Source organism: [Clostridium] aminophilum (assembly GCF_900101295.1).
Lineage (GTDB): Bacteria > Bacillota > Clostridia > Lachnospirales > Lachnospiraceae > Clostridium_R > Clostridium_R aminophilum_A.
In genome coordinates, this window is the sequence record NZ_FOIL01000005.1 from 57,672 (window position 1) to 106,857 (window position 49,186).

Here is a 49,186-nt window from a genome sequence, read left to right on the forward strand (position 1 = left end):
TATCGAGAAACTCGGGGAAGAGGGAAGATGGCATGCCTATGAGGCCTGCCTGGAGAAAAAGAGCTTTTTCGGCCTTTTCCGAAGCAAAAAGAGAGTGGTTCGCGTGATGGATGAGGAGGGCGTCATCCGCCTTCAGAAAGACCGCGCGGCTGCGATGATCTTTGACAAGAACGGTCTGAAGCAGGGATTCTCGGAATTTCTGGACAGCATGACGCAGTACAGTGATGCCGGCGCGGTTCTTCCGAAGACCTATCTTTTCTTTGGGCAGAAGATGAGCGACCTCAGCGGCGTTCAGACCAAAGAGCAGCTGATGAACCTTGCGGATATGGATCTGGAATTTGTATCCGATACTCAGAAAATTATAGCAGTCTGTGCGAAGGATTGACGATGAGTTTGAATGATGCGATTGCATTGGCGAAAAGTCTTTGTCATGAAGAGTGCATGGATCTTCTCCTGATGCAGGATCCGGCGGCCGCGAAAATCCCGGACGATTCCTTCCGGTATTATACGGAGAGCAGCATACGCATGGGAAAAGAGGCCGCGAACGCGCTTCTGACCTCCTGCGGAGCTCGGCCGGGTCATATCGGAATGGAGATCTGGGCCCGGTTGTGCGCGGAGGCGTGCGGGGTCCGCGTGCAGTGCGTGAAAGAGAATTCCGATCGGGGCTTCGGGCTGGAAATTGCCGCCAACACGGTGTTTGAACAGGGAACCTGTACGGTGGTGCTGAACGAGGATCTCATATCGGAAAAATATGAGTGCACAAAAGAAATTCCGGAAATCGGCGAGAGCGGCGTGGACCAGATGCTGAGTCTTCATCTGGCCCATGAGTATTTTCACTGTCTGGAATACCTGAAAAACGGGAGAGTGTACCGTCTTCTCAAACCGGCGAGGAAAGCCGGTTTCCTCGGAATCCGGGAATGCCGGATCCGGGCGGCATCGGAGATCGCGGCACATACCTTTGCCAATGAAGTGATGAAGTCGGCGGTGCCGCCGCCGGTCATTGATTATCTGACCATGCTCCGGCGGGGAGAACTTTCTCCGGAGGTTTTGGAAGAGCTTGTAACGAACATGCGCCGGAAGCGAGAGAAGGTAACCAGACCGGCCGCAGTGGAATTCGCCATGTGAAGAGAGGTTGGACCAGAAGATGAAGATGTTCAGGTATGGCAGCCGGGATATCCCGGTGATCGGAACGTTTGATACAGTGATCGTGGGCGGCGGGACTGCCGGAGCGTCCTGCGGAATCAGTGCGGCGAGAGAGGGAAACCGCGTGCTCATCGTGGAAAAAAGCATTTCGCTGGGCGGAGCGGCAGTCAATGCGCTGGTGACACCGGTGATGGAGTCTTTTGTTCCGCATGAGCGGAATTTCGGAGAGATCGAGGAAGAACTGAAAAAAATCGGTGTTCGGACGAGAGACGGCATCATGGAGTATGTCTATTCCACACCGGAGACGCGTTGTGAGGCGCTGGAACACCTCTTTTACGGCTACGGCGGAGAAGTACTCTACGATACCGTTCTGGTTGACGTGATCAAAGAGGGAAAGAAGATCGTCATGGCGGTTCTCTCCAACACCGACGGTCTGTGTGCGGTATCCGCGGATCAGTTCGTCGATGCGACCGGTGACGCGCTTTTGTCGAGACTGGCCGGGGTTCCCACCGTGTCCGGAGACGGGGACGGAAACAACCAGATGGCCAGTCTTCGCTTTGAGATGGGCGGAATTGATGTGGAAAAATATCGGGAATACTGTCTGTCTCTGAAGGATAGTTTTTCGCCGCTCACCTCTGGATTCTTCTTTGAATCGGCGATGGTTCGGAATAAAGGCTTCAAACTGGAACCGATTTTCCGGAAGGGTATCGAAAACGGGTACCTAAAGGAAGAAGATCTTGTCTACTATCAGTGCTTTTCTCTTCCGGGCGAGCCTGGCTGTATGTCCTTTAACTGTCCGCATCTTTCTTTCATGAAGAAGAATACGGATGCCCTTGCGCGCTCACAGGCGATCGCGGAAGGACATAAAATGATCCGCAGACTGGTCATTTTTCTTCAGAATATGATGCCGGGATTCGAGAACAGTTTTCTGATCCGTGTCGCCAGCGAGATCGGAATCCGGGAGTCCTACCGCATTGTCGGAAAGTATGTGCTGAATGAGGATGACTATATCCGGCGTGCCCGGTTTGAGGATCCGGTGGCAAAGGGTGACTGGTATATTGACGTTCACTCGGCGACAAAGGGGCTGGTTCACATGGAAAAATACATGCGCGGCGAGTATTACGAGATTCCGTACCGCAGCCTGATCAACGATACCGTGGACAATATGCTCACCATCGGACGCTGCATCTCGACGACATTTCTTGTTCAGGCCAGCATCCGCGTTCAGGCCTGTGTCACCGATCAGGGAGACTGTGCCGGAAAGGCCTGCGCGAGAGCCAGGAAGGCGGGCAAAGAGCTGGCGGAATTTGACGGAAAAGGACTCTGTGAGAACTGACGGGAAACAAGGAGAGGAACACATGAATAAGGAGAGTTCTTCCCGGTATCTGGGAATCGATATCGGCGGGACGGCGGTAAAACTCGGCATCATGGATGCGGAGGGAAATATTCTGGATCGGGCGTCATTTCCGGTGGATTTTGACGGATACCGGACGCCGATTCTGACTACCGTTCTCGCACGGGCGGAGGAATTTGCCGGAAGCCGGGTGAGGAACGGCGGGATCCGGGCCATCGGGGTCTCCGCGACGGGGCAGATTGACAGCCGCCGGGGAATCGTGATCGGAGCGGCGGGCCATCTGCCGAATTACATCGGCAGTGAGATTGGACCGGAACTGGAAAAACGCTTCGGCCTTCCGGTTTACACGGCCAATGACGCAAACTGCGCACTTCTCGGCGAACTGTGGCTGGGGGCGGCGCGGGGGCTTACCGATGTGGTGATGGTGACCCTCGGAACCGGCGTCGGCGGCGGAATCTTTGCGAATGGACGGCTTCTTGCCGGAAACCGCGGACTTGGCGGAGAGATCGGCCATATTATCATACGGAAAGACGGAGAACCGTGCAGCTGCGGAAACCGGGGCTGTCTGGAACATTATGCTTCAAGCACGGCGCTTATCCGCCGGGTAAAGGAAGAGATTGTCCGCGGAAACATTGACCGGAAGATTTTTGGACCGGAGACTGCGGCAGAGGGAAAAAACTCCGGAGCGGAGACGGCATTTCCGGACGGAAAGGCCATCTTTGATGTGATCCGGAAGGGCGCGGAGGATGTATATTCCGGGGATCTCGCAGCATTGCGGAATGTGGTTTCCGGGTGGGAAGATGACATCGCGGCAGGACTTGTGAGCCTGATCCATATTTTTGAGCCACAGAAGATACTGATCGGCGGGGGAGTGAGTGCCGCCGGCGACTGTCTGATGAATCCGCTCCGGGAAAAAGTGCTTTCCCGGGTGATGCCGCGGTTTGCCGACCAGCTTGAAATCGAGCCGGCTGCGCTCCGCAATGATGCCGGCCTTGCCGGCGCGGTTTACTATGCGATATCGGAGGAACAGAAGGTTTGAAGATAAGCTTTCTGATTTTGATTTACGTGAACAATGAGCCAAAGCCCACGCCTTAGTGAGGTCTTGGCGACTGCCGTTAAACGCCTGAAACTCGCGAAGCGTGTTTCAACTCGTTGGCGGTCCGGATACGCGCAGCTTCGTGTGGCGCATACCCGGGTCTGGAGGAAAAATATGATTAGAATTTATCGAGCTGCAAATTATCAGGAGTTGTCGAGAAAGGCGGCCAATATCATTTCCGCCCAGGTAATTATGAAGCCGAACTGCGTGCTCGGTCTGGCAACCGGATCGTCTCCGATCGGGACGTATCGTCAGCTGATCGAATGGTATGAGAAAGGCGATCTGGACTTCCGTGAGGTGAAAACCGTCAATCTGGATGAGTATGTCGGCCTGGACGGATCAAACTCCGAGTCCTACCGGTATTTTATGAATCACAATCTGTTTGATCATGTAAACATCGATCGGATGAACACGAATGTCCCGAACGGAAAAGCGGCGGACATGGAGGCGGAGTGCCGCCGGTACAATGAGCTGATCCGTTCTCTGGGCGGCATCGATCTGCAGCTGCTCGGCATCGGACGAAATGGACACATCGGCTTCAATGAGCCGGAAGAGGCATTTGAGAAAGAAACCCACCTCGTCCATCTCACGGAGAGCACCATCGAGGCAAATTCCCGTCTGTTTGACAGTGTGGATGAGGTGCCGCGGATGGCTGTGACGATGGGAATCAAGTCGATCATGCAGGCAAAAAAGATTCTTCTGATTGCCAGCGGCGAGGACAAGGCGGATGCCGTTCAGAAGGCACTCTTTGGCCCGGTCACCCCGCGGGTTCCGGCTTCGATTCTTCAGATTCATCACGATCTGACGGTTGTCGCGGATGATGCGGCGCTGTCCGGCTGTGATCTCGGCTCAAAGGGGATGATCGTATGCTGATTCAGAATGCCTGTGTATATACGGAGGAGTTCCGGTTTGCCAAAAGGGACGTCCGCGTGATCAATGACCGGATTGACACGGTATCGGCCGCGCCTCTCAGGCCATATCCGGTCGAAGAGGTGATCGATGCCGCGGGCAAATGGCTCATTCCGGGACTCACGGACATTCATTTTCACGGCTGCGTTTCTCATGACACGAACGATGCGACGGAGGAGGCGCTGCGCGCCATGGCGAAATATCTCCGGAGCTGCGGTGTCACCACGATTCTGCCGACTACGATGACGCTTCCGAAGGAGGAGGTTGAGAGAATCGTTCGGACGGCGGAGGCGTATTCTCATACGCAGAAGCGCGATGAGGCAGTGATCGTCGGCGTGAATCTCGAAGGACCTTTTATCTCAAAGGACAGGGTCGGGGCTCAGAATCCGCTCTACGTTCAGGAACCGGATGCGGATTTTGTGAAGAAACTGCAGGAAGAGACCGGACATTTTGCAAAAATCATCACGGTCGCGCCGGAGGTGGACAAGGCGATGGATTTTATCGAAAAACTCCACGACGAGATCCGGATTTCGATCGGGCATACGATGACTGATTATGAGACGGCGAAAGAGGCATACAAAAAAGGCGCAAAGCATCTGACACATATGTTCAACGCGATGCCGGGGCTTCATCACCGGAATCCGGGACCGATGGCCGCGGCGCAGGAGGCGGAGGACGTTACCTGTGAAATCATCTGCGACGGCGTGCACATTCACCCGGCGATGATCCGTGCGGCATTTTCCTTAATGGGGCCGGAGAAAATGATCCTGATCTCGGACAGCTGCCGGGCGGCGGGAATGCCGGATGGTGAGTATGAACTCGGCGGACAGAAAATATTCAAGCATGATCATGCGGCATTCCTGGAGGACGGCACGCTGGCGGCGAGCGCGACCAATGTATACGACTGCATGGTCAATGCGATTGATTTCGGTATCCCGGCGGAGGACGCGATCCGTGCGGCGACCTATAATCCGGCGAGGGCGGCCGGGATCCTGGAACGCTACGGAAGTATCGAAGAGGGAAAGAAAGCAAGAATGGTGCTGATCGATCCGAAGAATCATTACCGGCTGGTACGGGTTTTCTGAGAAGAGAAGCATAATCGGGCGAAGCATTCTCCTATGACACAAAAAGAGGCAGAATCCGTGATCGGAAAAACTCCGGCGGCTGGTTCTGCCTCTTTTGTCGTCATATATAACACTGCGTTCTCGTAATATACGGGCCCGCTTACTGTACCGTCAGACGCTTCAGATCCCGGTAGAATTCCGGATAGGAGATGTCAACGCACTCTGCGTCCAGGATTTCCGTTTCTCCGGAAACCGCAAGGGCGGCGACGGCGCAGGACATGGCGATACGGTGGTCCTTCCGGGTTTCGACGGCTGCGCCGTGCAGCATTTTCCCGCCGCGGATGATCATGCCGTCATCCGTCGGCGTGACGTCCGCGCCCATAGCGGTGAGGGCCGCCGTCATGACCGCAATCCGGTCGGATTCTTTTACCTTGAGCTCGGCGGCATCCCGGATGACCGTGGTTCCCTCGGCAAAAGCCGCCGCAACCGCGATGACCGGCAGTTCGTCGATCATAGTCGGAATCTCGGCGCCGCCCATCTCTGTTCCGGAGAGGTGAGAGGAACGGACCAGCAGGTCGGCAACCGGCTCGCCGGAAGATTCCCGTGGGTTCAGGACGGTGATATGGGCGCCCATACGCTTGTAGACGCGAAGGATGCCGTCCCGGGTCGGATTGATCCCGACGTTCCGGATGAGAACCTCGGCATTCGGCGTGATGAGGGAAGCCGTGATGAAATAAGCGGCAGAGGAGATGTCACCCGGGACAAGGATCTTCTGCGCGTGGAGTTCGTCGGCAGGCCGGATGGATACCGTGGTCCCCGCGGTTTGAAGGTCCGCTCCGAATGCGGAGAGCATGCGCTCGGTGTGATCGCGGGAGACGGTCGGTTCCGTGACGGAGGTTTCGCCGTCGGCATAGAGGCCGGCGAGGAGAATGGAGGATTTGACCTGAGCGCTTGCCACCGGGCTGTCATAATGCGTTCCGCGGAGACGGCATCCCTCAATGGTGAGCGGAAGGCAGTCGTTTCCCCGGTCGCTTGCGATGCGGGCGCCCATGGCGGAGAGCGGTGTCATAATACGCTTCATCGGCCGCTTTTGTATCAGCTCGTCGCCGGTCAGACGGGACGTAAAATTCTGTGCGGACAGGATTCCGGAGATCAGACGCGCGGTGGTTCCGCTGTCACCGACATCCAGTATGCCGTCCGGCGCGTGAAGACCGCGGAGACCGAGACCGTGGACCAGAACATGCCCCGGGCGGAGGACATTCTCCTCCACACGGACACCCATCCTGCGAAAGCAGGCGATGGTGGAGAGACAGTCTGCGGCGTTCAGAAAGCCGTCGATTTCGGTGGTTCCCTTTGCAAGCGAACCGAACATGATGCTGCGGTGAGAGATGGATTTATCTCCCGGAACGGTGATTTCACCGCGGAGAGAAGATGCCGGATTGAGACGCATGATGATTCCTTTCTGCATACCCTGATGTGGGCTTTCTTTTGAAAAAGGCCGGCAAGCGGCCTCCGTGTCTGTACGGGGCCGCCTGCCGGCCGCATTAATACAGCGGACTTGGGTTTTAAAGCGACAGCTTGTAGTTGAAACTCAGAAGAAGTTCGATCGCCGCATCCATGCTGTCCTTGTCGTAAAAACTGATCTGCATGGTGCCGTCTTCATAATCCCGGCTGTTGTTGATGCCGATGTTCCGGATATTGATCCCGGCGGTGGCGAGAATCGAAGAAATGACGGCGATCGCACCGAGTTCGTCGCGGACATCCACCGAGAAAGAATAATCCGGGTCGAGAGACCCCTTCTTGCTGTTGGTAAAAGAAGAGCGGTACTCGCGGGATTTCGTGAACATTCTCTCGATATAGCCTTCGGTGTGCGATTTGAGTTTGTCGACGGTGGTGTTCAGGGAGGCGATGTAGGCTTCCAGAACCTTGACAATATTGTCTGTGTTCGTCATCGCGATCTGTTCCCACACGATGGGGGAGGAAGAGGCGATTCGGGTAATATCCTTGAATCCGCCGGCGGCAAGATTTTTCATGTTCTGCTCTTTATCGTCGCGCTCACGCACGAGATTGACGAGAGAAGCCGCGATGATGTGCGGAAGATGACTGATGGTCGCAACGATCTCATCATGGTGCTGATAGTCGAGAATGATCGGGATCGCTCCGATCATATTGGCGACGGATTCGATGCGGTCCACCAGCGCCTTCGGCGAATTTGACGTTGGCGTAATGACGTAGTACGCATTTTCCAGAAGGTGATCGTTGGAGTGTTCGTAGCCGGTCTTCTCGGAGCCGGCCATCGGATGTCCGCCGACAAAGCAGGCTTCCATGCCGAGACGGCTGACTGTGCGATGAACCTCGGTCTTGGTGGAGCCGACGTCACTGATCACCGCTCCCTCCTTCAGAAGCGGGCGGATGGTTTCAAGATAGGAGGCGATGTATTCCACCGGAGTGCAGAGATAGATGATATCGCATTCGGAAAGTGCGGGATCGTCGGCACGGTCGAGAATCCGGTCAATGGTTCCGTCGCGCAGGGCCGCTTCCAGTGAAGTGCGGGTGCGCATATATGCCATAATACGGACATTTTTGTCCGCACGTTTGATGCTGCGGGCGATAGACCCGCCGATGAGTCCGAGTCCGATAAAACCGATCGTTAACTGCTCCATAGGATAACCTCCTTGTTCTGAGATACTGCATGTTGCAGACAGACGAATCCAATGCCTGCATAAACAATATTGTAATTCATAACTTTAAAGCTGTAAATCCAAAATGATAAAAATCTTATATATTTTTTTAAGGGAGAAAATGTGTTGCGTGTTTTCAGACAAAATCACACGATACTATCTGCAAGGAGTGACAAAATAAGAGTAAAAGCATAACGGAAATTCGAAAAACCATATACAAATTAGTATAAATTGTACAAAATACTTGAATTGTCAATCAGTTTTCGGTACAATATTGACAGTGATTTAAATACTTATATTTCAGGAGGATTTGCACATGAACGTTTATAGCACTAAGCAGCTCCGTAACGTAGTTCTTCTGGGACATGGAGGCGCCGGTAAGACCACAGTGGCCGAGGCATTGGCACTGGTTACCGGCGTCACCAAGAGATTAGGCAGTGTGCCGGATGGAACCACCATCAGCGATTACGATAAGGAAGAGATCAAGCGTCAGTTTTCTATCTCAGCTTCCGTGGTACCGGTAGAGTACGAAGGTGAGAGCGGACCGATTAAGATCAACGTTCTGGATACTCCTGGATATTTTGATTTTGTAGGCGAAGTGGAAGAAGCGGTAAGCGTAGCGGACGCAGCCATCATTGTTGTCAACTGCAAGGCGGGAATTGAGCCTGGAACCATCAAGGCATGGAAACTCTGTGAGGAGATGAAGCTTCCGCGTCTGATCTTTGTCACCAACATGGATGATGATCAGGCAAGCTTCCGTGAACTGCTCCTGAAACTGGAAACCCAGTTCGGAAGAAAGATCGCACCGTTCCAGGTGCCGATCCGTGAAAATGAAAAATTCGTCGGCTTTGTCAATGTCGTTAAGATGGAAGGCCGCCGCTTTACCAATATGTCGGAGTACGTGCAGTGCGATATCCCGGATTATGCGGAGAAGAATCTGGCCATCGCAAGAGATGCCCTGATCGAGGCAGTTGCCGAGACCAACGAGGATTACATGGAGCGGTATTTCTCCGGTGATGAGTTTACCACCGAAGAGATTCAGGGTGCACTTCGCGAGTTTGTATCCAAGGGCGAGATGGTTCCGGTTATCATGGGCTCCGGAATTCATGCACAGGGATTCAGTTATCTCCTTCAGGTTATCGACAAATATTTCCCGTCACCGGAAAATCTTCAGTGCACGGGTGTTGACGCCGGAACCGGCGAACATTTCTACACCGGTTATAATGAAGAATCGGCGAGAAGCGCAAAGATCTGGAAGACCGTGGTTGATCCGTTCATCGGCCGCTACAGCCTTCTGAAGGTGGTTACCGGAACTCTGACGCCGGATACCCAGATTTACAATGTTTCCCGCGACGCGGTGGAGAAGATCGCAAAACTGTATGTTCTCCGCGGAAAAGATGCCATCGAGGTGAAGGAACTTCACGCAGGCGATATCGGTGCGCTGGCAAAACTGACCGTAACCGAGACCGGTGATACCATGGCATCAACCAATGCGCGCGTTCTCTATGACGGACCGAAGCTGTCCAAGCCGTATACCTACAAGGCATACTCGGCAAAGACTAAGGGCGATGAGGACAAGATCTCCCAGGCACTGTCGAGACTGACGGAGGAGGATCCGACCTTAAAGGTTGTGACGGATACGGAGAACCGGCAGACACTTCTCTACGGCATCGGTGATCAGCAGCTCGACATTGTTGTCAGCAAGCTGGCGGAGAGATATAAAGTGGCCGTTGAACTCCGGAAACCGAAATTCGCATTCCGCGAGACGATCCGCCGCAAGGTGACCGAGGCGGGACGGTATAAGAAACAGTCCGGCGGACACGGACAGTTCGGCGATGTCAAGATGGAATTCGGTCCCTCCGGCGATCTCGAGACACCGTATGTATTCGAGGAGCAGGTATTCGGAGGTGCCGTTCCGAAGAACTATTTCCCGGCAGTGGAAAAGGGCGTCGCAGACTGCTGCCTCAAGGGACCGCTTGCCGGATACCCGGTTGTCGGACTGAAGGCGGTTCTTCTGGACGGATCCTATCATCCGGTTGACTCATCAGAGCTTGCGTTCAAGATGGCGGCCAATATCGCCTTCAAGAAAGCCTTTATGGAGGCGCAGCCGGTTCTTCTGGAGCCGATTGTATCTCTGAAGGTCAATGCGCCGGATCAGTTCACCGGAGACATCATGGGTGATCTCAACCGCAGAAGAGGCCGTGTGCTCGGTATGGATTCCGATCACAACGGAAGCACTGTCGTATCGGCGGATATCCCGGCCTCCGAGTTGTACGGATACGGAACCGAGCTCCGTTCCATGACCGGAGGACTTGGAACCTTCGAGTATGAATTCTCCAGATATGAGCAGTGCCCGGGGGATGTTCAGGCGAAAGAAGTCGAGTCGAGAGCTGCTGAACTGGCGGAAGACTGAGAACGGAGAAATGAAAGGAATGAGTGGAATATCGGACCGAAAGCAGAGCAAATCCGTGTGAAACGGAAGAGGGGCAATGCTTCGGAAGCGATAGAGTCCGGGATCGTTTGAGAGGAAACGAACCGGCAGAGGGGGAGAGTTGTGTCGGGAAGGCGTGATTCCGGAGACGGGATCACGCCTTTCTTCCTTCTTCGATATTCCAAAACCACAAAGAATCGCTTCCGCTGCGGACGTTGCGCTGTCTGCGGCCTTTTCTCCGAAAATCCGGTGACACAACATCACGGTGCGAAGGTTGCTCCATATAATGATGAAATATAAGATATAATTGCAGAAATATAGACAAAACAGACAGCTATTCACAAGCAGAAGGGCGTTGAAAGGATTAATTTTGTGAAAGTTTTCTTTTGAAACCGGATCTCCGACTGTGTTACAATCGTATCAAAGGAGGCAAAAGATGCAGACAGGAGATTATCTGGTACACAATAGCGGCAAAGTATGTCAAATCACCGGAACGGAGATTATGAAGCTGACGGGAAAGGACGTCCGTTATCTGATACTGACGCCGATCCGTGGATCGGCAGAGACCATCTATGTTCCGGAAGAAGTGGCATCCGCCACATTGAAACCGATTATGTCCAGGGCAGAAGCGATGAACCTGATTCACCGCATGGATGAGATTGAGCCTCTGAAGATCCGGAACGAACGCCATCGTGATCAGGAATATGCGGCAGCATATAACACACAGGATATGGATACCATGGTTTCGGTCGTAAAGGAACTTCATAATCGTCAGGAACACCGTCGCAGCATCGGAAAGGCGCTTCCGTCGAAAGATGCGCAGATGATGGCCCGCGTGCAGAGCACGATTGACGAATGCATGGCAGTTGCCCTGGGAATCCGGCCGGAGGAAGTCAGCGATTTCATCCGGGACAACCGGTAGCAGCAGACGGCTGCGCGGGCGTAAGTATTGACACGGGATAAAGAATGCGATATTCTATCGTAGAAATGTGAAGAAGAGGAATAGTAGCAGACGGAACCATTCCAGAGAACTGCCGGGAGGTGCAAGGCAGCATGGGGAAATCCGTGAACTCGCCTCGGAGCAGCGCGCGGAAGACCGCATTTTCCAAGGGGGTATGAGACTCTGCAGAGGATGCCGGGGGTAAGCGTCGCCGGGATGTCCCGTTACAGACCTGATGAGTGTACGTGAAAGCGTAAAGCGGAGTGGTACCGCGCAGACATGAACAAATGGCCCTGCGTCTCCTGATCGGGAGATGCGGGGCTTTATCTTATTTAAAAGAAACAGAAAAGGAGCAGAAGTCATGAAATACGATTTTAAGAAGATCGAACCGAAGTGGCAGGCAGCCTGGGAAAAGAACAGAGCGTTCGAGGCTGTGGATTTTTCCGAGAAACCGAAGTGGTACGGACTGGTGGAGTTCCCGTATCCGTCCGGCGTCGGCATGCATGTCGGCCACATTAAGGCATATTCCAGTATCGAGGTAATCTCCCGCAAGAGAAGAATGCAGGGGTATAATGTTCTCTTTCCGATGGGCTTCGACTCCTTCGGTCTTCCGGCCGAGAACTATGCGGTCAAGACCAATACGCATCCGCATATCATCACCGAGAAGAACATTGAGCATTTTACCGATCAGCTGAAGAAGGTCGGTTTCTCCTTTGACTGGGACAGAGAGTTTGCCACATCCCGCAAGGATTACTATAAATGGACCCAGTGGATCTTCATCCAGCTCTTCAAGAAGGGACTGGTATTCCGCGCAAAGACCCTGGTCAACTACTGCCCGCACTGCAAGGTTGTTCTCTCCAACGAGGATTCCCAGGGCGGAAAATGTGACATCTGCCACAGCGATGTTGTTCAGCTTCCGAAAGACGTATGGTATCTGCGCATCACGCAGTATGCGGATAAGCTCCTGGACGGCCTGAACGATGTCGAGTATCCGGAGTCCATCAAGCAGCAGCAGGTCAGCTGGATCGGAAAGAGCACGGGAGCATTTGTGAACTTCGGTCTCGACGGTACGGACGAGAAACTGGAGGTTTACACCACCCGCTGCGATACGCTGTTCGGCGTAACCTTCATGGTTGTTGCTCCGGAGCACCCGGTGCTGGATAAGTATAAGGACCGGATTGCTAACTGGGACGAGGTAGAGGCATACCGCGCAGAGTGCGCGAAAAAGACGGAGTTCGAGAGAACTCAGCTGGTAAAGGATAAGACCGGCGTGAAGCTGGACGGCCTTTGCGGCATCAACCCGATCACCGGCAAGAAGGTTCCGCTGTTTATCGCAGACTATGTCATGATGGGATACGGAACCGGTGCGATCATGGCGGTGCCGGCACACGATCAGAGAGACTGGGATTTCGCTAAGAAGTTCGGCGCGGAGATTATTCCGGTCATCGAGGGCGGAGACGTGGAGAAAGAAGCTTACGCGGGCGACGGAACCATGATTAACTCCGATTTTCTGAACGGATATACAAACAAGAAGGATTCCATTGCCCGTATGCTCGAGGAGATCGAGAAGAGAGGCATCGGTCATAAGGGAATCCAGTACAAGATGAAGGACTGGGCGTTCAACCGTCAGAGATACTGGGGCGAGCCGATCCCGCTGGTTCATTGCCCGAAATGCGGTACGGTTGCAATTCCGGAGAGTGAGCTTCCGCTGGAACTTCCGGATGTGAAGAACTTTGAGCCGGGTACCGACGGACAGTCCCCGCTGGCAAAGATCGATTCCTTTGTGAACTGCAAGTGCCCGCAGTGCGGCGGCGATGCAAAGAGAGAGACGGATACCATGCCGCAGTGGGCGGGATCTTCCTGGTACTTCCTGCGTTTCTGTGATCCGCACAATGACAAGGCATTTGCGGACCGCAGGAAGCTCGATTACTGGATGCCGGTGGATCAGTACAACGGCGGTATGGAGCATGTCACAAGACATCTTCTGTATTCCAGATTCTGGCATCATTTCCTCTACGACATCGGCGAGGTGGGATGCGCAGAGCCGTATGCAAAGAGAACCTATCAGGGAATGATCCTCGGCAAGGACGGCGAGAAGATGTCCAAGTCCAAGGGAAATGTTGTCGATCCGCTGGATGTTGTGGAAGAGTACGGTGCCGACACTCTTCGTACCTATGTCATGTTCATGGGCGATTACACTTCCTCTGCTCCGTGGAGCGATGATACCGTAAAGGGCTGCAAGCGATTCCTTGACCGTGTCGGCGCTCTGACGGATATTGCGACCGCAGAGAAGGAAGACGCAAAGATTGAGTCTGCGCTCCACAAGACCATCAAGAAGGTAACGGAAGACATCGAGGCGATGAAGTTCAACACCGCCATCGCTTCCATGATGGCGCTGATCAATGAGTTCGGCAGAGCAGGTGCGATCACAAAGAATGATCTGATCACCTTCATCAAGCTTCTCAGCCCGTTTGCTCCGCACATTACCGAGGAGATCTGGGAAGAACTGGGCATGAACCCGGACGGAAAGACCTTCTGTACTCTGTCCTCCTGGCCGGAGTACGATGAGGCGAAGACCAAGGATTCCACCATCGAGATCGGAGTTCAGGTCAACGGTAAGGTCAGAGGAACCGTAACGCTTGCGGTTGACTGTACCAGAGAAGAGGCGTTTGCGGCAGGAAAGGCCGATGAAAATGTTCAGAAGTTCATGGAAGGTAAGACCGTAGTCAAGGAAATCTACGTTCCGGGCAAGATTCTGAACTTTGTTGTTAAATAATCAATGCTGATCTACAATCACGCTGCCATTGAGAAAAAATGGCAGTGTGAGACGGGCAGATATCAGCTGACCGTGCCGGAAGGGGCTGTTTTCGATTCTCGGAAGATCCGGGAAGAACTGGAAACGCTTCTCCCGGCTTTTTTGGATGACTATCGCTTTGACTACGGAAGCGATGGGCTGACACTGGGGCTGATGTTTGCGGGCTATCTTGTGTCCGGATATGTCCGGGGCGGCAATCCTTTTCTCTGTTCGCTGAAGGAACTGCCCACCGGTGATGAATATTTTCCGGAAGCACTGGACGGCGTCTACGGTTTTCTGGCGAGAACGTACCGCGATTTCGGAGAGATGTTCGACCTGACGCCGGAGGGAATAAAGGAAAATGACGGATATAGGGAGGAAGACCGGAGGCCGGAGGCCGGAAAACGGGAGAAATCAGACCGCGCCGATGAGCGTTTTCTTCCGGTGGACAAGGCAGAGATCAAGGACGGGATGAAGGCAGAAGCGAAAGCAGAGTCAGAGGGGGAAAAGGCATGGCGTCAGTGCAGGGACCGCTACTCGGCCATGATTTGGGAGAGATATGAAAAACGGCGTTTCCGGACGATTCCGCCCGCTTTTATGGAATATGAGCGGGCGATCCGGAGATTATACCGGGTCTGTGGATATGCGGATCCCGTAACCTGCGCGGATTTTTTGAAGATGCTGTCGCCCTTTGCACCGAATCTTGCGGCAGAACTTCTCTCGTTTTTGGGATGAATCAAAAGAAAACAAGTCCTGTGATCCAGCTTATTGATAGACATTTATATGACGAAATATGATAAAGTAAAAAGAAAAAAGTAATAACGGACTGTATTTGTGTAATTTGCTAAACGGTCATAGTCTATAGGTTGGGATAGAATTATGTTTTATACAGTGAGAGGATTGTTAAAAGACCGGGGCGTCCGGCTGGAAGACACGGCCTACCGAAACTGCAATGAGCAAATGTTGGATTTCAGGATTGCTTCGGGGGATTTCTACGAGATTCCGGATGTAAGTGACGGTATACTGCGTTTTAAGAATGCGGCGGATCTGCTTTGTTACAACATGCTTTGCGAACAGCTTCCGCCTTTGAAACGTATTGTTTTCCGGCATAAAGAAATGTTTCCGTATTACGGGGAGAATCTTGTTAAGATCTGTGAAGGCCTGAAAAACGAACCGGAATCCGTCTGCGTGGAAGGCGGTCCGTGTCTTTTTGGAGAACATGAAGTTACCGCTGTTATTGAGCTGAATGATGGATCGTCCTATTTTTTTGATTATTCTACAGGGAAGAAATATCATGATCAGGAGAATGGGGCGTATGCGCAAACCGATCTGGATCTGGCGGGATTCATGGAGCAGAACGGGGAAAATATCAAAGATATTGTCTTCCACAATCATAAGACCGGCCTGACCTATCAGGAATATCTTCATGTCTTTTTCCCGTTTGCGGTTGCCAATGCATTACAGGCAGCACTGGTGATGACTTTACCGGATATGTCTTACCGCAAATATCTGGAATACTGTCTGCGTTATCTCAGGAAAGACCTCAGGGAAAAGACGGTAAAGGGATTTGAAGAGATCCTCTATCATATAAGTGATATGTATCTTGAACTGATCGATGAGCTCAGGAAGGTTCTTGCGGTAAAAGGATTCGTCCTGGTTCATGGCCGCGATCAGAAAATGCTGGATCTTTTCTATGAAAAAAGAGCACCTTTTATTGAAAAAAACAAGGTTTTGCGTTCTTTGACTTCCAATACGGCAAAACTGGAGTCCATCAAGGATTATATTTCCATGCCGGCTCTCCCATACTATATATTCGGATCAAAATACATTATCGAAGTCAACAGTATGGATGAGACGGATTCCTACCGCAAATGCCGTAAATTTCACAAGAAAGATACCGTGATGGGGTGTATCCTGTTTCCGGAGCTGCTGAGTGAGGACGGAATCAATACGCTTTACTGTACGACTCCGGAATACAAGGATTACGGCAAGTTTAAATCTGAACTGGAGGAATTATGAAGGATTATCTTTTTTCCCACAAAACCAGAAAGGCCGATATCCTTCTTATGTTTGTGGTCGGCCTTCTTTTGATGATCTGTCTGCATTTCAGGGTTCCGATAGCGGAGGTTTTTTCCAAAACCAGGGAGATATCGCTGGGATATATCACCAGAGAATATAAGGGTCTTTATTATGTTATCGATAACGGTCATTCAAGAATCATGTGTTTTGATTCGGACGGGAAAGAGCGTTACTCGATCGTAGATCCAAGCGATAACGGATCGAGCGTTTTGTATATCGATGACTGTTTGATAACGGATGAGAATCTTTATCTGTCTGTCTCGGAATGGGATGGCATGCTGCTGGCCAGAGAACTGGTCATGAAGTATGATCTGGATGGCAATTATATCGAAAATGTCACCCAGAACATCTACGACGGCTATCAAAACAACAAACACTCCTTCTATGGTCTGACGGAAGATCAGGGAGCGCTTATGTTTGGCGAATGCATGGCCGATTCGGTCCTGATTCACCGCATTAAGGACGGAACGGATGAGGAAAAACGGATCCCTTATCCGGATGCCTTTGATTCGGTAAGCGATCTTGTCATTGAGCGTGATGCGATCTTCATCATGGACAAGAACGGTCAGATCAATCGTTTCGAAAAAAACACGTCTGATCTGATCTATACGACGGAGTGGGAAAATGAGGAAGACCGCATTCCGTACTGCATGGATGTCAAAAACGGTGAGGTATATTTTACAGATATCCGAAATCTGGAAGCGGTCAGGATCAATGGCGAAGATCAGAAGACCAGAGTGATGATCGAAGGTACCGATTCGCAGACGGTCACGGTATGTTCAGAGAATGATGATCTTTTGGTGACCAATTCCGATGGTATCCAGCGAATCGGAGAAAACGAAGCCCAATTCACGGAGATCCGAAAATCGGACGCCGATCTGGTAAGACAGTATGTATTTTTAGGCTGTTCGGTGTTGCTGTTTCTTGCCGGCATCCTGTTTGTTCTTCGACTGTTCATGGATGTTTCCGGCCTCAGATTTAATACCGCTAAGAGCGCTCCTTTTACGATTGTGATCGTCGGAGCGGTGATTTTAGCGGTACTCAGTACGACCCTGCTCAATGCGTTTCGTGATTCTTATATGGATAAGATCAGAGAGCAGCTGAGAGCCACAGCGCTGATTGTTTCGGAGAGTATTGATGAAGCCGATGTGAGCAATATCAAAAAGGCATCTGATTTCAATTCCGAATCGTATCTCAACCTGATTGACCGGATGGAAAGCGCTTTCCCGATGAACGTTGATTTCTACAGGACGGCTTACTGCAATATTCTGAAGCTGTCTGAGGACAGACAAACCGGTTACGGCATTGCCTATCTGGATCAGTCCATCGGTGTTTATTTTCCGCTCGATGAAGTCGAGTATGATGAGGTGAGAGAGGTCTATGACACCGGCAATGCGGTCTGGAACGATGCCGTCGCCGATGTCACCGGTACGTACCTGTCTGTAAAGGTGCCGGTCTACTCATCCGATCGGAATGTCATCGGGGCGGTAGCGGTTGGCGCCGATACCTATGTGGTATCGGATATGATCCAGCAGATGCAAAAAGATGTACTGTTTTCGATTGTCATCATCCTTCTGCTGCTGTGGGTAATGACCAGTGAGGGGCTTTCGTTCTTTTATCTGATCAGCCGCTATCGTGAAAAGAAGATGAAAAAGAGCGGGAATGCTGTGGTTCCGGTCCATCTGATCAGACTGCTGATCGTTCTGGTGTTTACGGCTTTCAATATGGTGTCGTCCTTCCTGCCGGTTTACATTTTAAAAAGATGTGAATTGTTTGCGGGGAGTTATGCCGGTCTGATCGCGTCGCTGCCTTTGACGGTCAATATCTTTGTTATGGGGATCATGTCACTGGTATCCGCAAAACTTGTCAGACGTTTTGGCATAAAGAAAATCTTTATGTTTTCCTGCCTGTTCGCTATGGCCGGAAATCTGACCATGCTGATACCGAACTATTTTACAATGGTATTGGGGCTGTTGCTGGATGGTATCGGTGTAGGTCTGATCTCCAACTCGATCTACATCATGCTGACTTACCTGAATGATAAGCAGGTTCGGAATGAATGTCTGAACAATTACAATTCCGCCAGCCTTTCCGGTATCAACATGGGTATGCTTTTCGGTGGTATTATAGCTACGACGCTCGCACAGAAATATGTCTTTGTCTTTGTGGCAATGACCTGGCTGTCGCTGTTCTTCTTCGCCGGATTCCTGGCAGGTAAACTGCAGGATATCATAGCGAGCGATGAGAATGCTGAGTTTACTGCGGACGCCAGACAGAACGTTTCAGGGTTTATCTTTCATAAGACGATCCTGTCGTTCTTTGTGCTGATCCAGAATCCGTATATCATCTTCAACAGCTTTGTGTTCTACTTTGTTCCGGTTTTTGCGGAAAGCATAGGATATAATGAAACGGTCATCTCTGTACTGCTGGTATTGTACTCGGAAGTAGCCGTACTGTTAGGTTCCCGCGTATGGGACAAGACGGAAAAGGCGTTTGGAGATTACGCGATCTATCTGGCGATCGGACTCAATGTTGTTGCGTTTGCGATCTTTGCGGCGCAGCCTGAACTTATCGGTATCATCATTGCACTGATCGTAATGGGCATCAGCGCTTCCTTCGGAAAGCCGACGCATCAGTCATTCTTCCTGCGGCAGAAACCAACGGTTGAATTCGGTCAGGACAATGCGATCGGTGTCTATAACTTTACCGAGAATATCGGTGAATCACTCGGCCCCGTCATCTTCTCAAGACTTCTGGGTGCCGGAGGTGTCACAAACATGTCTTTCCTGGCATGCATAAGCGGTCTGGGATTATTGCACTACATCATAAACAGAAAGGAGCTGGGCCATGGAAAATAAGAAGAAATCCATAAACAGAGCGTTGTATACCGGTACGACGGTACTGGTACTGGTTATCAGCCTTTTGATGGGGGCGTTCGGTTTCCGGTCTTATGTGGATACGGTCTTTCAAAAAGACCAGGCTTATCTGCGCGATATACTGAAGCTCACCCAAAAATATATCGACGGCGATGATCTGGAAAAATGCATCGAAACGAAACAGAAGAGCGAAAAATACGAATATGCTCAGAGTTTCCTTGACCAGGTTAAGGAGAACTATGATGATATCGAATACATCTATATCATTAAACCGCTGAATGCCAATGATTCCGACAACATTATGGATGTCATGGCCGGGATTACCGCGGAAGAAAAGGAAACAGATTATGATTTCTATTCCGTCGAACTGGGTAAACTGAACAAAGATGGTTATTCGGCAACCGTTGCCGGACAATATCTTAATGGTATGGACGCGAAAGACATTACGTATTTCGCCAACCACACCGAGTTCGGCTATGATTATACCGGCATGTTGCCGATCCGAAATTCGCAGGGAAAAGCGGTTGCCCTGTTGGCAATCGATATATCCATGAATGAAATCACAAAAGTCCTGATGACTTATGCGGTGGCAACGCTGGTTATGATGATTCTGATTGCTCTGCTGGCCGTTTATTTTGTCAACCGGTGGCTGAAGAATCGCGTCATTGATCCGGTGCTCAGACTCGAAAAAGTATCGGAAGCATTTGTGGAAAGCAGCCGCAGAGCGGAAATGCCGGAAGAGCTGGTCATCAACGACCCGGACATTCATACAGGGGATGAGATTGAATCGCTTTCCGTCGCGATATCGGACATGTTTGTCGGAATGAAGAACTATATGAGTTCCCTGTTAACGGTTACCAGGGAAAAGGAGAGGATCGGCGCCGAACTGGACGTTGCAAACAACATCCAGGCGTCCATGCTGCCAAGGATATTCCCGGCATTCCCGGATCACAACGAATTCGATATCTATGCGACAATGGATCCGGCCAAGGAAGTGGGCGGTGATTTCTATGACTACTTTATGCTGGATGATCATACCATCGGCCTGGTCATGGCCGACGTTTCCGGCAAGGGTGTACCGGCTGCATTGTTCATGGTTATTTCCAAGACCCTGATCAAGAATCGGTGTCAGGATTCCCGTTCTCCGGCTGAAGTTCTGAGCTATGTCAATGATCAGCTCAGCGAAGGGAATGACAGTGATATGTTTGTTACGGTATGGCTGGCTATCCTGGATATCAATACCGGAAAAGGTCTGGCTGCCAATGCCGGACATGAGCATCCGGCGATCCGGAGAAAAGGCGGCAAGTATGAACTGGATATCTATCGTCATTCTCCTGCCGTGGCAACGATGGAAGGTATGCGTTTCCGTGAGCATCCGTTTGAACTTAATCCGGGTGATTCTCTCTTCGTCTACACAGACGGTGTGCCGGAGGCAAATGATGAGGCCGGAAAATTCTACGGCACTGACCGCATGATCGAATGTCTCAATGCGGATCCGGATGCTGACGTTCAGAAACTACTGATCGATGTAAGAGAAGATATCAGAAAGTTCGCCGGAGAAGCGGAACAGTTCGATGATATCACCATGCTGGCCTTTGATTTCTGGGGACCGGATGGAAAACAGAAGTGATAAGACCGCAAGCCCTCACTGCCTTTTGACGGTGGGGGCTTGCGGTCTTTCCGCCATGCCGGGATGGGGCTTTACCATTCTGTCCGCAAAACAGATGTGAATCATGGGAGCAAAGAACCTTGACGGCGATTCATGCGTCAGTGTAAAATGAAATTTACTATGTATAAGTGTGCAAAAACCACAGAAAACTCTTCTCGGGTCCCACGACGCAGGGGCATCCGGGGGAAGCATACGGGCATAAAATGTGAATGAGAAAGGCGAATGGAACGTGAAGATTCTGGGAAAAAATCTCAAACAGATCCTTCCCGGCCTTGCTGCGGCCGGTGCCGCGGCAGGGGCGGCTTTTTATGCGCGTTCGGAATATGAGAAGAACCATTTTGTGACCGGAACCTATGTGATTCGATCGGAGAAGATCCGGGAGAAGGACCGGAAATTTATTTTTCTGACAGACCTTCACGAAAAGAGATTCGGCATTGACAATGCTCCTCTCGTCCGGGCGATCCGCCGGGAGGCACCGGACGGGATTCTGGTCGGCGGGGATATGGTTGTCTGCAGAAGAAGTGACGGCGGAAAACCGGTCTGTGAGGCGACGATCTCGCTTCTCCGGAGACTGGCGGAGGATTTCCCGGTGTGGTATTCCTACGGAAATCATGAGGACCGGATCGGGGAAACGGAGCCGTTTTTTGCCCGGCTCCGGGAGAGCGGCGTCCGGATACTGGACGATGAGAGTGAGAAAATCGGGAGCGATCTCCGGATTACCGGATGCCGCGTCGATGAGAAATATTACCGTCATGTTCTGACGATGCCGGAGATTGCGGCCGGTACCATTGAACGGCATGTCGGATCCTGCGGATCCTGGGACGGAGAAGAACGGTTTGAACTTCTGATGCTGCATTCGCCGCTCTTTTTAAAAGCGGCGGCAGCATGGGGCGCAGATCTTGTTCTGTCCGGACATTTTCACGGAGGAACCGTACGGATCCCGGCCATCGGCGGGCTGATGACACCGCAGTACCAGTTTTTCTGCCCTTACTGTGCGGGCGGATTTGAGGAAGGCAAAACCAGGATGATTGTGGGCCGGGGATTGGGCACGCATTCGGTCAACATCCGAATCAATGACATGCCGGAACTTTTGGTTCTGAAACTTGTGCGGGGATGACTATGGAGATATCGTATAAGCTCGACAATTTCGAGGGGCCGCTGGACCTTCTGCTGAAACTGATCGAGAAGAACAAGGTGAGTATTTTCGATATTCCGATCGAGATGATCACCGATCAATATCTGGAATACGTGCGGCAGATGCCGCAGGAGGATCTGGATCTTCTCAGCGATTTCCTTGTCATGGCGGCGACACTCCTTGCCATCAAGTCGAAGATGCTGCTTCCGGCGGAAAAGAAAGAGGAGGAAGAGGGCGATCCGAGAGAAGAGCTTGTCAAACGGCTTCTGGAATACAAGATGTACAAGTACATTTCGCAGGAACTGCGGCTGTATGAGTTGAATTCCGAAGACCGATTCTACCGCGCGCCGACGGTTCCGAAAAAGGTTCAGCAGTATGAAGCACCCATCGATCTGGATAAACTTCTGGCCGGGATCACGACGGAGCGTCTGAAACATGTGTTTCAGACGGTGATGAGAAGACAGCAGCAGTCCATTGACCCGATCCGAAGCAAATTCGGAACGATCCGGAAAGAGCCGGTCAGCCTGGAGGATACGGTGAAGCGGGTGCTGAGATATGCTCGAAAGCGGAGAAATTTCAAGTTCAGTCAGGTGATTGCCGAGGATCACGACCGCATTCATGTGGTGGTGTCCTTCCTCGCATTGTTGGAACTGATGAAAATCGGAAAGATCCGGCTGGTGCAGGAGAATCTTTTCGATGAGATGGATATCGAGACCATCGAGCCGGAAGGCGAGACGGATGATCTGGATCTGGAGGAATTGAGTGACTTTGACGGAGAATGAGAAGAACAAGCGCATCGTGGAAGCGGTGCTGTTTACGATGGGAAAATCGGTGGATCTCGCTCATCTGGCCGCCGCGATTGAATCCACCCCGAAGGCGGCGGAAAACGCGGTGACGGAACTCGCAAGGGAATACGATGAGCAGAACCGGGGAATGCAGATTATCCGGCTCAATGATTCCTACCAGATGTGCACCAGAGAAGAGTTCTACAACAATCTCATCACGGTGGTGAAGATCCCGAAGAAGCAGAATCTGACGGATGCCATGCTGGAGACATTGTCTATTGTCGCCTACCGTCAGCCGGTTACCCGACTGGAGATCGAGAAGATCCGCGGAGTCAAATCGGATCACGCGATGAGTAAACTCCTGGAATACGATCTGATCTACGAGGTCGGACGGATGGAGGCGCCGGGACGGCCGATGCTGTTTGCCACAACGGAGGAATTTCTCCGCCGTTTCGGCGTGTCCGGAAAAGACGAGCTGCCAAAGGTGCCGGAAGATAAGACAAAACTTTTTGCTCAGCAGGCGGCGGAAGAAATCAAGCTGGACGATCCGGAGATGATGGCCCGCGTTCAGGAGGAAGCGGTCAATCCGGAATTCGATGTGGTTTCGGAAGCAGTGAATGAGGACGGAGAGAACGATACCGGCGATCGGTTGGAGATCGCCGTGACAGAAGGGACAGAAGATGAAAATCAGAATTAAATATTTTAACGATAAAATTGAGAAACTTCGCTATATTGACGGAAAATCCGACTGGATTGATCTCCGGGCGGCGGAGGATGTCGTGCTGAAGAAGGGCGAATTCCGCGCGATTCCGCTGGGAATTGCCATGCAGCTGCCGGAGGGATATGAGGCACACGTGGTTCCGAGATCCAGCACGTTCAAGAACTTCGGAATTATCCAGACCAATCATATGGGCGTGGTGGATGAGAGCTACTGCGGAGACAACGATCAGTGGTTTATGCCGGTGCTGGCGGTGAGAGACACCGAGATCCATACGGGCGACCGGATCTGCCAGTTCCGCATCATGGAGCATCAGCCGAAGCTTGAATTTGAGGAAATGGAGCATCTGGACGGTGAGGACCGGGGCGGTCTGGGAAGCACCGGCAGAAACTGAGAACCGCATCCGGCATCGGAGGAGACAATGAGAAGACCAAGTGACAGCCGCAGAGACGGCGATGGAAGCAGGACAGGGATCATCGGAAGGGTGAAGCGGGAAGGCGCAATTTTTCTGACCGTAGGCATTCTTGCGCTGGGAGTGACCGGGTGCGGACCATCGAAAGAGGCAAAGGAACTCCGGCTGGCCGGAATTGAGGCGCTGGAGCAGGGAGACTGCGGTACGGCGCTGGAAAAGCTGGAGTCCGCGCTGGAAAGCGGAAAAGGAGCGGGAAAGGATTTCCGCATCGATACGATGCAGTATATCGCGGAGGCGCAGTACCGGTCCGGAGATTATAAGGCAGCGGCCGGCACACTGGGTGATCTGGTTTCACTGGACGGAGACCGGGCGGAATTCTGGTATTTGAAAGCGGCTGCAGAGGCGTGTGATTCGGACTATGAGCAGGCGCTGGCCGATCTGAATACCGCAGGCAAGAAGGATAAGAAACTTTCGAAGCTGACCACACCAGGGGCGGAAGATGCCATCCTGCTCACCGCGAAGGCTTTGGCGGAAGGCGGAGAGGCCGATACCGCGATGGAACTTCTGGACCGGTTTGCGGATAAGGCGGCGGAAGAAACGGCCCGTGATTTCCGGGTAACCAGAGGTTTTGTGTTTGAAAAGCGGGGCGAGTGGGCCAAGGCAGCCGAAACACTGGAGAGCGTGCTCAGGGATTACGGAGAAGACGAGTCAATTCGTAAGGAATATAACTTTGCACTGAGCAGAAAAGAAGAAAGCGAAGGATAATGGCTGAACTGATTGATATTGAAGAAAAGAGAGAAAAACTGATTCTCTGTGCGGTGTGCACGGGAGAGACGGCGGAGGCGGAGGAATCTCTGGATGAGCTGGCGGAACTCTGCGATACCGCAGGAGCGGTTACACTTGGAAGAGTGATTCAGAATCTGGACTGCCCGAGCAAGGCGACGTATTTCGGAAAAGGAAAGGTGGAGGAGATCCGTCTTCTGGCGCTTCAGCTCGGCGCAACCGGAATTGTGTGTGATGACGAGCTTTCCCCGGCGCAGCTCCGCAATCTGGAAGATGCGCTGGATATGAAGGTGATGGACCGCACCATGGTCATTCTGGACATTTTCGCGGATCACGCGATCACCAGTGAGGGAAAGATTCAGGTCGAGCTGGCCCAGCTCAAGTACCGTGCCATCCGTCTTACCGGCTTCCGTGATTACCTCTCCCGACTCGGCGGAGGAATTGGAACCCGAGGACCGGGTGAGAAAAAGCTGGAGGTGGACCGGAGACGGATCCATGACCGGATCGGTCAGCTGAAAGCGGAACTCAAAGATGTCGAGCGCCACCGGGAAGAATCCAGAAAGCAGAGAAAGAGCGGATATACGCTGAGCTGCGCGATCGTCGGATATACGAATGCCGGTAAATCGACGCTTCTGAATACCCTGACCGGGGCCGGAATCCTCGCGGAGGACAAGCTCTTTGCGACATTGGATCCCACCACGCGGGCGATGGAACTGGAGGGGGGACAGACGGTTCTTTTGACGGATACCGTCGGATTCATCCGAAAACTTCCGCACAATCTGGTGGATGCGTTCCGCAGCACACTGGAAGAGGCAAAATACAGCGACATCATTATCCATGTGGCGGACTGCACGAATCCTCAGGTGGAAGCGCAGATGCACACGGTATATGAAACGCTCCGGGAACTTGGAATCGGCGACCGGCCGGTTGTTACCGTCTTTAACAAGATCGACCGGGAAGGTGCGCCGGAAGTGATCAAGGATCTGAATGCGGATTATACGGTTCGGATCTCTGCAAAGACCGGAGAGGGCATCGATGAGCTGAAGGATATTCTGGGAATGATCATTCGATCCAGAAGAGTGTATCTGGAAGAGGTGTACGGATACAACGAGGCCGGCATTGTCCAGAAAATCCGGAAAAACGGCCAGCTTCTGAGCGAGGAGTATGCAGAGGACGGCATTCACGTTACGGCATATGTTCCGGCGGAACTGTTTGGCACACTGATCCGGAAGAACGACGGGAAAAAAGACGATTAAACGGGATTTCGTCAAAAAAATGAACGAAAAAAGCACCATTGCTTGATATGAACCGCATTTTATGGTACATATTGAAAATGCATATAGTGTTTCGCTTTAAAGGGGAAAAGAAAAATGGGTAGAGAAAAATTTGCGTCGCGCCTCGGATTTATTCTGATCTCGGCCGGATGTGCAATCGGACTGGGAAATGTTTGGAGATTCCCGTATATTGTCGGACAGTACGGCGGAGCAGCGTTTGTGCTGCTTTATCTGGCGTGCCTCGTGCTTCTCGGCCTTCCGGTCATTGTGATGGAGTATGCCGTCGGACGCGCGAGCCAGAAGAGCATCGCGCTTTCATTTGAACAGATCGAGCCGAAGGGATCAAAATGGCATATTTACAAATGGTTCGGCATGGCCGGTAATTATCTTTTGATGATGTATTACACGACCATCACCGGATGGCTCCTGTACTACTTCGTGAAGATGATCCGCGGTGATTTCAACGGTCTGGATTCCGAGGGAGTCGGAGCGCAGTTCACCGGAATGCTCGGACAGCCGGAGATCATGGTGGGCTTTATGATTGCGGCGGTGACGATCGGTTTTGCAATCTGTATGCAGGGACTGCAGAACGGTGTGGAGCGGATCACAAAGTACATGATGCTTGCGCTGCTGTGTCTGATGGTGGTTCTGGCGATCAATTCCGTTGTGATTCCGGGAGGAAAAGCGGGACTGGAATTCTACCTGAAACCGGATTTCGGAAAGATCCGAGAAGCGGGAATCGGCTCCGTCCTCTTTGCAGCGTTTGGACAGGCGTTCTTCACCCTCAGCATCGGTATCGGTGCGATGGCAATCTTCGGAAGCTACATTGGGAAGGAGAGAAGACTGACCGGAGAGGCAGTCAATGTACTTCTTCTGGATACATTTGTCGCATTCATGTCCGGTCTGATTATCTTCCCGGCCTGTGCGGCGTACGGCGTCGAGGCAAATGCCGGCCCGGGTCTCATTTTCGTGACATTGCCGAATGTTTTCAATCACATGCCGCTCGGACAGTTCTGGGGATCACTCTTCTTTGTATTTATGAGCTTTGCCGCGCTTTCCACGGAGGTTGCGGTATTCCAGAATATTGTATCGTTTGCGACGGATCTGACCGGATGCAGCGTCAAAAAAGCCTGCGCGATCAACTATCCGATTATTGTTCTGCTGTCACTTCCGTGCACGCTCGGATACAACGTGCTCAGCTTTATCCAGCCCCTCGGCGCGGGATCGACCGTTCTCGATTTTGAGGATTTCATCGTCAGCAACAATCTTCTTCCGATCGGAAGTCTGGTTTATCTGCTGTTCTGCACCGCGAACTTCGGATGGGGGTATCAGAACTTTGAGAAGGAAGCCAATGAAGGTATGGGAATTTCCTTCCCGAGATCTTCCCGCCTCTATGTAACCTATCTCTGCCCGCTGATCCTGATGTGCATCTTTGTTCAGGGATACATCGCAACGTTTGCGTAATCTGCGTAAGACGGGAATACAGAGATTGAACGATGCCGGCGGAAGCCGGAAGGCAAACGCACTGACAGACGAAAATAAGAATATGGATTTGAAAACACCCCGGCCGGGAAAAAGGCCGGGGTGTTCTGCTGTCAGGGAAGAGGGCGGAGATGATTTTTGGCGGTGGAATTCTGCGGTGGAATTCTGCGGTGGAAATACTTATTCGGTGTATTCGGAATCATGGATTTCGATAGCGATCGGATTCGAATCATGAGAGGACGAAAAAACGGATATTGATGATAGATAATATGATTGATTGATAATATCAGGACGAAAAAAGAAAGAGATTGTTAAAAAATAAATATAAACTTTTTCTGAAAAATGTCGATATAAACATAGCACATTCGAGTGTTCCGTATCATGAACTCTATTCCATATCGCGGAATTCTTAAAAACATTGTATCAAATTAAATACATCTTTCCTTGAGATGGAAGTTAACGTTACATTGTTAAAATTTTATTCTTATGTTATACTCAAATGTGCGTAAATATGCGATTTTTCTGCTTTTTCTTAGGGGGATGCAGAAAATACAGCAAGAAAAATCCAAAAAGAAAGAAGGGTTAATTGATGGGTTTGGCTACGTTTATTGGTGGCGTTCATCCCTTTGAGGGAAAGGAACTGTCCCAGGATCGACCGATCCAGGTTCTGGAGCCGCAGAAGGGCGAAGAGATGGTATTTCCGCTGTCTCAGCACATCGGAGCTCCGGCAAAACCGCTGGTACAGGTTGGCGACCGCGTTCTTAAAGGTCAGATCATCGCAGAGCCGGGCGGCTTTATCTCAGCTAATGTTCTGAGTTCCGTATCCGGTACTGTCAAGAAGATTGAACCGAGACTGGTTGCGAATGGTGCAAAGGTGAATTCCATCATCGTTGAAAATGATGGAGAAGAAGAGGCGATTGAGCACTTTGGAGAGGATCGTGATTACACGAAGCTTTCCAAGGAGGAGATTGTTCAGATCGTTAAGGATGCCGGCATTACCGGTCTCGGAGGTGCAGGCTTCCCGACTCATGTAAAGCTTGCTCCGAAGGATCCGAGCAAGATCGATTATGTAATCGTAAACGGCGCAGAGTGTGAGCCGTATCTTACCAGCGATTACCGTCTCATGATGGAGCAGCCGGAAAAGATTGTCGGCGGCGTAAAGGTTATGCTGTCTCTCTTTGAGAATGCAAAAGGCGTGATCGGTATCGAGAACAACAAGCCGGAAGCAATCAAGAAGCTGAAAGAGATGGTTAAGGATGAGCCGAGAATTGAAGTCTGCGAGCTTCTGACCAAGTATCCGCAGGGTGGTGAGCGTACGCTTATCAAGGCGGTAACCGGCCGTGAGATCAGTTCCGCAAAGCTCCCGGCAGATGCGGGCTGCATCGTTGACAACACCGATACCGTTGTTTCCATCTACAATGCTGTCTGTAAGACAACACCGCTGATCCGTAAGATCATTACCGTGACCGGTGATGCGGTTACCACACCTCAGAACTTCGAAGTTCGTCTCGGAACCAACTACCAGAGACTGGTAGAGGCTGCCGGCGGCTTCAAGACTCAGCCTGAGAAAATGCTCTCCGGCGGACCGATGATGGGACAGGCCCTGTTCACCATCGATTTCCCGGTTGCAAAGACTTCCTCTGCCCTGACCACTTTCACCAAGGATGAGGTTGCGGCAAATGCTCCGTCCGCATGTATCCGCTGCGGAAGATGTGTTGAGGTATGTCCGGAGCATCTCGTACCGGTTATGATGATGAAGGCTTCCGAGCGTCAGAACCTGGATGACTTCACCGCTCTGTACGGTATGGAGTGCGTTGAGTGCGGTTCCTGCGCATTTATCTGCCCGGCCCACCGTCCGCTCACACAGGCATTCAAGCAGATGCGTAAGGCTGTAGGCGCTGCAAGAGCAGCAGCAAGAGCAAAGGCTGCAGCAGAAGCAAAAAACTAAGGAGAGGTGAAGAATAATGGAAAAGTTTTATAATGTATCGTCATCGCCTCACGTTAGAAGCAAGACTTCTACGCAGAACCTTATGCTCGACGTGATCATTGCGATGATCCCGACCTCAATCTGGGGTATCTACCATTTTGGAGTGAACTCGCTGGTGATTCTCGTTGCGACTGTCGCAGCGTGCGTACTCACCGAGCTTGTATATCAGAAGGCAATGCACAAGCCGGTTACCATCGCGGACCTGAGCGCCGTTGTTACCGGTATGATCCTTGCCCTGAACATGCCGCCGCAGGTTCCGGTATGGATTCCGGTATTCGGCGGAGTGTTCGCAATCCTCGTTGTTAAGCAGCTTTACGGCGGACTTGGACAGAACTTCATGAACCCGGCACTGGCAGCAAGATGCTTCCTGCTGATTTCCTTTGCCACCTTCATGAACAACTTCTCCTTCTCCAACGGAGCAGCTTCCTTCGACTCCGTATCCGGTGCTACACCGCTTGCATCCCTTCGTGCAATTCACAAGGGCGCAGAGGCAGCTTCCGTATACAGCCTTCAGGATCTCTTCATCGGAAACACACCGGGAACCATCGGTGAGGTATCCGCTGTTGCACTTCTGATCGGAGGTATCTACCTCATTGTCCGCAAGGTAATCAGCTGGAGAATTCCGGTATGCTATATCGGAACATTTGCAGTTCTGACCTTCCTCTTCGGCGGCTTCAACGCAGAGTATGTTATCTCTGAGGTTTGTGCCGGCGGTCTGATCTTCGGTGCGTTCTTTATGGCAACAGACTATGTTACCAGCCCGATCACCGAGAAAGGACAGTACGTATTCGGAGCTGTTCTGGGTCTCTTCACCTGCATCTTCCGTCTGAAGGGTGCTTCTCCGGAGGGCGTTTCTTATGCGATCATCCTGAGCAACCTGCTCGTTCCGCTGATCGAGAGAATCACAATGCCGGTAGCATTCGGTATCGAGAAAGTTAAGAAGGAGGAGAAGAAGGCATGAACAAGGGAATCATTCATGACGCACTGGTCCTCTTTGCGATCACACTGATCGCTGGTTTCGCACTGGGCGCGGTTCACGAGGTTACACTCGCACCGATCCAGGCCTCCAAGAAGGCAGCGGCAACAAAGACATATCAGGAAGTATTTGCAGATGCAGCTTCCTTTGGCGACACGGTTGTTGTTTCCGATTCTGATTCTGCGGCTGCGGTTGCAGGCAATGATTTCGGCAAGGTTACCGTAAACGATTACATGGAAGCTCTCGATGCGAGCGGCGCGAAGATCGGATATGTTGTGTCCGCAACTTCCGGCGACGGTTACAAGGGCCCGATTCAGGTTGCTGTCGGAATCAATAATGACGGACAGATCACCGGTATCGGCTTCCTGACCATCGATGAGACACCGGGACTTGGTATGAAGGCAAAGGATCCGGAATTCAAGGATCAGTTTGCAGGCAAGGATGCACAGTTCTTTGAACTTTCCAAGACCGGCGCTTCCGCTGACAATCAGATCAACTGCATCAGCGGTGCGACCTTCAGTTCCAAGGCAACCATGAACGCAGTAAACGCAGCAGTCGCATTCAGCAAGACGCTTGCGAAATAATAAGGGAGGGAGAGAAAAATGAATAAATACGCAGAACGTATCTATAACGGCGTATGGAAAGAAAATCCGACATTTGTTCAGATGCTCGGACTCTGCCCGACCCTTGCGGTAACCACATCCGCTATCAATGGCGTCGGCATGGGCGTATCCAGTACGGCCGTTCTGGTTCTCGCGAACCTGCTGATTTCAGCACTCAGAAATATGATCCCGGGCCGTGTTCGTCTTCCTGCCGAGATTGTAGTCGTAGCATCTCTCGTAACTGTCGTAGATATGCTTATGGCAGGTTTCACACCGGCACTGTACTCCGCACTTGGTCTGTACATTCCGCTGATCGTAGTTAACTGTATCATCCTTGGCCGTGCAGAGGCTTATGCGATGAAGAACTCTCCGATCCCGTCTCTCTTTGACGGTCTCGGAATGGGTATCGGATTTACGTTCGGTCTTGTTGCTCTGGGCGCACTTCGTGAGCTCTTCGGCGCAGGTACCGTATTCGGTATTCAGGTAATGCCGGCCGGCTTCACACCGATCTCCATCATGATCCTTGCACCGGGCGCATTCTTCGTGATCGCAGTACTCACTGCACTTCAGAACAAACTGAAGGCACCGAGCGCAACCAATGTCCGTGAAGACGGTATGACCGGCGACGGCATGGCTGTTACAGGTTTCAAGGCACACAGCGACAAGCCGGATATGGCAGAATAAGGAGGGGAGGATAAATTATGAATTTACTTATTATCGCGATTACCTCCGCACTGGTTTCGAACGTAGTCCTGAGCCAGTTCCTTGGTATCTGCTCATTTGTCGGCGTATCCAAGAGCCTTAAGAACTCCGCGGGTATGGGCGGCGCCGTTATCTTTGTAACCTTTATCGCTTCAACCGTTGCAGCACTTCTCTACAAATTCGTTCTCAGCCCGCTGGGGCTGGATTATCTGAGAACCATCGTATTCATCCTGGTAATCGCTGCTCTGGTTCAGATCGTTGAGATGTTCATGAAGAAGACCATGAAGAGCCTCTACAACGCTCTCGGTGTATATCTTCCGCTGATCACCACAAACTGTGCCGTACTTGGTGTGGCAATCTCCAATGTTAACAACGGATACAGCTTTGCTGAGAGTATCGTGAACGGTGTCGGCACCGCAATCGGCTACCTCATTTCCATCTGCCTGCTCGCAGGTATTCGTGAGCACCTTGAGGGAAATGACGTTCCGTATTCCTTCCAGGGAATGCCGATCGTTCTGGTAACTGCAGGTCTGATGGCGATTGCATTTTTCGGATTTTCCGGATTACAGCTGTAAAAGGAGGAGACGAAAATGAATACAGTGATGATCATTACTTCCATGCTGGTAGTTGCAGCAGTCGGAATCGTCGTTGGTTTCGGTCTTGGAATCTTCGGTGAGAAGTTCAAGGTTGAGGTCGATGAAAAAGAAGCAGCAGTTCGTGAAGCTCTTCCGGGCAACAACTGCGGTGCCTGCGGTTTTGCAGGATGTGACGCGATGGCAAAAGCGATTGCGTCAGGTCAGGCAGCAGTAAACGGATGTCCGGTCGGCGGTGACGGAGTTGCGGCTCTGATCGCGGATATCATGGGCGTTCAGGCGGAAGCGGCAGATAAGAAGGTTGCATATGTAAGATGCTCCGGCACCTGCGATGCGACCAAGGCAAAGTATAACTATTCCGGTATCAAAGATTGCCGTATGGCGACCGTAGTTCCGGGTGCCGGCGATAAGGCATGCAGCGTTGGATGTATGGGATTCGGTTCCTGCGTTCAGGCCTGTGAGTTTGACGCAATCCACGTGGTTAACGGCGTTGCCGTTGTCGACAAGGATGCCTGCAAGGCCTGCGGAAAGTGTATCGATGCCTGCCCGCAGAAGCTGATTCAGCTTGTACCGTACAAGCAGGATACTTTCGTTCGCTGCGTGAACAAGGACAAGGGACCGGCTGTCAAGGCGGTATGTTCCAACGGATGTATCGGATGCACGCTCTGCACAAAGCAGTGTAAGTTCGATGCGATCCACATGGATGGCGGCGTAGCAGTCATTGACTACTCCAAGTGTAAGAACTGCGGTCTCTGTGCTGCTGTTTGCCCGGCAAAGGTTATTCAGCATCCGAAGGCTGAGCAGCTTCGCGAGGCAATTGCAAAAAAGAAAGCAGCAGATGCTGCAAAGAAGAAAGCAGAGCTTGAGGCTGCCAAGGCCGCAGCGGCTGCTGAGGCTCCGAAGACAGAGGCATAAGGTTTCTGACGGAGAATATAATATGTGTTTTAAAACGGCCCCCCGGGATTCCCGGGGGGCCGTTTTTCTTTGAATAGGATTATACTTGATGAATCTGCAGCGGCGCGGCAGGCGGCAGTTAGGATATCATTATGGCGACCGGATGCACCGCCGGTACGTATTTTGCGGTGGGATTTGAGTATTTCGGTCCGGAAGGGAAGAAATGAGTGAGGACTTCTGAAGTATGAAACAAAGCGCCCGCCGTTTTGGGTTATGCCTTGTTGTGGGCGAAGCACGAAGCGGTGGGCGCGTTTTTGTTCTATTGTGTGGAGTACGAAACTTCGCACTGTTTTGTCATTCTGTGCGAAGTACGAAGCAGAGGAAACTTTTCAACACTATTTTGCGTGATAGATTTTCATGTCCAGCATATGCTCGCTCTTGGCGATGACCGTACTCGCAACCACATCGCCGAGACAGTTGCTCATGCAACGGAACATTCCGCAGAGAGGATCAATTCCCATGACCAGGCCGATCGCTTCCATCGGAACATTGATCTGCGTGAGCAGAACGGAAAGACAGATGAGGCCGGAACCGGGGATGCCGGCGGCTCCGACGGAAAGAATAAGAATCGTCAGAACCATGGAAAGAAGTGCTCCGGCGGAGAGTTCGACGCCGTAGATTTTTGCAAGGGCAAGTCCAAACACCGCAAGATGGACGCAGGTTCCGTCCATATTCAGCGTTGCGCCGAGAGGAATTGACAGAGAGTAGATCTTTTTGTCAATTCCTATTTTTTTCTCACAGGCGTCCATGTTGATCGGAATGGAGGCATTGGAAGATGCCATGGAGAACACCTGAAGCATATAAGGAGCGTATTTCCGGACGAATGGGACCGGGTCCATTTTTCCGATGATGACCATCAGGATACAGTAGCACACCATCATACAGAGGAGTCCAAAGAGAAACGTCCCCATGATTTCGAGAGCGGACAGGAGTGTCCGGATTCCCGGAGTGAGGATGAGGGACATGATGGAACAGAAGATGGCAAGCGGCATCATTTTTATGATGAGGGTTGTGATCTTCAGGAAAAGATCATTGCAGGCCTGAAAGAGATCCTTCAGCGTCTCCGAATACTTTCCGATCAGGTTGGTCGCCACGCCGCACAGGACCGCCATAAAAATCAGCTGAAGCATATCCGCTTTCAGAAACGGATCGATGACATTGGAAGGGATGATGCCGATGATGGTATCCCGAATAGAGACACTTCCCGAGCCGGAAGGGAGCGAGGACACATTCGCGATCAACGAGGAAGTAAGAGATGCGTCGCCGGGCTTAAAGATCCAGAACGACGTAAGGCCTACGAAGATGGACAAAACGGTGGTGAACAGGTAAAATCCGATGATCTTTCCGCCGATCCGGCCGAGGGCGGTGAGGTCAGAAAACTGGACAAGACAGGAAATGATGGAAAAAAACACCACCGGTGCCACGATCATTTTCAATGCATTCATGTACATGGTCTTTACGGGCTGCAGAACGAGATGGTTGATCGAGGCATTCACATCTGTAGGAATAAAAGAAGAGAACAAAAGTCCCAGAAGGACAGCCGCCGCCATTGCGCCGAGGGTACGGAACAGAAAGGCGTTTTTCGAGCGGACGACGGTCATCTGAATGTAGTTGACACCGTTTTTGTGACGGTATTTCAGACCTTCTGAATAAGATCCGAGAATGATCTGACGAAGGGTATCCTGAACGTCGCTGCTGGGAATATTCTCCAGAGAGAGGGCATCGGAAGACATGGACTGCTCCAGCGCATACTCTTCTCCGGCGGCATGAAGCTCGATCGTCACCGTGCCGAGCATTCCCCGGATGGTAAGGTCGATATAGGGATCCCCTTTTTCCTCAGGATCAGATTTGTGACCGATCAGACTGGCCGCCGCTTCTTCGGCGGTAAGCGCCGCGCGGATCAGCTCTTTCTTTTTGATTCCGTACTGATCAAGCGTGCTACGGACAAAATCAACGAGTTCTTCGATGTGTTGGTCATCCGCGATAAATCTCTTGTATGCTCTCATGTTCACCTCTCATCGGTTTTGTTTTTTGACAGGATAACAGGTTAAATATATGGAAATTATATCATGAAAAAGATTCGAGAGATTCCATGAATTCAATCGGATAGACCGGTGAGCGAGGCTGAAAATGAAGATATTAAAGATAATAAAGATATCAGAATATGTTACACTAAGAGTGATCGGAAACGGGCTGGATTTCCGGACCGTTTTGACCGATCAAACGGGTGGGACCCTACCGGTAAAACAGGCCAAAACATAAAACATATCTGAAGGAGGAAAAATGATGTTTCAGTATGTATGGCCAATTTCTCTGGTGATCCTGTCCAATGTGGTGTATCAGATCTGCGCAAAGTCTGTGCCGAAAGAACTGAATCCCTTCGCGGCCTTGACGGTGACGTATTTCATCGGAGCCATGGTCAGCGCGGTTCTGTTTTTTGCGGTCGGAAAGAACGGTTCCCTGATCCGGGAATACGGAAAACTGAATTGGGCTCCGTTTGTTCTGGGGCTTTTTATTGTCGGCCTGGAAACCGGATGGATCTATGCCTATAAAGCCGGCTGGCAGGTCAGTTCCGGCTTTATTGTTCAGAGCTCAGTCCTTTCAGTTGTATTGCTTGCGGTTGGGTATTTCCTGTTCCATGAGACGATTACCTGGAATAAAATCGTCGGCGTCGTGATCTGCCTGATCGGGCTTGGGTTTATCAACTACAGATAACGTGATTCTCAGTAGAAAGTCTGGAATTGATCCGGGAGTGGAAGTCCGTTTGAGAAGGCTGTTTGCTTGCGGATGAGCAGATCAGAATCCCGGCGATCATAACGATGGTGCCGGCGGTCATAAAGGAAAACATCAGAATTCTGCCCGCCCGCTGCATCTCCTTTGGCTTGGGATCCTCGGCAGTGCCGGAAAGAACAAGCCCCAGCGCTGCACCGATATAAGAAAAGATAAAGCCTCCGGCAGCAAGCGCGAACCCATCCATGCGTATTTCGGCGATCGGATGAAAGGCCTGGATAAGAACAAATGTCATTACGGCGAGTATCATGATCACGATCGGTTCCATGATTCGACAGGTGCGCAGCGTATATCGCGCCTGTCTGACCAGTTCCGGATTGCGGCAGAGTTTATCATCGTTCAGAATGGCCCGGTTTCGGCCGGCAATATTCAGAAGGATGAAGCCCCAGACGGAAGCGACAATAATCCACGGGATACAGAAAATGATTTCAAACATGATTGGTGATACTCCTTCCAGCTGTACAGAGCGTTGTTTTGCCTCGGGCACAGCAACTTTGATTATAGTACGGAGGTCCAGACTTGTCATCCGGCGGAAGAGATACGTAAGGATCGTGAAAACCTGTTGGACAATGAGGAAATATTGCTATGAATTTAAAAATAAGCAGATGGATATTAAAGGTTTACGGCGTTCTTGCTTTACTGTGTGGTGCTTTTAGAAGCGTTTTGGGCGTAACAGGAACTATCGGTTTTCGCCTGCTTGCCGGCAAAACAGCGGATGTTACGCTGTTTTCTGTCATTTTTTTAGGCGCTGCGGTGTGGAGTATTTCGGGAATCATCGGCATGACAGACAGAATGGTACCGGGATAAATATGAGAATAGCAGGCGATCATAAGACTTGCTCTGCATTTTATCGATGATGCAGAAAGATAATCGTTTTTTGGGGGGAAGAGTTGAATATCAAGGAAAAGCTACTGGGGTATGGTAAGAAAACAATAACGTTGGATGATATTAAGAATATTTTGAAAATAAGCTTAATGGATGAACAGAGAGCGTATGAACAGATTTCAGAAATGATAATGGAAGAGATTATTGAACCGGTCAGGTCGTCAGGTAAAAACGGTAATATCCGCTATCCACTGTACAAAAAATACAGGATTTTGGTTAAAGAGGAAGGTGATCAAGAAATCATAGACGAAATCAAGCGGCTCCATCCTCTTCTGCTAAGGAGCGGGTATTTATCTGCCAACCCTATGGAATTCCATAGGAATAGAGACGTTGCGGAAGGCCTTAGTGCCTATCTGTTTAGAGATAATGACGAGACTTTTGTATCCAGAAAAGAGCGCTCTTTTGAGATATTCGGACATGAAAAAACACTTGATGACGGTCAGGTTAAAGCTTTTTTACGTAAGCTGCAGATTGCCGAGTCAGAGCTGAGATTCTATGATACACCCGAGTACTGCTTTCATGATTATATCCCCGTCAGAAGGGACCACATGGTGCTTCTTATCTGTGAGAACAAGGATATCTGGTTTAATATCCGAAGGCGTATGTTTGAGGATGAAATAAGGAGCCTGTTTGACATAGCAATTGATGGCGTGGTTTATGGCGAAGGCAACAAGGTATCTGACAGAACAGGAGCTCTTGAAGAGTATGTTAAGTTCATGGGAAATCCGGATGTAAAATTCTTATACTGGGGAGATATAGACAGAGAAGGTTTTGACATATTCAGAAGAACGAAAGATGCCAATGAAAGGCTTGATATATCTTTATTTGTGCCCGGATATAGAAAAATGATAGAAAGAGCAAGGAATATAGAACTTGAGGATAGTCCGTCTTCCAAGAAACAGGGCATGCGTTTTGACGATCTGCTCAAAGATTTTTCACCCTCAGAGCAGGAATTCTTGATAGACATATTTGAGAATAACAAGCTTATTCCTCAGGAAATAATATCGTATAAGTATTTGAGAGACGGTATCTTCAATGATGTGGAGGTGAAGCCAGATGCTTCGTTCTGACATAAAAGAGATGCTTTCGGATTTTCAGAACAGAATGAAGTTTATTGATATCGTCAGGAGTATTACTGTAACAAGTTATCCGGATGAGATAAAGAAGATGTTTCGTGGAGACTACGATTATATCAATAATCTTGTTGTTGCGGTTCTTTTGTATATCAAGGAGCGTACTCTGAGTGACAGGCAGTCATGCACACTCAAGGATATCGCCGGATTTCTTGACAGCATAATCCGGATTGTCCCTGACGGATATGAAATTGACACGTATAAACTTGCCGGTTTCATTGTGGTTAATGTTCTTCAGAATAACGGGAAGCTCATTGAATACAATACATTCTATGCGGATTCCGAAAGTTTCAGGAAGATGCCAATCCGCCTTGTCAATGAGGAAAAGGGTTCCTACCATCTGACAGACGATGTTTTTGACTTCCTTTACAGATCGAAAGAGATAGAGTCTGAACTGGATTATTCTGTTACGCGCTTTAAGATGCAGGAATACATGAAGCGTAAGAATTATTCAGAGGCACTCTCCCAGAGTAGGGAACTGGTTGCACGGCTCCGCAATATGAGTCACAGCATGGATGATTTCATTTTGAGATGCCGTGAAAATATCGCAAAGATAACGGTGGATGAGTATGAGAGAATTGTAGGGCAGTTCAGAAGCCTTATGTTTGATGAGCAGAAAGAGCTGGAGGAAATACAGAAGAATGCCCGTAAGGAGGCAGAGGCGATAAGAAGCGCTCTGGATAATGGCGCAGACACTGAAGAAGCCAGGAAGAACCTGAAAGCCCTGAATGAAATCAATAAAAATCTCGATATTACCATATTGGAGCAGCGATCCCTCATAAATGCAAAGAGTTCTGTATCGGAAAGCTATAAGCAGATGCTTCGGGACAGTTTTGTGATAAAAAGTTTTGATCGTATGAACTTTGAACAGGATATCATGGTGAAGCTGAGAAAGATGGGAGATGGTCTGGGGGATGCTGTACACACAATCATGGAGCCGCTGCTTAGTCCGGAATTTGATAAGAAATTCAGTATCGAAAACTTCTATGCAGCCTGCGGAACTATCAGTAATGAGGAAGAGGACAAGGGACTCAGCATTGATGAAACTGATATAAAAGCTGAGGAAGCGGGAAAAAAGAGAAACGAAATATACATGGAGATATGCACGGCGTTTTTTGCATTCCTTCAGAAGGAACGTTTTTTTGAGATAAAAAAGTTCATAAGATCCCTGTCAATGGATGAGCTTATGAAATGGAATAAGGAAAGTGCTCTTCCCAATACACTTATGACCATATACCAGAAAAAGGAGATTGATTTTGAGACGCTTCATGATGATGGGACCCTGTTTGCAAAAGAACCCCTGGGCGAGTTTGACCTTCTCTGGGTTCTCAGCAATATGCCACAGGATTATCTGAAAGTGAAAAAGATAACATTTTCTACATCTGACCAGAAATTCGAATTTACGGTAGATGATGGGGAAAAGCAGGTGACAATAGAAATGACCAATTTTACAGTTGAGGTGGAGCGATGATGAAAAGTGCGCTTAAGCTCTATCATCAGCTTATGAAAAAAGGCTGGATAGATCGTGATGATGACGGCGTATTATGGGGATTTGTAGAAGACTCGGAAGCAAGGGACGAGCTGGATCAGATGGGGGCTGAACTTGGGTTTGAAATAATTCCTGCACAGAACCGGATTTATATGGTACCGACTCAGGACAACGACCTGTTTCTAAAAAACAATATTGATTACAGATCTGATATCAAGGCAGGTAATGATGTAAGGACAAGAGACCTGTACCTGCTAAATTATCTTGCTATTTACATTTTATATATATTCTTTAAGGGTGAAGGGGCAGAGACACTTGTCAGAGATTTTATCACAAAGGAACAACTTATCAAGGAGTTCACCGATCACTGTATCCGTGTGACACAGAAAGGTGTGGATGGTGAGGATAAGGAAGAAGACTTCAGTGATAGCTTTTTTATGCTGGCAGAGGACTGGCTCGGTAAAAAGGAAGGAGATCCTTCAAGCAGAAGGGTAGATGACCGATACGGCATTGTAAATAAAATCCTTCTTAAGTTTCGGGCAGATGATTTATTTGTAGAGGGCGAAGATGGAAGGGTGGCTCCAACAAAGAAAACAAAAGATCTTATGCCATATGTGCTCAGAAAAGAGCGCGCTCAGATGATTAATGCATGGATTGAGGGGGATAAACATGCCACAGATAAATAAGATCAGGATTGTAAACTTTAATTATAATGATGGCAACCGTTTTATCCCAGATGAATTATATGATCTTTCATCAGATAAGGGAGAGGCGCTTAATTCGCTTTTTAACCTGAATAATGGCGGAGGCAAGACCGTCCTGGTCCAGCTTATGATGCAGCCGGTGCATCCGAGGGCCATGGCAGGCGGAAGACGTATTGAGGATTATTTTGGCCGCCCGGGAGATCATTCTTTTGTACTTGTTGAATGGAATCTGGACGGAAGTGATGATAAGCTCCTGACCGGTATTGCCATAGCCGGAAGTGCCAGCGAGAATAATGACGAAAATTCAAGAGGAAATATCATCCGGTACTATACCTTTAAGACTGTTTATGAAAACAGTTATTCTTCCTACAGCATATCGGCGTTAGAACTTTCAAAAAATGAGAATGGAAAGTATGTGCCGGCACCGTTTAACTATGTAAGGGACAAAGCCAAAAACAGCAGAGGTGTTTTGGAAGATTATTCCTCGGATGAAAGCACGAAATGGACAAAGGCGCTTTCCGAATATGGCATTTACAGATCTGAGTGGGAAACGGTAATAGAGGCGCTTAACAAAGATGAAGGCGGATTGAACCAGTATTTTGATGAGGCAAAAACATCGGACAAACTGATTTCAAAATTCTTTATTCCGGCAATTGAAAACAAAATGAAAAGTGTGGCTTCAAGTGGAACAGATTCATCTCTTGAAACTATGCTGATCAACTATGCAAAAAGGATCTCAGAGAAAGAAGCGGTCATTAGAGAACGAGATACAAACAGAAGACTGATCGCAGAATTGTCAGACCTCGGTCAGAGGAGTGACGATCTGTATACAGTCGGGGAAAACTTGTCAGATAGTATTGGTGAGGCCTGCGGTTTTAAGGCTTCCGTTGGAAGAAAGATTGGGAATATCGATGAAAGCCTGTCTGGAACCGTGGAGGAACTCCAACGCGTAGAAGCCAAGATCAGACATATAGAACACGAGGAAAAATCCAAAGAATATTACGATGCCGGTGGTGAGCATGAGGCTGCGGTTCATGCTCTTTCGGATGCAAAAGAAGCTCTTGATCAGGCAAGGGAAGAATCAAGAGTAAAAAAGCATGACGAAGATATTCTGCAATCAGCAAGGCTTTATCGGCAGATTGTAGAGGCAGACAGTCAGATAACCGCATATAAGAAGCTTATCGAGGAAAAAGAAAATGATTCTGAAGACGCGGAAACTGTGGGGAAGCTCAAATACTCCTGCATGGTGAAAGCAAAACATGAGAGTGAAATCCTGTCACAGAGTATTTCGGGGGTGGATGATCAGCTTCAGATCAAGAATGATGAATTGCGTGACAGCAAGGCTGAAATGGAACGTGCTGAAGTGCTTTTGAACGACGAAAAGCAGAATCATGCACAGATCACTGCCAATCTGAATGCCTCAAAAGATAGTACTGATACCAAAGTTAAGACGTTAAGAATCGAAGCTGTAAGAATGCTGGATGGATTCTATTCTGAAAAAGATATAGATGATGAGCGCAGTAAACAGGCTGAAGATAGAGAAAAAGCTGTCGTCTTTATAGAAAAACTTCAAAATGAGATAAAGGCTTTGGATGACAGGAAAAATGAAATCCCGGGTGAATTGGCTGATGTAAAAATTGAATATGGTAGGCTGTCAGGGGAGAAAAAAGCAGCGGAGGATGCGCTTTCAGAATACAGAACATTACTGGACTTGCTTGAATCTGTTTGTAGTAAATACAGTCTTGAGAACAGCGCTGTTTTTTCCGGAAGATTAAAAAGTGTACTGCTGGAAGAAACAGAGATGAACGGAGCAAAGCTTAGAAAGCTTCAGCAGGACAAGCAGTCTTTGAAAGAAAGGCTTAAGGCAGCAAAAGAAGGCCATGTTCATATTCTGCCTGACATCCTGAAATATGTTCTGTCTACAGGGGTATACTGTCAGACCGGTGAAGAATATATTACCGGGCTACTGGAAAATAGTGCCATTACTCAGGAAAAAGCCGGGGATATTATGGAAAGGCATCCGGAATTTGCATTTTCGCTTCTTTTCAATAATGAAAAGGATATGGAAAAAATGTTATCTGCAGGTAATGTGGAATGGCTTCCCGCTTCTGTTCCGCTATTTACCATGGCGCAGGTGAACGCCTTTATGTCCGGAGATATGGACAGAACTTCATTTCTGGCAGCATTTGACAGAGCGTATTTTGCTGACAGATCAGGCTACTGCGAAAGATTGGAAAATGAAATACGTTCCAAGGAAGAAAACCTGCAGCGCTTTAGCGAAAGACTGCGTGACAGCGAGGAAGAGAAGAGACTTGCAGACCAGTTTGATTATCCTGAGGACTGGAGTTCTTTGCAGGAAAAAGTGATTGCTGAATTGCAGGAGAATATTCTTGATTTGGAGAGGAGAAGAAAGGCGCTGAAAGAGGAACAGGGCAGAATAAAAGAAAGGATTGATAAACTTAAGGATGACTTGAGTCGTGAAGAAAAGCTTTTGCAGGAACTTACCATGTGGTTTGAGTCATTTGCAGAACTCAGCATAATGATCGCTAAGGAAAACGAGTGGTACACAAAAGCGCAGGAAGCATATGTTGCCCTGAAAAAAGCAGAAAGCTCATATAAAAAGACATGTGAGACAGTGATCAAATGCCGGGATGAGCTGACATCATTGGATAATGACCGTAAGCAGTATGCTGATCATTTGGCTAAAGTCCGGGTTGTTTTAGAGAATACCAGTAATGCAAAGGAAACGGAACTTGCAGAAGGCACTTTGGAAGAGCTGTATTCGCAGTATCAGACGCTTTTGGGGAGTCTGAGTGAAAGCCTTGAAATTCTCAAGATCAGCCTTGACAAAGCACAGCAGGAAAAAGCCGAACATGAAAAAGAACTTGAGGATTATGGGTGCGATCAATCCGAATATGAAACGGTTCATTTTTCAACGGAAGCCCTTAAAAATGCGAAAGACGCAGTAAGATTTGCTTCTGAGAAAATGGAGAAGGCACAGTCCATATTTGGTGCATGCAATGTAAAAGTGGCATCGGCCAGGCAGAGATTTGATGCCGCAGGAAAAGCGCTTGAAGACTTTGACGGGATTGCGCTCCCGCAAAGTGAGATAGGAGAAGATTTCAAAAACCGGGTAAAGGCCGCAAAACTGGAGATAAAGCAGTTAAGTGAAAGGAAGGAGTCTCGTGAGCGTGAAAAACGTTCACTGGAGAGAATTTATGATCGCGTAGGAGATGTCTTAAAGCCGATTCAGTTCGGAAACATAATAAAAACAGTGACATTATCCGAACAACCGGATGTCCAGTGGGAGTCCATACATGAAAATCTTATTCATGTGCAGAAGACCTTCATGGATCAGAAAGAAAAACTGAACAGCAGAATAAGAACAACTGTGGCAGAGTTTAAGGACATAGCTCTTTCTGAAATAGTCAATAAGCTTGGTGCGATCGGTGAGATGCTGGATGATTCAGGGATGAAGGGAGACCGGCTTTATACGGTTAGCGAGAGTATCAGCACAATGACAGCCTCCATAGAGAAGATTAACAGCAGGATTGAGACTGATCTCAGGGAGATTGAAAATGACTTTAATGACATCGTAGACCAGTGCATGAACCAGGGGAAGAGAATGTACCTGGATCTTCGCATGATAGCAGCCAGCTCCAAGGCTCATATTTTTGAGGGTAAACCTCAGACACAGATGGTGAAAATGGATCTTCCTGAGGAAAAAGAAATATCCGGGGAAGCGTCAAGAGTATCTATAAAAACGGAGATTGAGCAGGGGGCGAATGAGATCAAAGAACTCCTTGGAGGCGGTGCTGATGAAAAGCAGATACAAAAGCGCGCCAGAACGATCGTTTCAAGTGAGCGGCTCCTTCATAAGTACATACGCCAGGAATCTATAAAGATCAAGGTTTACAAGATAGATATGAACAGCGCCAACTCTGTATATAAAGGCTGGGAGGAAACTCTGACACAGAGCTCCGGTGCCGAAAAGTTTGTGGTATTTTTCTCTGTGGTATTGACGCTCATGAATTATACAAGGTCATCAGCAGGGCTTGTCAGCAAAAATGTTAAGAGTGTTCTGATCCTTGATAATCCGTTTGGAAAGATAACCTCAGCGCATCTTTTAAAGCCGATGTTTGATATCGCAAAGCACTTCAATGTTCAGCTGATCTGCCTGTCCGACATCAATAAGAGCGATGTTGTAGGTTGCTTTGACTGTGTCATCAAACTTGTCATAAAAGCACAGAGCCTCTCGAACTTTGAAATCATGACACATGAGGGAAATGAGAGGATTGAGCACGGCTACTATAAGATCATGAACGGGCAGATGAGCTTGTTTGGATGATAAAGGCTTTTTATCGGTCAAAACATAATTCGCAGAAATAGAGGTTTTTAATTAAGATGATAAGAGTTTTTATTCGTTTGCCATGGCAACTGATTCCACGAATCTCTTAAAGTCAGTAATAGCAAGGCTTGTGGGGGTTTTTAGGTGGATTTGTAACCCACTTTTAACCCGGGCAGTTTTTGTGCAAATGTTACAAAGTAACAAAATGACAGTGATTTTGGAGATGTGACATACAATTACATATGACGAAGCGCACTTAATCTTAAGTGTGCTTCGCTACCAATAAACAACCCCATCGGGACGTGTCAAAAGCAGTAAAGATGTGCTGGAGTTTGACGCGGTCTGGTGGGGTTGTTAGTTGTTTAAATATTTACGAGAAATGATAAGCAAATTATGAATCATATAAGTTGCCGATTCGTGCAAATTTGTTGCTGATTGAAAGTGTTCGCGTCATAGAATATAATAAAATAATGAGTTTTTATTGGATTACGGAGGTTTGATATGAAGGATATTAAAAAAGATCCATTTGAGGAATATATAAAAAATCTTCCTCCTACAAGAAAAGAACTTGGACAAGCTTGGCAGGCTGCGATTGGGTTGCAGGATGTTGATGGATTAAAACCATCTGAATACTTGTACGAGACTGCAAAAAAGAACATTGACGGTGAAATCTCTGTAGATGAGGCCGGAGACTTGATTAATAGTTATTACGAGAGTAAAGATGGTCGTTCTGAGGTGGAGACGCGTACAGAAGAGGCTGATAAGGTGTCTGCAAGAATTGCAAAAATCTTATCTGAAAAGGCATTTACGTTTTCACCTACACAATATTTATCGATTCATCGAGAGCTGTTCCTTGGTATTTATTCCCATGCAGGAAAAATCAGAGATTATAATATCACGAAAAAGGAATGGGTCCTTGATGGAGATACAGTTTCTTATGGTGGAGCTACTGAACTTCGAGAAACGCTGGATTATGATTTTTCTCGGGAAAGAGATTTTCGCTATAACGGTTTAACAATGGATGAGGTGATTCATCATTTAGCGGTTTTTATTTCCAGACTTTGGCAAATCCATGTGTTCGAGGAAGGAAATACCAGAACGACAGCTGTGTTTTTAATAAAGTATCTTCGCATGCTTGGATTTGATGCCGAAAATTATTTGTTTGCGGAACACTCTTGGTATTTTCGAAATGCTTTGGTTAGGGCAAATTACAATAACATAAAGAATGGTATCTATGAAACGACAGAGTTCCTTGAAATGTTTTTAAGGAATCTTTTGCTGAATGAGAAACACGAGCTTCACAATAGAGAAATGCATGTTAGTGGTAGATTTTTATTGGGTCACGATGACTCGATAAATGACCCAATAAATGACCCGATAAAATTAGATGGACGTGAGCTTAAAATTATAGAGTTGTTACGTGAAGAAACTGGCTTAACACGAAAAGAGATGGCAGCTCGTTTAGATTGCTCGGATTCAACAATTAAGCGGTGCTTGCAGTCTATGGTTGAAAAGGGCGTACTGAAACGAATTGGCTCAAATAAAAAAGGTGAATGGATCATATTAGAAAAGAAGTAATATAAACAAATGTATTTTTACCGAATTACGGAGGATAAAGCATGGATTATCTAACCTCAGCGGAATGTGCAAAGAAGTGGAATGTGTCTCAAAGAAGAGTAGCAATATATTGTAAAGAAGGACGAATTGAAGGAACTTTTCTTATGGGAAGAATGTGGCTGATTCCAAAAGATGCGAAGAAACCGGAAGATCCGAGAAGAGTCCGTAAAATTGGGCAGGATAAGAAATGATTGTGGACTCAGTGAGTCCACAATCCAAGTTGGTGTTATGGAAGCTACTATAATATTTTAATAAGCTAAATGTAAGGAAGAATAAAGATACTATGCTAGAAAACATTGATGACGTTAATTCAGGAGTGTATAAAAGATGGATTTATTCTAATAAAGTGTATTACGAGCTTGTTTGTGATTATCTTCAAAAGATTAATTATAGTAGTCAGGATTATAATCATTTGATTTCACAAAAACTTAGTAGAGAGAAAAAAGGTATTCCGGAAGGTTTGCCAATTTCTAATGCTCTCGCTAATGTATATTTGACAGATATATTTCGTAAACCAGATAGTAGAATACATCGCGTATAACGGCATGATGACAGACATTTCTGTACTTCAGGAATCGCCGTTTACAGATCAGGGAATGTTGTAGATATCTTTACAGATTCAACGGTTTGGAGCGCGATTAGAAAGGTAATTGAAAATAAAAACGCAAACGCGGTAGCGTAAGGAGAATATAATGACAGCAGGAATGGCAATTCATTCTAATAGTTCCTTTAATGAGGGAAAGGCAGTTAGATATTTGGAAGAAGTATTAGAGCAAGGGAATAAAATCAAGACATTTTTTAAAGAGAATGATAGAACACCAAATTATGATGGAACGTTTGAATTAATATCGAAAAATGGAGAACCTAAAAAACAGTTTATTGTACAAATCAAAAAGACGAAAGCATTGCCTGTTTGTCAATCAGGGAAGAATTCGGGGAAGCGTGTGTATCAACTTGAGACGGCATTTTTGTATTACGTTAAAGCAAAAGTGACGGAAAGTCCTGCAATATATTTTGTTGTTGATATTGAAAATAACCGTATTTTTTATCTATATCTATCAGATGAATTATTAATGAAGTTGGATTTTGAAGGTAAAAAACGTGTGACATATGCTTTTTCGGAACAAGATGTTTTAAATGATATCAATGTTTTCTGTGATAGACTGTTTGACATTACGAAAAAAAGAAATGAAGGATTTATATATAAAACTGAGGATGAAATAGTAGAAATTCAAGAAGCGTTAGATTATATTAATGATTTATTTAATGGAGATTTGAAAGAAATAAAAAAAGCTTGTTATCCAAATCTATGGAGATTTGGAGTTGGTGTATCTACTGGTGAATGTGTCACACTGAGCTTTAAAAATAATAAAGGTAGCAAGGTAGATAATAGCTTTATAAATTCTTCTATGTTTTGTATCTATCCTCAATATAAAGGGGAAATAGGGAATTCGATAAGTGAGTATCGCAGCAATGGCTTTGGGACTCACATTGATTGTACTGGGACGAAGAAACCAATCGAATATGTGAAAGATGAAGTAAAGGAAGTAATCGTAAGATTCTGCGAAAATCCTCCTGCAAAACTTTTGCCGTCCACATTACTAGAAGAGCGAGTTTATGAAAAAGCAAAGGCCTTAATTGCTATTTTTGGTTCAGAAGAAGAGATATTAGTAGATGATGTTTTAATTAAATACAATATCTTGCTTTCATACTTATATATGATATTTTCACCGAACTATAATGCTACTGATGCCGAAAAACAATTTAAAAGAATTGTTTCAAATCAGATAAGGATTCCGGGGAATGGAATAAATTTTAGCAATCCTATGATGAAGGGAATTGTTCGGGGAGAACTTTTAAATTACTACAATTCAAAACCAGCGATTAAGTTTAACTCAAAGTTTGTTTTACAATTATTATCAAAAGCATCAATTGAGTTGTTTGTAGATTTGGAAGAACTAAAAGAAAGAGGCGTCAAAAAGATTCATAATGATTGGTATGAGCGTAGGTGTTTAGTGTATCAAGATGATATAGATTCTGTAAAAAAGCTATATAATGAATGGCTTAAAAAGCTTCCTGATAGTTATCATGATATGTATAAAATGATTTTTGGGAAAAACTATGAATATATGTTTTCGTGTAATGTCGAGTTCTCGATAAATAAATGTTCGGAATCGGGGATTCTTTATGATGAGATTATAAATACATATAAATCTAACGATGATATCAGTATTTCTTTAGTTGATTATATTAACCCGGATTTTCGGATTGAGTTAGAGGAGAGCGTTATCTCAAAAACGCATTCAAGTGTTTTAGGAAGAATTATATCGTCTGGAAATCCGTTATATGATGGAGTTAGATGTTGGTTATATCAGGGGATATGTCAAAAGCTAGGTTTAAAATGTGAAGGCCTAAAACTTAATTTCGGCATAAGAACTACTATTTTTAGTAATTAAGAATGGTGCTGTCGCATTAGTTGATTTTTCAACTGGTGCGCAGCACCTTTTCGTATGCAAAATCAGCGGCTTTCGCCGCTGATTTTAAGTTTATGTGAGGCAAAGACGATTCGAAAACGCACTTTAACAAAGCCACTGATGTGGCTGATTCCATTTTCTGGATTCTGTTTTGAACTACTAAAAATTATGCAATTCTCGACATCTCTGTCAGAAAGGTTCCGGTCCGATTGCCTTGAATCTTAAAATGGAGCTTATTGATATTGTATGCCAACGCAACCAGAATACTTTGCGCAAGAACATTTTTCTTTCCGCGATATAAATACTG

Annotated in this window: 40 protein-coding genes, 1 pseudogene and 1 other annotated feature (1 of these 42 running past the window's edge); of the genes and pseudogenes, 37 read left to right on the plus strand and 4 right to left on the minus strand. The window is 48.5% G+C overall.

The features are described from left to right. From BMW41_RS02645 to nagA, 6 genes are all read left to right on the plus strand, one after another. Positions 1-385, plus strand: partial view of a hydantoinase/oxoprolinase family protein gene (locus BMW41_RS02645; RefSeq protein ID WP_242870276.1) — the 3' end only. 1,778 nt of this gene lie to the left of the window's left edge; 385 of the gene's 2,163 nt are visible here — the last part of the coding sequence; its start codon lies beyond the left edge, outside the window; the stop codon is at positions 383-385. A gap of 2 nt (positions 386-387) precedes the next feature. After that, entirely contained in the window at positions 388-1,125 is a 738-nt protein-coding gene (locus BMW41_RS02650; RefSeq protein WP_074648630.1) for a hypothetical protein, read from the plus strand. 19 nt (positions 1,126-1,144) lie between these two features. After that, positions 1,145-2,479: an FAD-dependent oxidoreductase gene (locus BMW41_RS02655; protein ID WP_074648632.1), complete on the plus strand. Its 1,335-nt coding sequence runs from the start codon at positions 1,145-1,147 to the stop codon at positions 2,477-2,479. Positions 2,480-2,501: 22 nt separating this feature from the next. Further along, positions 2,502-3,536, plus strand: coding sequence for an ROK family protein (locus tag BMW41_RS02660; protein WP_074648634.1), 1,035 nt, complete (start codon positions 2,502-2,504; stop codon positions 3,534-3,536). Positions 3,537-3,707: 171 nt separating this feature from the next. Beyond that, a complete protein-coding gene (nagB, locus tag BMW41_RS02665) occupies positions 3,708-4,466 on the plus strand; it encodes a glucosamine-6-phosphate deaminase (protein WP_143050794.1) in 759 nt (252 codons plus the stop codon). Next, complete coding sequence (nagA, locus tag BMW41_RS02670) at positions 4,460-5,587, plus strand: N-acetylglucosamine-6-phosphate deacetylase (protein ID WP_074648636.1); 1,128 nt, start codon at positions 4,460-4,462, stop codon at positions 5,585-5,587. Before nagB ends, nagA begins: the two co-directional genes overlap by 7 nt. Before the next feature lie 139 nt (positions 5,588-5,726). On the opposite strand, the gene aroA is transcribed toward nagA, so the two are convergent. Next, positions 5,727-7,016, minus strand: a complete 1,290-nt coding sequence (aroA, locus tag BMW41_RS02675) for a 3-phosphoshikimate 1-carboxyvinyltransferase (RefSeq protein WP_074648700.1) — start codon at positions 7,014-7,016, stop codon at positions 5,727-5,729. Between the two features lie 115 nt (positions 7,017-7,131). Further along, positions 7,132-8,229, minus strand: a complete 1,098-nt coding sequence (locus BMW41_RS02680; RefSeq protein ID WP_074648638.1) for a prephenate dehydrogenase/arogenate dehydrogenase family protein — start codon at positions 8,227-8,229, stop codon at positions 7,132-7,134. A gap of 334 nt (positions 8,230-8,563) precedes the next feature. Between BMW41_RS02680 and BMW41_RS02685 the strand changes: the two genes are divergently transcribed. The 20 genes from BMW41_RS02685 to BMW41_RS02785 all read left to right on the plus strand — a co-directional run bounded on the left by BMW41_RS02685 (position 8,564) and on the right by BMW41_RS02785 (position 33,400). After that, positions 8,564-10,660, plus strand: a complete 2,097-nt coding sequence (locus tag BMW41_RS02685; protein WP_074648640.1) for an elongation factor G — start codon at positions 8,564-8,566, stop codon at positions 10,658-10,660. Positions 10,661-11,114: 454 nt separating this feature from the next. Beyond that, on the plus strand, positions 11,115-11,600 hold the full coding sequence (locus BMW41_RS02690; RefSeq protein WP_074648641.1) for a CarD family transcriptional regulator: 486 nt from the start codon (positions 11,115-11,117) through the stop codon (positions 11,598-11,600). A gap of 61 nt (positions 11,601-11,661) precedes the next feature. Then, positions 11,662-11,924 (plus strand) — a binding site (T-box leader). 55 nt (positions 11,925-11,979) lie between these two features. Beyond that, a complete protein-coding gene (gene leuS / locus BMW41_RS02695) occupies positions 11,980-14,394 on the plus strand; it encodes a leucine--tRNA ligase (RefSeq protein ID WP_074648643.1) in 2,415 nt (804 codons plus the stop codon). A 3-nt stretch (positions 14,395-14,397) separates the two neighbouring features. After that, positions 14,398-15,147 carry a hypothetical protein gene (locus tag BMW41_RS02700; RefSeq protein WP_074648645.1) on the plus strand — a complete coding sequence of 250 codons (750 nt, stop codon included), beginning with the start codon at positions 14,398-14,400 and terminating at the stop codon, positions 15,145-15,147. Positions 15,148-15,291: 144 nt separating this feature from the next. Next, the gene (locus BMW41_RS02705) at positions 15,292-16,431 is read left to right on the plus strand and encodes a ribosomal RNA processing 1 family protein (RefSeq protein WP_143050795.1); all 1,140 of its coding nucleotides are present in this window, start codon (positions 15,292-15,294) and stop codon (positions 16,429-16,431) included. Further along, positions 16,428-19,349 (plus strand): MFS transporter, encoded by a 2,922-nt coding sequence (locus tag BMW41_RS02710; RefSeq protein ID WP_074648649.1) that lies wholly within the window; start codon positions 16,428-16,430, stop codon positions 19,347-19,349. Before BMW41_RS02705 ends, BMW41_RS02710 begins: the two co-directional genes overlap by 4 nt. Then, complete coding sequence (locus BMW41_RS02715; protein WP_074648650.1) at positions 19,339-20,997, plus strand: PP2C family protein-serine/threonine phosphatase; 1,659 nt, start codon at positions 19,339-19,341, stop codon at positions 20,995-20,997. The genes BMW41_RS02710 and BMW41_RS02715 overlap by 11 nt, the downstream gene beginning before the upstream one ends. 268 nt (positions 20,998-21,265) lie before the next feature. Beyond that, positions 21,266-22,153 (plus strand): metallophosphoesterase, encoded by an 888-nt coding sequence (locus BMW41_RS02720; RefSeq protein WP_242870277.1) that lies wholly within the window; start codon positions 21,266-21,268, stop codon positions 22,151-22,153. A gap of 2 nt (positions 22,154-22,155) precedes the next feature. After that, positions 22,156-22,953 (plus strand): segregation and condensation protein A, encoded by a 798-nt coding sequence (locus tag BMW41_RS02725; protein WP_074648652.1) that lies wholly within the window; start codon positions 22,156-22,158, stop codon positions 22,951-22,953. After that, positions 22,934-23,653: an SMC-Scp complex subunit ScpB gene (scpB, locus tag BMW41_RS02730; RefSeq protein WP_242870278.1), complete on the plus strand. Its 720-nt coding sequence runs from the start codon at positions 22,934-22,936 to the stop codon at positions 23,651-23,653. Before BMW41_RS02725 ends, scpB begins: the two co-directional genes overlap by 20 nt. Then, entirely contained in the window at positions 23,637-24,068 is a 432-nt protein-coding gene (locus BMW41_RS02735; RefSeq protein WP_074648654.1) for a dUTP diphosphatase, read from the plus strand. Before scpB ends, BMW41_RS02735 begins: the two co-directional genes overlap by 17 nt. 27 nt (positions 24,069-24,095) lie before the next feature. Continuing rightward, the gene (locus tag BMW41_RS02740; protein WP_074648656.1) at positions 24,096-24,851 is read left to right on the plus strand and encodes a tetratricopeptide repeat protein; all 756 of its coding nucleotides are present in this window, start codon (positions 24,096-24,098) and stop codon (positions 24,849-24,851) included. Next, the gene (gene hflX / locus BMW41_RS02745) at positions 24,851-26,125 is read left to right on the plus strand and encodes a GTPase HflX (RefSeq protein WP_074648658.1); all 1,275 of its coding nucleotides are present in this window, start codon (positions 24,851-24,853) and stop codon (positions 26,123-26,125) included. Before BMW41_RS02740 ends, hflX begins: the two co-directional genes overlap by 1 nt. 114 nt (positions 26,126-26,239) lie before the next feature. Continuing rightward, on the plus strand, positions 26,240-27,607 hold the full coding sequence (locus BMW41_RS02750) for a sodium-dependent transporter (protein ID WP_074648660.1): 1,368 nt from the start codon (positions 26,240-26,242) through the stop codon (positions 27,605-27,607). 607 nt (positions 27,608-28,214) lie between these two features. Continuing rightward, positions 28,215-29,573, plus strand: a complete 1,359-nt coding sequence (rsxC, locus tag BMW41_RS02760) for an electron transport complex subunit RsxC (RefSeq protein ID WP_074648664.1) — start codon at positions 28,215-28,217, stop codon at positions 29,571-29,573. 16 nt (positions 29,574-29,589) lie between these two features. After that, on the plus strand, positions 29,590-30,573 hold the full coding sequence (locus BMW41_RS02765; protein WP_074648666.1) for an RnfABCDGE type electron transport complex subunit D: 984 nt from the start codon (positions 29,590-29,592) through the stop codon (positions 30,571-30,573). Next, on the plus strand, positions 30,570-31,172 hold the full coding sequence (locus tag BMW41_RS02770; RefSeq protein ID WP_031471713.1) for an RnfABCDGE type electron transport complex subunit G: 603 nt from the start codon (positions 30,570-30,572) through the stop codon (positions 31,170-31,172). The genes BMW41_RS02765 and BMW41_RS02770 overlap by 4 nt, the downstream gene beginning before the upstream one ends. Positions 31,173-31,190: 18 nt before the next feature. Continuing rightward, entirely contained in the window at positions 31,191-31,874 is a 684-nt protein-coding gene (gene rsxE, locus BMW41_RS02775; protein WP_038287770.1) for an electron transport complex subunit RsxE, read from the plus strand. Between the two features lie 14 nt (positions 31,875-31,888). Continuing rightward, positions 31,889-32,467 carry an electron transport complex protein RnfA gene (locus tag BMW41_RS02780; RefSeq protein ID WP_143050796.1) on the plus strand — a complete coding sequence of 193 codons (579 nt, stop codon included), beginning with the start codon at positions 31,889-31,891 and terminating at the stop codon, positions 32,465-32,467. A gap of 15 nt (positions 32,468-32,482) precedes the next feature. Next, positions 32,483-33,400 carry an RnfABCDGE type electron transport complex subunit B gene (locus BMW41_RS02785; protein ID WP_074648669.1) on the plus strand — a complete coding sequence of 306 codons (918 nt, stop codon included), beginning with the start codon at positions 32,483-32,485 and terminating at the stop codon, positions 33,398-33,400. Positions 33,401-33,774: 374 nt separating this feature from the next. Here BMW41_RS02785 and BMW41_RS02790 read toward each other — a convergent pair whose 3' ends face one another. Then, positions 33,775-35,445, minus strand: a complete 1,671-nt coding sequence (locus BMW41_RS02790) for a dicarboxylate/amino acid:cation symporter (RefSeq protein ID WP_074648671.1) — start codon at positions 35,443-35,445, stop codon at positions 33,775-33,777. 280 nt (positions 35,446-35,725) lie between these two features. Here BMW41_RS02790 and BMW41_RS02795 point away from each other — a divergent pair, with 280 nt between their 5' ends. Next, positions 35,726-36,154, plus strand: coding sequence for an EamA family transporter (locus tag BMW41_RS02795; RefSeq protein ID WP_074648673.1), 429 nt, complete (start codon positions 35,726-35,728; stop codon positions 36,152-36,154). Here the strand turns inward: BMW41_RS02795 and BMW41_RS02800 are convergent. Beyond that, positions 36,141-36,665, minus strand: a complete 525-nt coding sequence (locus BMW41_RS02800; RefSeq protein WP_074648675.1) for a hypothetical protein — start codon at positions 36,663-36,665, stop codon at positions 36,141-36,143. The two genes, BMW41_RS02795 and BMW41_RS02800, sit on opposite strands and share 14 nt — an antisense overlap. Positions 36,666-36,814: 149 nt before the next feature. On the opposite strand from BMW41_RS02800, the gene BMW41_RS02805 reads away from it, so the two are divergent. The 10 genes and pseudogenes from BMW41_RS02805 to BMW41_RS02845 all read left to right on the plus strand — a co-directional run bounded on the left by BMW41_RS02805 (position 36,815) and on the right by BMW41_RS02845 (position 48,861). After that, positions 36,815-37,036 carry a hypothetical protein gene (locus tag BMW41_RS02805; protein ID WP_074648677.1) on the plus strand — a complete coding sequence of 74 codons (222 nt, stop codon included), beginning with the start codon at positions 36,815-36,817 and terminating at the stop codon, positions 37,034-37,036. An 83-nt stretch (positions 37,037-37,119) separates the two neighbouring features. Continuing rightward, positions 37,120-38,184, plus strand: a complete 1,065-nt coding sequence (locus BMW41_RS02810) for a Wadjet anti-phage system protein JetD domain-containing protein (protein WP_074648679.1) — start codon at positions 37,120-37,122, stop codon at positions 38,182-38,184. Between the two features lie 34 nt (positions 38,185-38,218). Next, the gene (locus BMW41_RS02815) at positions 38,219-39,718 is read left to right on the plus strand and encodes a hypothetical protein (protein ID WP_177171141.1); all 1,500 of its coding nucleotides are present in this window, start codon (positions 38,219-38,221) and stop codon (positions 39,716-39,718) included. After that, positions 39,718-40,422: a DUF6063 family protein gene (locus BMW41_RS02820; protein ID WP_177171142.1), complete on the plus strand. Its 705-nt coding sequence runs from the start codon at positions 39,718-39,720 to the stop codon at positions 40,420-40,422. Before BMW41_RS02815 ends, BMW41_RS02820 begins: the two co-directional genes overlap by 1 nt. Next, the gene (locus BMW41_RS02825; RefSeq protein ID WP_074648683.1) at positions 40,406-44,788 is read left to right on the plus strand and encodes a coiled-coil domain-containing protein; all 4,383 of its coding nucleotides are present in this window, start codon (positions 40,406-40,408) and stop codon (positions 44,786-44,788) included. Before BMW41_RS02820 ends, BMW41_RS02825 begins: the two co-directional genes overlap by 17 nt. A 501-nt stretch (positions 44,789-45,289) precedes the next feature. Beyond that, complete coding sequence (locus BMW41_RS02830) at positions 45,290-46,366, plus strand: Fic family protein (RefSeq protein ID WP_074648685.1); 1,077 nt, start codon at positions 45,290-45,292, stop codon at positions 46,364-46,366. Positions 46,367-46,407: 41 nt separating this feature from the next. Next, complete coding sequence (locus BMW41_RS02835; protein WP_074648686.1) at positions 46,408-46,596, plus strand: MerR family transcriptional regulator; 189 nt, start codon at positions 46,408-46,410, stop codon at positions 46,594-46,596. 92 nt (positions 46,597-46,688) lie between these two features. After that, positions 46,689-46,946: a hypothetical protein gene (locus BMW41_RS14270; protein ID WP_074648688.1), complete on the plus strand. Its 258-nt coding sequence runs from the start codon at positions 46,689-46,691 to the stop codon at positions 46,944-46,946. Further along, a pseudogene (locus tag BMW41_RS15285) lies at positions 46,903-47,087 on the plus strand (hypothetical protein); the annotation flags it as partial. The gene BMW41_RS14270 and the pseudogene BMW41_RS15285, both read left to right, overlap by 44 nt. 10 nt (positions 47,088-47,097) lie before the next feature. Then, positions 47,098-48,861, plus strand: coding sequence for a hypothetical protein (locus tag BMW41_RS02845; RefSeq protein ID WP_074648690.1), 1,764 nt, complete (start codon positions 47,098-47,100; stop codon positions 48,859-48,861). The last annotated feature ends 325 nt before the right edge of the window (positions 48,862-49,186 follow it).

Bases quoted from the DNA above. Each gene is read 5' to 3' on its own strand.
- BMW41_RS02685 (WP_074648640.1), top strand. From the start codon at position 8,564: ATGAACGTTTATAGCACTAAGCAGCTCCGTAACGTAGTTCTTCTGGGA.
- BMW41_RS02690 (WP_074648641.1), top strand. From the start codon at position 11,115: ATGCAGACAGGAGATTATCTGGTACACAATAGCGGCAAAGTATGTCAA.
- BMW41_RS02830 (WP_074648685.1), top strand. From the start codon at position 45,290: ATGAAGGATATTAAAAAAGATCCATTTGAGGAATATATAAAAAATCTT.
- BMW41_RS02705 (WP_143050795.1), top strand. From the start codon at position 15,292: ATGTTTTATACAGTGAGAGGATTGTTAAAAGACCGGGGCGTCCGGCTG.
- BMW41_RS02785 (WP_074648669.1), top strand. From the start codon at position 32,483: ATGAATACAGTGATGATCATTACTTCCATGCTGGTAGTTGCAGCAGTC.
- rsxE (WP_038287770.1), top strand. From the start codon at position 31,191: ATGAATAAATACGCAGAACGTATCTATAACGGCGTATGGAAAGAAAAT.
- BMW41_RS02820 (WP_177171142.1), top strand. From the start codon at position 39,718: ATGAAAAGTGCGCTTAAGCTCTATCATCAGCTTATGAAAAAAGGCTGG.
- BMW41_RS02725 (WP_074648652.1), top strand. From the start codon at position 22,156: ATGGAGATATCGTATAAGCTCGACAATTTCGAGGGGCCGCTGGACCTT.
- BMW41_RS02800 (WP_074648675.1), bottom strand. From the start codon at position 36,665: ATGTTTGAAATCATTTTCTGTATCCCGTGGATTATTGTCGCTTCCGTC.
- leuS (WP_074648643.1), top strand. From the start codon at position 11,980: ATGAAATACGATTTTAAGAAGATCGAACCGAAGTGGCAGGCAGCCTGG.
- BMW41_RS02710 (WP_074648649.1), top strand. From the start codon at position 16,428: ATGAAGGATTATCTTTTTTCCCACAAAACCAGAAAGGCCGATATCCTT.
- BMW41_RS02790 (WP_074648671.1), bottom strand. From the start codon at position 35,445: ATGAGAGCATACAAGAGATTTATCGCGGATGACCAACACATCGAAGAA.
- hflX (WP_074648658.1), top strand. From the start codon at position 24,851: ATGGCTGAACTGATTGATATTGAAGAAAAGAGAGAAAAACTGATTCTC.
- BMW41_RS02715 (WP_074648650.1), top strand. From the start codon at position 19,339: ATGGAAAATAAGAAGAAATCCATAAACAGAGCGTTGTATACCGGTACG.
- BMW41_RS02845 (WP_074648690.1), top strand. From the start codon at position 47,098: ATGACAGCAGGAATGGCAATTCATTCTAATAGTTCCTTTAATGAGGGA.
- BMW41_RS02680 (WP_074648638.1), bottom strand. From the start codon at position 8,229: ATGGAGCAGTTAACGATCGGTTTTATCGGACTCGGACTCATCGGCGGG.
- BMW41_RS14270 (WP_074648688.1), top strand. From the start codon at position 46,689: ATGCTAGAAAACATTGATGACGTTAATTCAGGAGTGTATAAAAGATGG.
- BMW41_RS02765 (WP_074648666.1), top strand. From the start codon at position 29,590: ATGGAAAAGTTTTATAATGTATCGTCATCGCCTCACGTTAGAAGCAAG.
- nagB (WP_143050794.1), top strand. From the start codon at position 3,708: ATGATTAGAATTTATCGAGCTGCAAATTATCAGGAGTTGTCGAGAAAG.
- BMW41_RS02825 (WP_074648683.1), top strand. From the start codon at position 40,406: ATGCCACAGATAAATAAGATCAGGATTGTAAACTTTAATTATAATGAT.
- BMW41_RS02740 (WP_074648656.1), top strand. From the start codon at position 24,096: ATGAGAAGACCAAGTGACAGCCGCAGAGACGGCGATGGAAGCAGGACA.
- BMW41_RS02750 (WP_074648660.1), top strand. From the start codon at position 26,240: ATGGGTAGAGAAAAATTTGCGTCGCGCCTCGGATTTATTCTGATCTCG.
- BMW41_RS02835 (WP_074648686.1), top strand. From the start codon at position 46,408: ATGGATTATCTAACCTCAGCGGAATGTGCAAAGAAGTGGAATGTGTCT.
- nagA (WP_074648636.1), top strand. From the start codon at position 4,460: ATGCTGATTCAGAATGCCTGTGTATATACGGAGGAGTTCCGGTTTGCC.
- BMW41_RS02660 (WP_074648634.1), top strand. From the start codon at position 2,502: ATGAATAAGGAGAGTTCTTCCCGGTATCTGGGAATCGATATCGGCGGG.
- aroA (WP_074648700.1), bottom strand. From the start codon at position 7,016: ATGCGTCTCAATCCGGCATCTTCTCTCCGCGGTGAAATCACCGTTCCG.
- BMW41_RS02735 (WP_074648654.1), top strand. From the start codon at position 23,637: ATGAAAATCAGAATTAAATATTTTAACGATAAAATTGAGAAACTTCGC.
- BMW41_RS02655 (WP_074648632.1), top strand. From the start codon at position 1,145: ATGAAGATGTTCAGGTATGGCAGCCGGGATATCCCGGTGATCGGAACG.
- BMW41_RS02805 (WP_074648677.1), top strand. From the start codon at position 36,815: ATGAATTTAAAAATAAGCAGATGGATATTAAAGGTTTACGGCGTTCTT.
- BMW41_RS02700 (WP_074648645.1), top strand. From the start codon at position 14,398: ATGCTGATCTACAATCACGCTGCCATTGAGAAAAAATGGCAGTGTGAG.
- BMW41_RS02815 (WP_177171141.1), top strand. From the start codon at position 38,219: ATGAAGTTTATTGATATCGTCAGGAGTATTACTGTAACAAGTTATCCG.
- BMW41_RS02795 (WP_074648673.1), top strand. From the start codon at position 35,726: ATGTTTCAGTATGTATGGCCAATTTCTCTGGTGATCCTGTCCAATGTG.
- BMW41_RS02650 (WP_074648630.1), top strand. From the start codon at position 388: ATGAGTTTGAATGATGCGATTGCATTGGCGAAAAGTCTTTGTCATGAA.
- rsxC (WP_074648664.1), top strand. From the start codon at position 28,215: ATGGGTTTGGCTACGTTTATTGGTGGCGTTCATCCCTTTGAGGGAAAG.
- BMW41_RS02770 (WP_031471713.1), top strand. From the start codon at position 30,570: ATGAACAAGGGAATCATTCATGACGCACTGGTCCTCTTTGCGATCACA.